This window comes from Microbacterium sp. NPDC059771, assembly GCF_042732495.1.
GTDB classification, from domain to species: Bacteria; Actinomycetota; Actinomycetes; order Actinomycetales; family Microbacteriaceae; genus Microbacterium; species Microbacterium sufflavum.
Map to the genome: position 1 here is coordinate 393224 of NZ_JBHWHK010000001.1, position 54824 is coordinate 448047.

General features: G+C 71.0%; 56 protein-coding genes, 1 tRNA gene and 1 riboswitch (1 of these 58 cut by a window edge). Of the genes, 23 read left to right on the top strand and 34 right to left on the bottom strand.

The annotated features are described in order from the left end of the window. The 6 genes in view from ACFV3I_RS01880 to ACFV3I_RS01905 are tightly spaced (at most 7 nt apart) and all read right to left on the bottom strand, a layout consistent with a single transcriptional unit that may run on beyond the window. Positions 1-558, bottom strand: partial view of a protein kinase gene (locus ACFV3I_RS01880; protein ID WP_378822240.1) — the start only. It extends 1182 nt beyond the left edge of the window; the window shows 558 of its 1740 coding nt (coding positions 1-558); its start codon is at positions 556-558; the stop codon falls past the left edge of the window. Further along, on the bottom strand, positions 555-2009 hold the full coding sequence (locus ACFV3I_RS01885; RefSeq protein ID WP_378822241.1) for a peptidoglycan D,D-transpeptidase FtsI family protein: 1455 nt from the start codon (positions 2007-2009) through the stop codon (positions 555-557). Before ACFV3I_RS01885 ends, ACFV3I_RS01880 begins: the two co-directional genes overlap by 4 nt. A gap of 1 nt (position 2010) precedes the next feature. Beyond that, the gene (locus ACFV3I_RS01890; RefSeq protein WP_136033224.1) at positions 2011-3396 is read right to left on the bottom strand and encodes an FtsW/RodA/SpoVE family cell cycle protein; all 1386 of its coding nucleotides are present in this window, start codon (positions 3394-3396) and stop codon (positions 2011-2013) included. Further along, complete coding sequence (locus tag ACFV3I_RS01895) at positions 3393-4697, bottom strand: PP2C family serine/threonine-protein phosphatase (RefSeq protein WP_136033227.1); 1305 nt, start codon at positions 4695-4697, stop codon at positions 3393-3395. Before ACFV3I_RS01895 ends, ACFV3I_RS01890 begins: the two co-directional genes overlap by 4 nt. Before the next feature lie 7 nt (positions 4698-4704). Then, positions 4705-5220 carry an FHA domain-containing protein gene (locus tag ACFV3I_RS01900; RefSeq protein ID WP_136033230.1) on the bottom strand — a complete coding sequence of 172 codons (516 nt, stop codon included), beginning with the start codon at positions 5218-5220 and terminating at the stop codon, positions 4705-4707. Beyond that, entirely contained in the window at positions 5220-5942 is a 723-nt protein-coding gene (locus tag ACFV3I_RS01905) for a DUF3662 and FHA domain-containing protein (RefSeq protein ID WP_136035625.1), read from the bottom strand. The genes ACFV3I_RS01900 and ACFV3I_RS01905 overlap by 1 nt, the downstream gene beginning before the upstream one ends. Before the next feature lie 144 nt (positions 5943-6086). Here ACFV3I_RS01905 and ACFV3I_RS01910 point away from each other — a divergent pair. The 6 genes from ACFV3I_RS01910 (at position 6087) to ACFV3I_RS01935 (ending at position 10375) form a co-directional block, all read left to right on the top strand. Beyond that, positions 6087-6169, top strand: a tRNA-Leu gene (locus tag ACFV3I_RS01910). A 302-nt stretch (positions 6170-6471) separates the two neighbouring features. Beyond that, a complete protein-coding gene (locus ACFV3I_RS01915; RefSeq protein WP_136033263.1) occupies positions 6472-6825 on the top strand; it encodes a lactococcin 972 family bacteriocin in 354 nt (117 codons plus the stop codon). 214 nt (positions 6826-7039) lie between these two features. Next, positions 7040-7660 carry a hypothetical protein gene (locus ACFV3I_RS01920; RefSeq protein ID WP_136033265.1) on the top strand — a complete coding sequence of 207 codons (621 nt, stop codon included), beginning with the start codon at positions 7040-7042 and terminating at the stop codon, positions 7658-7660. Between the two features lie 20 nt (positions 7661-7680). Further along, positions 7681-8697: a hypothetical protein gene (locus ACFV3I_RS01925; protein ID WP_136033267.1), complete on the top strand. Its 1017-nt coding sequence runs from the start codon at positions 7681-7683 to the stop codon at positions 8695-8697. After that, positions 8688-9308 (top strand): ATP-binding cassette domain-containing protein, encoded by a 621-nt coding sequence (locus ACFV3I_RS01930; protein ID WP_136033269.1) that lies wholly within the window; start codon positions 8688-8690, stop codon positions 9306-9308. Before ACFV3I_RS01925 ends, ACFV3I_RS01930 begins: the two co-directional genes overlap by 10 nt. Next, on the top strand, positions 9305-10375 hold the full coding sequence (locus ACFV3I_RS01935; protein WP_378822242.1) for a hypothetical protein: 1071 nt from the start codon (positions 9305-9307) through the stop codon (positions 10373-10375). Before ACFV3I_RS01930 ends, ACFV3I_RS01935 begins: the two co-directional genes overlap by 4 nt. Before the next feature lie 286 nt (positions 10376-10661). Here the strand turns inward: ACFV3I_RS01935 and ACFV3I_RS01940 are convergent, their stop codons facing one another. The 8 genes from ACFV3I_RS01940 to ACFV3I_RS01975 all read right to left on the bottom strand — a co-directional run bounded on the left by ACFV3I_RS01940 (position 10662) and on the right by ACFV3I_RS01975 (position 18265). Further along, on the bottom strand, positions 10662-12566 hold the full coding sequence (locus tag ACFV3I_RS01940) for an ABC transporter ATP-binding protein/permease (protein ID WP_136035617.1): 1905 nt from the start codon (positions 12564-12566) through the stop codon (positions 10662-10664). Continuing rightward, entirely contained in the window at positions 12566-13558 is a 993-nt protein-coding gene (locus ACFV3I_RS01945) for a peptidoglycan-binding protein (protein ID WP_378822243.1), read from the bottom strand. The genes ACFV3I_RS01940 and ACFV3I_RS01945 overlap by 1 nt, the downstream gene beginning before the upstream one ends. After that, positions 13531-13734, bottom strand: a complete 204-nt coding sequence (locus ACFV3I_RS01950; RefSeq protein WP_378822244.1) for a hypothetical protein — start codon at positions 13732-13734, stop codon at positions 13531-13533. The genes ACFV3I_RS01945 and ACFV3I_RS01950 overlap by 28 nt, the downstream gene beginning before the upstream one ends. Positions 13735-13741: 7 nt before the next feature. Beyond that, complete coding sequence (locus ACFV3I_RS01955) at positions 13742-14644, bottom strand: hypothetical protein (protein WP_168387128.1); 903 nt, start codon at positions 14642-14644, stop codon at positions 13742-13744. Positions 14645-14872: 228 nt separating this feature from the next. Beyond that, the gene (locus ACFV3I_RS01960; protein ID WP_136035613.1) at positions 14873-15862 is read right to left on the bottom strand and encodes a hypothetical protein; all 990 of its coding nucleotides are present in this window, start codon (positions 15860-15862) and stop codon (positions 14873-14875) included. Continuing rightward, complete coding sequence (locus ACFV3I_RS01965) at positions 15859-16482, bottom strand: RNA polymerase sigma factor (RefSeq protein ID WP_168443064.1); 624 nt, start codon at positions 16480-16482, stop codon at positions 15859-15861. Before ACFV3I_RS01965 ends, ACFV3I_RS01960 begins: the two co-directional genes overlap by 4 nt. Before the next feature lie 49 nt (positions 16483-16531). Beyond that, on the bottom strand, positions 16532-16987 hold the full coding sequence (locus ACFV3I_RS01970) for a peptidase inhibitor family I36 protein (RefSeq protein WP_136033282.1): 456 nt from the start codon (positions 16985-16987) through the stop codon (positions 16532-16534). Positions 16988-17122: 135 nt separating this feature from the next. Next, positions 17123-18265, bottom strand: a complete 1143-nt coding sequence (locus tag ACFV3I_RS01975; protein ID WP_378822246.1) for a calcium:proton antiporter — start codon at positions 18263-18265, stop codon at positions 17123-17125. A 195-nt stretch (positions 18266-18460) separates the two neighbouring features. Then, a riboswitch (guanidine-III (ykkC-III) riboswitch) is annotated at positions 18461-18525 on the top strand. Positions 18526-18652: 127 nt separating this feature from the next. Here ACFV3I_RS01975 and ACFV3I_RS01980 point away from each other — a divergent pair. From ACFV3I_RS01980 to ACFV3I_RS01990, 3 genes are all read left to right on the top strand, one after another. After that, positions 18653-18910 (top strand): hypothetical protein, encoded by a 258-nt coding sequence (locus ACFV3I_RS01980; protein ID WP_378822247.1) that lies wholly within the window; start codon positions 18653-18655, stop codon positions 18908-18910. A gap of 62 nt (positions 18911-18972) precedes the next feature. Further along, positions 18973-20682 (top strand): cytochrome bc complex cytochrome b subunit, encoded by a 1710-nt coding sequence (locus ACFV3I_RS01985; protein WP_378822248.1) that lies wholly within the window; start codon positions 18973-18975, stop codon positions 20680-20682. A gap of 19 nt (positions 20683-20701) precedes the next feature. Next, a complete protein-coding gene (locus ACFV3I_RS01990) occupies positions 20702-21280 on the top strand; it encodes a hypothetical protein (RefSeq protein WP_247638050.1) in 579 nt (192 codons plus the stop codon). Here the strand turns inward: ACFV3I_RS01990 and ACFV3I_RS01995 are convergent. From ACFV3I_RS01995 to ACFV3I_RS02025, 7 genes are all read right to left on the bottom strand, one after another. Continuing rightward, the gene (locus ACFV3I_RS01995) at positions 21270-22199 is read right to left on the bottom strand and encodes an isoprenylcysteine carboxylmethyltransferase family protein (protein ID WP_240744660.1); all 930 of its coding nucleotides are present in this window, start codon (positions 22197-22199) and stop codon (positions 21270-21272) included. The two genes, ACFV3I_RS01990 and ACFV3I_RS01995, sit on opposite strands and share 11 nt — an antisense overlap. Positions 22200-22244: 45 nt before the next feature. After that, entirely contained in the window at positions 22245-23048 is an 804-nt protein-coding gene (locus tag ACFV3I_RS02000) for an SDR family oxidoreductase (protein ID WP_136044313.1), read from the bottom strand. Continuing rightward, complete coding sequence (locus tag ACFV3I_RS02005; RefSeq protein ID WP_378822249.1) at positions 23045-23518, bottom strand: MarR family winged helix-turn-helix transcriptional regulator; 474 nt, start codon at positions 23516-23518, stop codon at positions 23045-23047. The genes ACFV3I_RS02000 and ACFV3I_RS02005 overlap by 4 nt, the downstream gene beginning before the upstream one ends. A 9-nt stretch (positions 23519-23527) precedes the next feature. Next, complete coding sequence (locus ACFV3I_RS02010; RefSeq protein ID WP_136036217.1) at positions 23528-23875, bottom strand: hypothetical protein; 348 nt, start codon at positions 23873-23875, stop codon at positions 23528-23530. Continuing rightward, positions 23872-24138: a hypothetical protein gene (locus tag ACFV3I_RS02015; protein ID WP_378822250.1), complete on the bottom strand. Its 267-nt coding sequence runs from the start codon at positions 24136-24138 to the stop codon at positions 23872-23874. The genes ACFV3I_RS02010 and ACFV3I_RS02015 overlap by 4 nt, the downstream gene beginning before the upstream one ends. Before the next feature lie 241 nt (positions 24139-24379). After that, the gene (locus ACFV3I_RS02020) at positions 24380-25888 is read right to left on the bottom strand and encodes a glycoside hydrolase family 3 N-terminal domain-containing protein (protein WP_378822251.1); all 1509 of its coding nucleotides are present in this window, start codon (positions 25886-25888) and stop codon (positions 24380-24382) included. A gap of 72 nt (positions 25889-25960) precedes the next feature. Further along, complete coding sequence (locus ACFV3I_RS02025) at positions 25961-27073, bottom strand: aminotransferase class V-fold PLP-dependent enzyme (protein ID WP_378822252.1); 1113 nt, start codon at positions 27071-27073, stop codon at positions 25961-25963. 186 nt (positions 27074-27259) lie between these two features. Here ACFV3I_RS02025 and ACFV3I_RS02030 point away from each other — a divergent pair, with 186 nt between their 5' ends. Next, a complete protein-coding gene (locus ACFV3I_RS02030; RefSeq protein WP_275089379.1) occupies positions 27260-27394 on the top strand; it encodes a hypothetical protein in 135 nt (44 codons plus the stop codon). Between the two features lie 152 nt (positions 27395-27546). After that, a complete protein-coding gene (locus ACFV3I_RS02035; RefSeq protein ID WP_378803115.1) occupies positions 27547-27879 on the top strand; it encodes a hypothetical protein in 333 nt (110 codons plus the stop codon). Positions 27880-27890: 11 nt separating this feature from the next. Here the strand turns inward: ACFV3I_RS02035 and ACFV3I_RS02040 are convergent, their stop codons facing one another. Then, entirely contained in the window at positions 27891-29075 is a 1185-nt protein-coding gene (locus ACFV3I_RS02040; protein WP_378822253.1) for a zinc-dependent alcohol dehydrogenase, read from the bottom strand. A 101-nt stretch (positions 29076-29176) separates the two neighbouring features. Then, positions 29177-30505: a cytochrome P450 gene (locus tag ACFV3I_RS02045; RefSeq protein WP_378803117.1), complete on the bottom strand. Its 1329-nt coding sequence runs from the start codon at positions 30503-30505 to the stop codon at positions 29177-29179. A 145-nt stretch (positions 30506-30650) separates the two neighbouring features. On the opposite strand from ACFV3I_RS02045, the gene ACFV3I_RS02050 reads away from it, so the two are divergent. Beyond that, positions 30651-31088, top strand: coding sequence for an SRPBCC family protein (locus ACFV3I_RS02050; RefSeq protein WP_136036882.1), 438 nt, complete (start codon positions 30651-30653; stop codon positions 31086-31088). 16 nt (positions 31089-31104) lie between these two features. Here the strand turns inward: ACFV3I_RS02050 and ACFV3I_RS02055 are convergent, their stop codons facing one another. Beyond that, positions 31105-31926 (bottom strand): shikimate 5-dehydrogenase, encoded by an 822-nt coding sequence (locus ACFV3I_RS02055; protein WP_378803118.1) that lies wholly within the window; start codon positions 31924-31926, stop codon positions 31105-31107. 504 nt (positions 31927-32430) lie between these two features. On the opposite strand from ACFV3I_RS02055, the gene ACFV3I_RS02060 reads away from it, so the two are divergent. Next, positions 32431-32637, top strand: coding sequence for a cold-shock protein (locus ACFV3I_RS02060; protein ID WP_136034351.1), 207 nt, complete (start codon positions 32431-32433; stop codon positions 32635-32637). A 90-nt stretch (positions 32638-32727) separates the two neighbouring features. On the opposite strand, the gene ACFV3I_RS02065 is transcribed toward ACFV3I_RS02060, so the two are convergent. After that, positions 32728-33393, bottom strand: a complete 666-nt coding sequence (locus ACFV3I_RS02065) for an HAD hydrolase-like protein (RefSeq protein WP_136034353.1) — start codon at positions 33391-33393, stop codon at positions 32728-32730. Between the two features lie 156 nt (positions 33394-33549). Between ACFV3I_RS02065 and ACFV3I_RS02070 the strand changes: the two genes are divergently transcribed. After that, a complete protein-coding gene (locus ACFV3I_RS02070; protein WP_378822254.1) occupies positions 33550-34002 on the top strand; it encodes a response regulator in 453 nt (150 codons plus the stop codon). 15 nt (positions 34003-34017) lie between these two features. Here the strand turns inward: ACFV3I_RS02070 and nucS are convergent, their stop codons facing one another. After that, entirely contained in the window at positions 34018-34713 is a 696-nt protein-coding gene (nucS, locus tag ACFV3I_RS02075; protein ID WP_136030957.1) for an endonuclease NucS, read from the bottom strand. 40 nt (positions 34714-34753) lie between these two features. Further along, positions 34754-35713, bottom strand: a complete 960-nt coding sequence (locus tag ACFV3I_RS02080; protein ID WP_378803120.1) for a GAP family protein — start codon at positions 35711-35713, stop codon at positions 34754-34756. Between the two features lie 115 nt (positions 35714-35828). Between ACFV3I_RS02080 and ACFV3I_RS02085 the strand changes: the two genes are divergently transcribed. Then, a complete protein-coding gene (locus ACFV3I_RS02085) occupies positions 35829-37037 on the top strand; it encodes a sensor histidine kinase (RefSeq protein ID WP_378803121.1) in 1209 nt (402 codons plus the stop codon). Continuing rightward, positions 37034-37681 (top strand): response regulator, encoded by a 648-nt coding sequence (locus ACFV3I_RS02090; RefSeq protein ID WP_378822255.1) that lies wholly within the window; start codon positions 37034-37036, stop codon positions 37679-37681. Before ACFV3I_RS02085 ends, ACFV3I_RS02090 begins: the two co-directional genes overlap by 4 nt. Before the next feature lie 3 nt (positions 37682-37684). Here ACFV3I_RS02090 and ACFV3I_RS02095 read toward each other — a convergent pair whose 3' ends face one another. Further along, positions 37685-38923 carry an MFS transporter gene (locus tag ACFV3I_RS02095; protein ID WP_378822256.1) on the bottom strand — a complete coding sequence of 413 codons (1239 nt, stop codon included), beginning with the start codon at positions 38921-38923 and terminating at the stop codon, positions 37685-37687. 62 nt (positions 38924-38985) lie between these two features. Here ACFV3I_RS02095 and ACFV3I_RS02100 point away from each other — a divergent pair, with 62 nt between their 5' ends. Next, positions 38986-40050: a LacI family DNA-binding transcriptional regulator gene (locus tag ACFV3I_RS02100; protein ID WP_378803123.1), complete on the top strand. Its 1065-nt coding sequence runs from the start codon at positions 38986-38988 to the stop codon at positions 40048-40050. A gap of 11 nt (positions 40051-40061) precedes the next feature. Here the strand turns inward: ACFV3I_RS02100 and ACFV3I_RS02105 are convergent, their stop codons facing one another. After that, the gene (locus ACFV3I_RS02105; protein WP_378822258.1) at positions 40062-41564 is read right to left on the bottom strand and encodes a hypothetical protein; all 1503 of its coding nucleotides are present in this window, start codon (positions 41562-41564) and stop codon (positions 40062-40064) included. A gap of 118 nt (positions 41565-41682) precedes the next feature. Here ACFV3I_RS02105 and ACFV3I_RS02110 point away from each other — a divergent pair, with 118 nt between their 5' ends. From ACFV3I_RS02110 to mnhG, 6 genes are read left to right on the top strand one after another with little or no spacing between them, the layout of a single operon-like run. After that, positions 41683-44655 carry a Na+/H+ antiporter subunit A gene (locus ACFV3I_RS02110; RefSeq protein ID WP_378823194.1) on the top strand — a complete coding sequence of 991 codons (2973 nt, stop codon included), beginning with the start codon at positions 41683-41685 and terminating at the stop codon, positions 44653-44655. After that, positions 44655-45242, top strand: a complete 588-nt coding sequence (locus ACFV3I_RS02115; RefSeq protein ID WP_206252106.1) for a Na(+)/H(+) antiporter subunit C — start codon at positions 44655-44657, stop codon at positions 45240-45242. Before ACFV3I_RS02110 ends, ACFV3I_RS02115 begins: the two co-directional genes overlap by 1 nt. Beyond that, positions 45239-46792, top strand: coding sequence for a Na+/H+ antiporter subunit D (locus tag ACFV3I_RS02120; RefSeq protein WP_378822259.1), 1554 nt, complete (start codon positions 45239-45241; stop codon positions 46790-46792). Before ACFV3I_RS02115 ends, ACFV3I_RS02120 begins: the two co-directional genes overlap by 4 nt. Beyond that, positions 46789-47382, top strand: coding sequence for a Na+/H+ antiporter subunit E (locus ACFV3I_RS02125; protein ID WP_136033099.1), 594 nt, complete (start codon positions 46789-46791; stop codon positions 47380-47382). The genes ACFV3I_RS02120 and ACFV3I_RS02125 overlap by 4 nt, the downstream gene beginning before the upstream one ends. Beyond that, complete coding sequence (locus ACFV3I_RS02130) at positions 47379-47648, top strand: monovalent cation/H+ antiporter complex subunit F (protein ID WP_136033102.1); 270 nt, start codon at positions 47379-47381, stop codon at positions 47646-47648. The genes ACFV3I_RS02125 and ACFV3I_RS02130 overlap by 4 nt, the downstream gene beginning before the upstream one ends. Then, complete coding sequence (mnhG, locus tag ACFV3I_RS02135) at positions 47645-48034, top strand: monovalent cation/H(+) antiporter subunit G (RefSeq protein WP_136033104.1); 390 nt, start codon at positions 47645-47647, stop codon at positions 48032-48034. The genes ACFV3I_RS02130 and mnhG overlap by 4 nt, the downstream gene beginning before the upstream one ends. Positions 48035-48047: 13 nt before the next feature. Here the strand turns inward: mnhG and ACFV3I_RS02140 are convergent, their stop codons facing one another. From ACFV3I_RS02140 to ACFV3I_RS02160, 5 genes are all read right to left on the bottom strand, one after another. Continuing rightward, a complete protein-coding gene (locus tag ACFV3I_RS02140; protein WP_136033106.1) occupies positions 48048-48809 on the bottom strand; it encodes an alpha/beta fold hydrolase in 762 nt (253 codons plus the stop codon). A 35-nt stretch (positions 48810-48844) separates the two neighbouring features. Further along, the gene (locus ACFV3I_RS02145) at positions 48845-51487 is read right to left on the bottom strand and encodes a penicillin acylase family protein (RefSeq protein WP_378823196.1); all 2643 of its coding nucleotides are present in this window, start codon (positions 51485-51487) and stop codon (positions 48845-48847) included. A 132-nt stretch (positions 51488-51619) separates the two neighbouring features. Continuing rightward, on the bottom strand, positions 51620-53455 hold the full coding sequence (locus tag ACFV3I_RS02150) for a YhgE/Pip family protein (protein WP_378822260.1): 1836 nt from the start codon (positions 53453-53455) through the stop codon (positions 51620-51622). After that, positions 53452-54195 carry a hypothetical protein gene (locus tag ACFV3I_RS02155; RefSeq protein WP_378822261.1) on the bottom strand — a complete coding sequence of 248 codons (744 nt, stop codon included), beginning with the start codon at positions 54193-54195 and terminating at the stop codon, positions 53452-53454. The genes ACFV3I_RS02150 and ACFV3I_RS02155 overlap by 4 nt, the downstream gene beginning before the upstream one ends. Then, positions 54192-54818, bottom strand: a complete 627-nt coding sequence (locus tag ACFV3I_RS02160; RefSeq protein ID WP_136029645.1) for a TetR/AcrR family transcriptional regulator — start codon at positions 54816-54818, stop codon at positions 54192-54194. Before ACFV3I_RS02160 ends, ACFV3I_RS02155 begins: the two co-directional genes overlap by 4 nt. Positions 54819-54824: the final 6 nt, after the last annotated feature.

Here is a 54824-nt window from a genome sequence, read left to right on the forward strand (position 1 = left end):
GCCGGACGCCTGCTCGGGCGACAGGTACTGCACGGTTCCCATCACCTGACCGGTCGCCGTCAGCGGCACCTGGTCGGCGATGCGAGCGATGCCGAAGTCGGTGATCTTGACGCGGCCGTCTGGCGTGATCAGCAGGTTGCCCGGCTTGATGTCGCGGTGCACCAGGCCGGCGGCGTGCGCGGCCTGCAGGGCGGACGCCGTCTGCGCCACGATGTCGAGCGTCTTGTCGGCGCTCAGCGCTCCGTCGCGCTCGAGGATCGTGGACAGGGCCTCACCCGGCACGAGCTCCATGACGAGGTAGGCGCTGCCGTTCTCCTCGCCGTAGTCGAAGACGCTGGCGATGCCCTCGTGGTTGACGAGCGCGGCGTGCCGCGCCTCCGCGCGGAACCGCTCGAGGAACCCCGGGTCCCCCATGTACTCGTCCTTGAGGATCTTGATCGCGACGGTACGCCCGATGACGTGATCCGTCGCCTCCCAGACCTCGCCCATGCCGCCGATCGCGATCCGCGACTGCAGCTCGTAACGACCACCGAACGACACACCCTGCGTCGGCCTCATCTGCCCAGCACCGCCTCTATGACCTTCTTCGCGATCGGAGCGGCGATGGTGTCACCGCTCCCTGATTGTCCCTGCCCGCCGCCGTTCTCGACGACGACCGCCACGGCGACCGATGGGTCGTCCGCCGGGGCGAACCCGGTGAACCACAGCGTATGCGGCCTGTTTCCGTTCTCTGCCGTGCCCGTCTTACCGGCCACGTCGACCCCGTCTATTCTTGCACCCTGGGCCGCGCCGTTTGAGACGCTGGCGACCATGGCGGAGGTGATCTCGTTCGCCACATCGGCTTCCATCGCCCGCCCGAACTCGCTGTTCTGGAAGGCCTTGATCACCGACAGGTCGTTGCCGATCACGGCATCCACCATCTGCGGGTTCATGACCACGCCGTCGTTCGCGATGCCGGCCGACACCATCGCCATCTGCAGCGGTGTCGCGGTGACCTGTCCCTGCCCGAAACCGCTGAGCGCGGTCTGCGCGTCGTCGAGCGCCCGCGGGTAGCTGGACGGGGTCGAGGCGAGCGGCGTGTCGAAGCTCCGGTTGAAGCCGAACTTCTCCGCCATCTCCCGGATCGCGTCGTCGCCGAGCTCCACGGCGAGCTCCGCCATCGGGATGTTGCAGCTGAGGCGGATGGCCTCGGCGATCGTCACGGTCGCACCGGGACCGCACGTGCCGCCCCACGCGTTGGACACGCGGTTGGACGAGCCGGGCAGGGTGTACAGCGCGGGGTTGGGCAGCGTGGACTCCGGCGTCCATTTGCCGCTCGCGTACGCCGCGGCCGCCGTGACGAGTTTGAACGTGGAGCCCGGGGGGTTCAGGTCGCCGGCGATCGCGCGGTTCGACAGGGGCTTGCCCGGGTCGGCGACCAGCTGGTCATAGGTGGCGTTCGCGGCGTTCGCGTCGTGCGTCGCCATCAGGTTCGTGTCGAAGCCGGGGGTCGACACCATCGCGAGGATGCGCCCGGTCTTCGGGTCCATCGCCACGACCGCGCCCTGCAGACCGTCGAGCGCCTCGGCGGCAGCCCGCTGCGCGGCCGTGTTCAGTGACAGCTCGACGCTGTACCCGCGCTGCGGCTGACCCGACAGGATGCGCTCGATCTCGGAGAAGAACGCGTTGGAGCCGGTGCCGGAGAGGTCGGCGTTCATCGCCTTCTCGATGCCGGTGGTCGAGCCGAGCGCGGGGTTGAAGTACCCCGTGACCGTCTCCCACAGCGCCGGATCGGTGTAGAAGCGCTGGAAGCGGTACTGGTCGTCGCTGGGCGTCGAGCTCGCGATCGCCGCGCCGTCGACGATGATCGCGCCACGCTGGATCTCGAAGCTGTCCAGACGGGTGCGCTTGTTGTGGGGGTTCTGCGCGAGGCTGTCGGACTCGACGACCTGGATCCAGCTGGTCGCGGCGAACAGCGCGATGAACATGAACAGCATGATGATGCTGAGGCGGCGGAGTTCCCTGGTCATGTCAGCCGATCACCACCCGGGGCTGACGGCGCACGCCGTCGGAGATGCGCAGCAGCAGCGCCACGATGAGCCAGTTCGCGACGAGCGAGGAGCCGCCGGCCGCGAGGAACGGCGTGGTCAGACCCGTCAGCGGGATCAGCCGGGTGACACCGCCGACCATGATGAACACCTGCAGCGCGATCGTGAACGACAGTCCCGTCGCCAGCAGCTTGCCGAAGTCGTCCTGACCCGCGAGACCGATCCGCACACCGCGGCTCACGAACACCATGTACAGGCACAGGATCGCGAACAGCCCGATCAGCCCGAGCTCCTCCCCGAGGCTCGTGATGATGTAGTCGCTGTGCGCGAGCGGCGTGATCTCGGGGCGTCCCTGGCCCCATCCGGTTCCGATGAGGCCGCCGCGGGCGAGACCGAAGAGGCCCTGCATCGGCTGGTATCCGGCCACGTCGGGGTCGACCTGCGACGAGTCGAACAGGAAGAGCCAGTTGATGAAGCGGCCGCGCACGTAGCTGAGGATCTGCGTGGCGACGGCGACACCGGCGACCACGAGTCCCAGCCCGATCAGCACCCAGCTGGTCTTGCCGGTGGCGACGTACAGCATCGCGACGAACATGCCGAAGATCAGCGTTCCCGTGCCGAGGTCGCGCTGGAACACGATGATCCCCAGCGAGATGGCCCACACGACCAGCACCGGGCCCAGCTCCCGCATGCGCGGCCACGTGATGCCGAGCACGCGCTTGCCGACCGACGTGAGGCTTTCGCGCGTGCGCACGAGGTAGCCGGCGAAGAAGATCGCCAGGCAGATCTTCGCGAGCTCGCCCGGCTGGAACGCGAAGATGCCGCCGAGCGACACCCACACCTGCGCGTTCGCGTCGGCGATGCGCAGCCCGGGGACGAACGGCAGCAGCAGGAGCAGGATGCCCGCGAGGCCGAAGATGTACGTGTACCGGAAGAGCACACGATAGTTGCGCAGCAGGATCACGACCGCGATGGCACCGGCGAGGGAGATCGCCGTCCACGCCAGCTGCTTGGTGGAGTAGGCGTCCCACCCGGTGTTCTTGAACGCGATGTCGATCCGGTAGATCATCGCCACGCCCAGCCCGGTCAGCAGGGTCGCGATCGGCAGCACGAAGGGATCGGCGTCGGACGCCACGAAGCGCAGCACGATGTGCAGGGCGAACGCCAGCACGGCCAGACCGCCGCCGATCGCCAGGATCATCGGGTCGATCACGCCCAGGGCGCCCAGCTGCACGAGGGTCAGCGCGGCGCCGCTGATGGCGCACGCGAACAGGAGCAGCCAGAACTCCCGGTTGCGCTGCGTCTGCGGCATGCGCAGGCGCCGCAGGGCCTTGATGACGGTGGTGTCGGCCTGCACGTCGGTGCTCATCCGTCACCCCCCGCCGGAGTGTCGCTCGGGGTGGGCGCCGGCGTGGGCAGCGGGGTCTGCTCGATCACGTTCGCCTCGGCGCCCGTGCGCAGCCGGTCGACGATAGCCATCGCGTCGGACAGCGAGCGGGCCGAGATCGTGCGCTCGACCGAGGCCCGCTGATACGGCGGCAGGTCGGCGAGGAGGATGTCGGTGTCCTCCACCGGGGTGGACAGCGTGATCGGGCCGATGTTCTGCTGCACGCCCTGGAAGATCACCACGCTGTCGTCGTCGGCGCCGATGAAGTACCGCGTCTGCGTCCAGCTGTAGGCGGCGAAGGCCGCGAAGGCCAGCATCGCGATCACCACGAGCACTCCGGCGATCCAGCCGAGGCGGCGGCGTTTGGCACGGCGCCGGTCCTCCTCGATCAGCTCCTCCAGGTACTCGGGCGCCGGCTCGAAGTGGCTCGGCTCGTTCGCGGCCTGACGCACCGGGTGCAGCCAGTTGCTGCGCGGTGCGCGCACCGGCGGCACGTACACACCGGACGGGTTGGAGGCGGCGCCGACGATCGTCGCGGTGCCCGAGTGGATGGGATGCTGCCCGCCCACGTCGACCAGCACGATCGTGACGTTGTCGGGCGCGCCCCCGTCGAGCGCCTGCTTGAGGAGGTTGTCGGCCGTGCGGCCCGGGGCGAGCCCCAGCTGCATGGCCTTGAGGATCCGCGCCTCGTCGACCACACCGGACAGCCCGTCGGAGCACAGCAGCCACCGGTCGCCGGGCTGCGTGTGCATGACGAACATGTCGAGCTCGGGGTCGGAGTCCATGTCGCTGAGCACCCGCATGAGCACCGAGCGGCGAGGGTGGTAGCGGGCCTCCTCCGGCGTGATGCGACCGGAGTCGACCAGGCGCTGCACGAACGTGTGGTCGGCCGTGATCTGCGTGAGCGCGTCGTCACGATAGAGATAGATGCGGGAGTCGCCGATGTGCCCGATCACCGCGTACTCGTCGACCATGATGATCGCGCTGAGCGTGGTGCCGAGGCCCGCGAGCTCCGGTCGGTCCTTCGCCGCACGGATCAGGTCGCCCGCGGCGGTCGTCGCGGCGGCCTGCAGCGCGGCCTGCGCATCCTCCGTCGAGGAGTAGGGCTGGTCCAGGGGCTCCAGGCGCTGGATCGCGATGCTCGAGGCGACGTCTCCACCGGCGTGACCGCCCATGCCGTCGGCGACGACGAACAGGTTCGCCCCGGAGTACCCGGAGTCCTGGTTGTTGGAGCGGACCTTCCCGGTGTGGGAGATCGCGACGCTCGAGCCCTCGAAGACCATGCCGGCGTCAGGCCCTCAGCTCGAACGTCGTGGCGCCCACCTTGACGGGGGTGCCGAGGCTGAGGGCGACCGGTCCCCCGGTCACGCGCTGCCCGGCGACGAAGGTGCCGTTCGTGGAGTCGAGGTCCTGGATCGCCCACGTGTCCCCGCGCAGGAGGAGGCGGGCGTGGTGGCTGGAGGTGTAGTCGTCGCGGATGACGAGGGCGGATTCGCTGGAGCGGCCGATCGTCATCGAGTCGGCGCCGAGCGGAAGCTCCAGCCCCGCCTTCGGCCCCGACGTGATGACCAGACGCTTCGCGGTCGCCACGGTCGCGGGGCCGGACGACGGGCGCGACGACGAGGAGGGCTTCGCGGGGGCGGCCGGCGCGGCGGCGACCGGAGCGCCGGCGGCGGCCTCGGCGGGCAGCTTGCGCGCCTTGACCCCGAACAGGTCGGCGCGCAGGGAGTACACGACACCGAACACGAAGAACCACAGCAGGACGAGGAAGCCGATGCGGAGCAGGAGCAGGACGAGTTCACTCATCAGAAGGCTCCGAACGCCCTGGTCGCGTCGTCGCCCGGGCGCGGGGGGCGCGAGGGGGCGGCAACGGGGACGATGCGGAACACCAGGTCGGTGCGGCCGATCGTGATCGTGGTGTCGGAGGGCAGCGCGGCCTCGCGCAGCTTCTGGCCGTTCACCTTCGTGCCGTTCGTGGAGCCCATGTCGCGGAGCATGGCGCGCTCGCCGTCCCACAGGATCTCCGCGTGCTTGCGGCTCGAGCCCGCGTCGGCGATCGTGATGTCGGCGTCGGACCCTCGGCCGATCACCGTGCGAGCCCGGGTGAGCGCGTGGCGGCGGCCGTCGACGTCGACCACGGCCTGCCAGTCGACGCGGCCCTCGACCGTGCCGGAGTTGACGCGCACCGTGCCCGTCGCGACCTTCTCGTCGGCTTCGAGCGTGAGCGACAGCGGCCCGGCGAAGCTGTAGCCCTGGGACTTCGCGTGCGTCGTGAGCAGTGCGTGCAGCTCGTCGGTGAGGGCGCCGCCGAGACCACGCATGCGGTCGGCGTCGTCGGGGCTCAACCGCACCACGTAGTTGTTGGGGGTGAGGATGCGGTCGCGGCTGACGACCGCGGCCTTCGTGTCGGCCTCGCGGCGCAGAGCCGAGGCGATCTCCACCGGCTGTATGCCGCTGCGGAAGGTCTTCGCGAACGCGCTGTTCACTGCGCGCTCGAGACCCTTCTCAAAGCTGTCAAGTAGTCCCACTGGGCTCCTCTGGCATGCCGACCGGTAGGGACATCGTAGCCAGGTGACCTGGGGGAACGCCGCCGCGGCCCCCCGGGGCGTGTGCAACGCGACCGAAAACGCGTGATATCCTCGGGAAGTTGAGTTCTTCGGAACGAGACACTCGCGCGAGTGGCGGAATGGTAGACGCGCTGGCTTCAGGTGCCAGTGTCCGTATGGACGTGGGGGTTCAAGTCCCCCCTCGCGCACAGCGAGTGAAAGAGCCGGTCAGGCATTGTTCTTGACCGGCTCTTTCGACGTTTATGCGAGCTCACCGTGCCTTGTCGGGCGCCACCGACATGGATCCGGTGTGCAACAAGGTTCGTAAGGAACTCGTCGCAGCACCCAAAAAGGGGCCAGCGGTGCCGACCGCGGAAGACACCAATCCTGGGAGAGTCGTCACACGAGGCGAGAAGCTGAGCTACGCGAGACTTCGGCGTGGCCATGCGGGACCGTTCTCTGACCGGGGGGTAAATCGCCATCCGTGTGTGATGACAGATTGGTTATTTCGATGAAGAAGCGCACTGCATCCTTGCTGGCGGGTCTGCTGGCAGTCGGCATCGTGGCCGGAGGAACCGTGTCCGCGAGCGCCCACGACCTGGGCTACGGCTGGGCCGCAAGCTCCAAGGTGGAAGGAGCGGCTGCTGGCGGAGGCAAGCACTGGTACGGCGTGCACGAGAACCTGAACGGGTCGAACCGTGGCAACGACAGCAGCTACTACCACGCCTCCAAGAAGCATCGGTCGAGCGTGAAGAACAGCACGGGTTCCATCGTTCGGTCTTCAGACCAGAACGGCGGAATCTGGGCCCGCGCATGGCAGCCCGGAACCGCGTTCGGCAACGAGGCCTACTGGTTCACGTACTGAGCTGACGCAGCCCGCCACGGTCTCTCAGCCCACCGCCACGACCGTGTCGTGTTCGCTGAACTCACAAGGATCGGACCGACGACATCCACGTCGGTCCGATCCGAACAGTCAGGTAGTCGTGTGAGACTCCTCGCGACTGCGATGTATTGCGGGGGCCGTTCGGCGGCCACCGCATAGCCGAAACCACGACCGGCGCCCAGTAAAGAGGTATGTGATGAGAATGAAGTCCCGCTCGCTTCGGCTCGTGATGACGGCGAGCGTGCTGATGGCGCTCATGACAGGGTGCAGTGCGGGAGAGGCACCCGACTCATCGAGTTCAACCGAGGCGGAAAGCACCGCAGGGGTGCCGGCTTTTCAAGGAAACTTCGCCGCCGAGTACCAAGAGGCGTGGAAGAAGAGCAAGACAGACGACGTGAAGGCGATCCTCGAGGATGAGCAGATCACGGACCAGGAATGGTCGCAGGTACTGAAAACGCTTGAGACGTGCCTCGACGACAACGGCATCTCCCTGACGGAGTACAAGGCCAACGGGAGCTACGAGGTGAACGCTGGTGGGATGGATGGCGAGATCGCCAATCAGAGAATGGGCGGGTGTGAAGAGGAAAGCGGCGAGGCCTGGGTCGGGTACCTCTATCGTTCCCAGACGTCCAACCCGGAGAACGTTCCCGCGACCCAGCTGCTCACCGAGTGCCTGATCCGCAACAAGGCTGTTCCCGCGTCCTACACGGAGGAGCAGTACCTCGAGGACGCCCCGAACCTGGCGTTCCCCTTCACCGATGAACACGGCTTCGCGATCTTCGAAGCGTGCAACGCGGACTTCTCCTTCAACAAATGAGAGGTTCCGTCTCCTCGAGCTTGACGATCGTCGGGTGCACGCTCGTCGTGGGCGCGGCGCTCGGCATCGGCCTGGCCTATTCGCTTCTGACCGCGAACACCCCGGGCACATTGAAGGGTGAGGACGAACTCTCCACCATCGCCGTGACGATGCAGGAGTTCGATGATCCGCGAAGCGTCGAACTCACGGCGGAGATCTTGCCGCCGATGAGTATCGCGGTGAACCGCCCCGGAACCGTGACGTCGTGGGCGTGTACCCGGGGGACGACCTTGAGCTCGGCAACGTCGTCTGTGGCGGTCGATGGCGTCAACCTGCTCAGCCTCTCGACCTCTGTACCCCTGTGGCGGGATCTCGTTCCCGGAGACAAAGGACAGGACGTGCGGGCGCTCGAAGAGGAACTCGTTCGTCTGGGGCAACCTGCCAACGTCGACTCCGCACTCTCGCGCGACGAGATGAGAACGCTGACCACGCTCGCGAAGACCGTCGGCGTCGAGCTCGACGGGGCTCTGACACGAGACCTCGTCGTCTGGCTCCCCTCTCCCGCCGTGACGGTGGAGAAATGCGACGCGCAGTTGAGTGGCTCCGTGGCGCCGGGCGGCTCACTCGCCACGGTCGACTCCGGGGTCGTCATCTCTGCGGTGTCGCTCCCCGAAGGCCGGCTTCCCGGCGCACGGTATCTGGATCTCCTCCCGGAGCCGGTAGCGCTGGGCGATGCGGGCGAACTGCCGCCCGAGGTGACCAGCGACGCCGTCCGCAACACCGATGCTTTCCGGGAAGCGGCAAGCGCATCCCCGGAGGCAACGTCGCTGACCCTCAAAGGCACGGTGGTTCTGCAGACACCTGTTCAGGTCGCGGCCATCCCCGCAACTGCTGTCATGACGGATTCCACGGGCTCCTCCTGCGTGTTCGTCGACAACGATCCGTTGGTCGTCACGGTGGTCGGGTCGGAATTCGGCAACTCCTTCGTCGTCTTCTCGGCAGACGAATCGCCCGCCTCGGTCGATGCGCAACCCGGCAAACGGCCGACATGCGGGTAGAGGTGTCGGACCTGGGACACGCGTACTCGCGTGATGCGTGGCTGTTCCGGGGGCTGTCGTACACGTTCACGCCGGGGCACATCTACGCGCTGACCGGTGCATCCGGGTCGGGGAAGAGCACGCTGATGGCGATCCTCGCGGGGTGGACCGCGCCAGCGGCCGGCCACGTGAGCATGGACGGCGTGGACTCGACCAGTTGGGTCTTCCAGAACCCCTACGGCGTGGCGAAACGAACCGCGATCGACCACGTCGCGTTCCCGTTCATCGCCTCCGGCATGCGCGCCGATGAGGCGGATGAGAGCGCCCTCGAGCTCCTCGGGCGATTCAACTTGCACGATGTCCGCGACAGACAGTTTCGCCACCTCTCGGGTGGCGAGGCGCAACGACTGATGCTGGCGCGGGCGGCCGCCTCATCACCGGACCTTCTCCTCGTCGATGAACCGACCGCGCAGCTGGATCGCGCAACCGCCCATGTCGTAAACGCTGTCCTCTCGAACGTCGCGTCCTCCCGCACCATCGTCATCGTCGCAACACACGATGAGGAGACGCGGGATGCCTGCGACATCAACCTTGACCTCGCCCAGTACTCGCCGAGGGCCTTCGCCGAATGAGAGCACACGCGCTGCTTCGGGAGATCATCCGCAACCTCACCTCAGGCACGTCCCGCCTCGGGGCGCTGTTCTTTATCTCAACTCTGGCCCTGACCGTCGCCGTTCTCTCCGACGTCCTCACCATCTCGCGGACGGTGGACGACGCGATCGAGTATCGCGGCTCCGGCGCGGCCGTGATGACTCTGGCGCTCCCCGGACGTATCAACGGAGCATCCTGCGATGCGCTCGCCGACACCCCGAACGTTCTCGCCGCCGGCGCGATGCGCCCGGAAGGCAAGGTGACAGCCGGAACCCTACCTGGCGAGCCGCTCGACCTGTATACGACGACCCCTGCGTTCGCACGGGTACTTGGAGCGGAGGACGGCGGCTCTGGAGTCTATGTCAGCACGGATGTCGCCTCGAATCTCGGGTCGACTGCTCTGCCTCTGACGGCGGGCGCTCCCACGCCTGTCCGCGGCACCTACCCGTACCCGCCGGACGGTCGCCGCGCGGGCTTCGGCTGGGCGGTGCTGTCGCCGACCAGCGCAAGCGATGGGGCATTCGACGAGTGCTGGGTGCTGTCCTGGCCGCAACGGTCTGACCTCCGACAGCTGCTTCTCACCTCCGTCACGCCTGCGGCAGCTGGCGCCGCGGCCAGCGAGCAACCCATCGTCTCTCAGCTGAACACGAAGTACGGTCTCACGTTCGCTGGGTCCACCGAGTACGAGTCTCGGATCACCCGGTACGCGCCTTACCTTGCAGCGCTGGTCGGCTTCGTCTTGTCGGCCATGGCCGTCTGGTTCCGTCGCGTAGAGATCGCATCCAATCTGCACGCTGGCGCGAGCCGTGGAACTCTCTACCTTCAGCACCTCATCGAGAGCGTGGCCTGGTCGCTGCCCGCTGTCGCGGCGGCATGGATGGCGGGATTCCTTACGGCGACGATCACCGCGCCCACTGAGCTGCCCAGCCTGGCGCTCCGATCCGCGGAGATCGCGCTTTCCTTCTCCGTGGGCACGCTTACGGGAACGGCGTTCGGCTTCTTCCGGGTTCGTGAAGGGCGGCTCGGCCACTATGTGAAGGGCCGTTAGCCAGCGCGAACTCTTCATGCGGAACGCAACAAATGGTCCACTGCGCCGACCGGCTGACCTGAGAGGAGGCGGGGATGGACACACGCACCGTGGGCTTCATCGCCGCCGGGACCGCGCACCCCCTCATCCACGCGAGCCGCGACCTGTTCGACGAGGCCAATCGGGCGGGGCTGGGCGGACAGGACATGATCGCGGTGATCGCCGCCTTCGATGCGCGCGCGGGTGATGCAGCGGGCGACGCACCCGCGAACGCAACACTGAGAGCGTCGCGGACTCGGGCACACGCTTACGAGCGCAGGGCCGCGTTCGGAAGGACCGCCCCGGCTCGCACGGCCCCGGCGATCGCGCCCAGACAGGCGATCGCGACACCGCCGCCCAAGGCGAGGAGCGCGAGTCGCACGTCGAACACCGGCGTCCACTGCCGCGCCAGCGTGACGGCCAGGATCGCCGACATCCCCAGGACCACCCCCACCAGCCCGCCGAGCACGCCGAGCAGCATCGACTCCGCCACCAGCATCGCACTCACGTGCAGCCGTCTGGCCCCCAGCGCTCGCCGCAGTCCGATCTCCGCGCGCCGCTCCGCGACCGAGCTCACCGTCGCCAGCACGATCGACAGCACGCCGCCGACCAGTGCCACGGCCGTGAGCACCGCCAGACTCATGCCGACGCTGGCCTCCACCTTCTCGCGGGTCGCACTCGGCGCCGGCGGCTGCGACACGTCGAAGCGCTCCGGCCGGAACGCATCCAACGCCACCGGGGCCTCCGCCGCGACCTGGCCGGCAGCACCCGCGCGCGTCACGAGGTAGCCCGACACCGAGCCGACGGGGGGTGCCGCGTCGGCCGCCGCGAGGATCATCGCCTTGCCCAGCAGATCCGTGCGCCGTGGCGACGACGACACGACCCCGGCCACCACGAACGTCTCCCCGTCGATGCTCACGGTGGGCGCCCGCTCGACCGGGCCGAGGCCCAGGTTCGCCGCGAGGTGCGTGCCCACCAGCACCTCGCCGGGACCGAGGGCGTCCGCCCCCTCCGCCCAGTCGACCTCGAGCCGCAGCGCGGCGACCGGATCACCGGCCGCCGCGAACACCCCCGTCTCGACCTCAGGCCGCGGCGCACCCACCCGCACCGCGTGGGTGCCGGAGTCTTCCACGACAGCGGCCGAGGTGACCCCGTTCAACTCCGTGAGCTCGGTCGCCGCAGCGTCGAGCGACGTCGTCAGCGTGGGCGACACCCCGTCGCCCGGCGCCTGCACCGCGACCTCCCGTGCGGCGACGGTGTCGAAATCGCTCGACACCTGCACGCTCGCGGACGACGCCAGCCCCAGTGTCGTCAGTGCGAGTGCCAGGGGGACCGCGAGGGCGGCGACCAGGGCCAGGGTGCGACCAGGGCGACTCGTCACGTTGCGCCAGGCGTCGCGAACGAGGTCGCCGAACCGCACGGTCGAGGCGCGGCCCGGGGGATGCGGTCCGCTGACGGGCGGGTGGCGGCGTGCGCCGTCCTCCCCCACGGGTGCACGCCGCGACCCATCGGACACCACCCGCCCGTCCGCCACCCGCACCCGCCGGTCCGCCCGCTCGGCGACCACAGCGGAATGCGTCACCACGATCAGGGTCGTGCCCGACCGCCGCACCTCGTCGAACAGCTCGAGCACCGCGGCACTGTTCTCCGAGTCCAGGTTTCCCGTCGGCTCGTCCGCCAGGAGGATCGGTGTCCGCGCCGCCATCGCCCGCGCGATCGCCACCCGCTGCCGCTGCCCGCCCGACAGCACGCCGGGACGGCTCTGCGCGAACTCCCCGAGCCCGACATCCTGCAGCGCGCGCAGCGCGAGCCCACGCCGCTCGTCGCGGTCCACGGCCCGATAGTGCAGCGGCAGCTCGACGTTCTCGACCACGGTGCGCCGGTCGAGCAGATGGAAGCTCTGGAAGATGTAGCCGAGCAGGTCCGATCGGGCCGCGGCAGCAGCACGATCGGAGAGCCCCGCCACATCGTCCCCGTCGATCAGGTAGCGGCCGGACGACGGACGGTCCAGGAGTCCGACGATTCCCAGCAGCGTCGACTTCCCCCCGCCGGACTCGCCCTCCACGGCCACGTACTCGCCCTGCGCGAAGACGACGTCCACCCCGTCGAGCGCCACGACCGGCGGCGTCGTCGGGAACACCCGCGAGACGCGGTCGAGCGACAGCGTCGGCACTACTGCACCCGCACTTCGTCGCCCGCGTCGAGCTCGCCGTCGTCGACCGCCGTCACCGCACTCGTGCCGTCCAGAGCCCCCCGCTCAGAGACCGCGACCTCGACGAACCCGCCCTCCCTCGCGACGAGCACGTAGCGGCTCTCCCCGCGCGACAGGACGGCGCGGGACGGCACGAGCAGCGACTCCTCCGCCACGATCTCCCGCGTGATGCTGACGAGCCCCTCTGCTCCGGCCTGCTGCGGGCGCTGGCTCGCGTCGGTGTACGCGAACAGCACGTCGAACGAGCTCTCGCCGTCCTCGTTCTCGACCTCGACGATGCGCAGCAGCGTGAGCGCGACCGTGGTCGAGCCCGCGAGCATCGTGGCCGACATCCCCTCCTCGAGTTGAGCGGCGACCGCCGGGACGACCGTCGCCTTGACCACGGTCTCTCCGGACGACGTCACCACGGCCGCCTTCTCGGGCAGCGCGCCGGTCGCCGGGATCGCCAGCACCGCGGCTGGAAGCTGCGGCACCACCAGAAACGCGGCAGCGGGCGCCGACACCACCTTCGTGGACGGAGGAGCCGGCGTCGCCGGGACCACCGGAGCGGCATCGCCGTCCGTGGCATCCGCCGCCGGGTCGACCAGGGGCACCGCGTAGCCGTTCGCCCGGAACAGTCCGGCCACCGCCTCCGCGGTCGCGCGTCCGAACGCACCGTCCGCCGTGAGCGCATAGCCCGCCGCGATCAGGCCGTTCTGCAGCTGGAGGACGTCGCGCCCCGTGTCGCCCGTCTTCATGTCGCGGAAGAAGGGGAACGACCCGGGCATCGCGAACAGGGGTTGGTTGTTCACCTCCAGCAGCAGCGTCCCCGCCGAGGCCTGCTGCCCCGGTGTGACGGGAGACAGCGTCACGCTCCCGCCGCCGTCCGGCGTCGGCACCGCGGTGGAGATCTCATCGACGTTGGCGACGGTGCCCTGGGCGTTGATCACATCGGCGAGCTGACCGCGGACCACCGTCGCGGTGATGAGGGAGGGATCGGGGGCTGAGCGGCCGCGTCGATCTGCGCGGGAGACCGGAAGACGAGCGCCGCCGCCCATCCGCCGGCGAACAGGGCACCGGCAACCAGCACGGACGCCGTGATCAGGACGACGCGACGTGACCGGCGGGGGACGGCGGCCTCCTTCACCATCCGGCCGTCACTCCGCCGTCGCGAGCTCGGCGATCGTCGCGTCGATCTCCGCCGACACCGTGGCGACCTTCGCCCGCAGCGACTCGAAGGCCTCCGCGTTCTGCTCGTACGACGCGGCCTCCCGCTCCCACAGCGCGTCGTAGAACGCCTGCTGGAAGCCCGACGACTCCCGGCAATCCACATCCTCCAGCGCGAGCCGCACCTCCTCACGCGTGATGTCGCCCGTGCTCGGGTCGTCTCCGCTGAGGGGGCTCGTGGTGAACCGTTGCCGCACCGAGTCGGACGGCATGTCGATCGGAAGGGCGGGAAGATCCTCCACACCGAGGGGCACCATGCACTCGTTCCACCGATCGGCCGCTTCCCTCACGGCCGGGTCGGCCAGGGCGCCCTCGAACGCCGACCCGACGAACATGGAGGAGAAGTTCATCATGTCGGAGGAGTACCCGGGGATCCGCCCCTGCAGCTCGGCCGAGCACTCGTCGCTCACCGCGGCGGTCGCCGCATCGAGGTCGGCGGTGCGATACGCCTCCCACGGCAGCACCTCGAGGGGCAGCGCCTCCTGCGGGAGGTGGTATCCGTACGTGCTCGCGACCTCCTCGGTCAGCGCGGAACGCGTGGTCTCGCGGCCCTCGTAAGCGCTGTCGAAGTCGACGTACGGCACCGGCAGCGGCGTGCCCTTCTCCTCCAGGCATTCGGCGATCACGAGCGCACCCGCGTAGGCGGCCTTCTTGAGCATCTTGTCGGTCAGGACGTAGGGGTCCAGCGGCAGCGTCCACGCGGAGATGTTCTTCTCCACGCTGCCCGTCGGCGTCTGTTCGGCGGCGGGGGTGTCGGAGACGCAGCCGGTGGCGGCTGCGAGAGTCGCAGCCGCCACCAGCATCGCGCCGCCGAGACGAAGGTGTTTCGACACGGGTGAACGCTCCAGGGGTGAGGGGTCAGATGAACTTCGCCGACGCGGGATCCCACGTGACGCCGTACACGAGGCCCGAGTTGTTCTCGATGTTGCCGTCGCCCTGACGCCGATGTCCTTACCGCGAGCTTTCAGTGTGCGCGCGGATCGGGGCGTGCACGGGAAGCCCTTTTGCACGAGTGCCGTGTTCCTTACACGGCTTCTCCGGAGGGTCGCGACGGCCGCCTCTCAGCGCGCGGCATCCCACATCGTGTACGACACCACGCCGGCCGGCAGACCCTCCAGCGGCGCCACGAGCTCGCTCTCCACACCGACGATCCGGCCCGACTCGACGGAGATGAACGCGGTCTCCACCCGCTCGGGCACCACCGAGGACACCTGCACGCCGATCACGTCGCGCCCCAGGCGGTCGGTCGTCTCGCCCCGCACGGTCACGCCCCCTGCCTCGTCGAGCAGCTCCAGCAGCGCCGCGTGCTGGGCGTCCGTCAGCGTCCAGTACTGCAGCAAGCCGGTGATCGCGGCCAGCAGCTCCCCGGACGACGACGCCGACGTGGCCCCGAATGCACCGAGGGCCGCGTCGAGCTCGGCGCGCGAGCTTCCGGAGAGTCCGGCGACCGCGGTCGGCAGAGCGAACTCCTCCGGTGACAGGGCCACGGTGTCGATGAGCTCGCCGGGCGCGTACGGGCTCGCGGCGATGCCATCCGGACGCTCGCCGTCGGGCCAGTACGGCTCCCCCGCGACGATGGTCGAGACGGTCGGCTGACCGGGACCCCACTCCAGGGTGATCTCCTGGGGCACGACCTCGACGTGCTCGTCCGCCAGGTCGACGCTCCAGTTCCACGACACCGAGTGCACGACCGGGGCCTGCGCGACCGCGGCGTCGACCATCAGGGTGCGCTCCGCGTCGGCGAACACCTCCGCCGCGGTACCGGCTGCCGTGTAGTGCAGGGCGGGCGGGGTGAGCGCCACCGCGGGTTGCGTGGGCACCAGCACCGACACCGCGACGACCGTGGCAGCCGCGACGGCCGCTGTCGCCGTGACCACTCCGGCCCACACCAGGGCCGGGCGGCGGCGGCGCCTCTGCGGGCGGTAGTCGCCGCGGATGATGCCCTCGCGGATCGCGATCTCGGCCGCGGTGAGGCCGCTGTCGTCGGTCGTCCGCGGCGCCGGGTTCGCCGCACGGAACAGGCGGTCGAGCTCGGTGTCGGAGATGTTCATCGCGCCCGTCCCGTCTCGAGCTGGGCGCGCAGCTTGGTGCGTGCCCGCGTCAGGGTGGTCCACACGGCTCCGGGGCTGGTGTGCAGCGCCTCGGCCACCTCACCGGCGCTGAGCTCGTCCCAGTACGTGAGCACCACGACCTGCCGCTCCCTGGCGCTCAGCGACCGGAGGGCGCGCCGCAGCGCCAGTGCCTCCATCGGGTCGAGCGGCTCGGCCGGGTTGCTGAGCCCGCGCGTGAGCGCGTCGATGGCCCTGTCGCGGGACCGCGCACGCCGGCTGCGATCGCGCAGCTTGTTGTCGGCGGTGCGCAGGAACCACCGCAATCCCATGGGGCTCGCGGGGTCGAGTTTGCGCCAGGCGATCAGGAACACCTCGGCCGTGAGCTCCTCGACCTCCTCGGCGTCGTCGATGAAGCACTCCAGGTGGCGGTGGATGCGGGGCCAGTACTGGTCGAACAGCTGTCGGTACACCACCGCCTTCGTGCCGGCGCCGTCGTGCTCGGCCGCGCGCGACGTCGGCCGAACGCGGCCGGGCGCCACGCGCAGGAAGCCGGCGGCGTCGCCGGAACCGGGCGCCGCGACAGCGAGCGCGAGCGGGTGCGTGAACGTGAAGCGGAACATGCGCCCCTCCCTCACGCCGCGATCCGGTGTGAACAGGGTAGCGGCATGATCAGAACAGGCAACGGAGGTTCGTGACCGCCCCGACGACATTCGCCGTGACCCCCGCGCCCGCCGACGCCAGCACCGTGCTCGCGGCATTGCGGGCCTGGACGGTCCCGGAGGAGCGGGCGTTGGCGATCGAGCGCACGGTGCTGAGGCCGGCGGTGCTGACGATCGAGCAGACGCTGAAGCTCAACCGCGTTCCGCCGCGGTTCGGCTCCGAGTAGGCGCAGTACTGTCCGGTCGCACAGCTGCCCACGGCCCGCTGGTATGGCGACGGGACGGTGAGTTGCATGCCGAGATCGGGCCACTCCGCGGTGTACGCGTCCACGGCGACGCCCCCGGGGACGTGCTCGAGCGCGTAGACGACATCCTGGTGGAGACTCTCGTCGGCGTGGGCGGGGGCGAGCGATCCCCCCACGAGCAGCGCCGTCGCGGCGAGGGTGACAAGGAGCTTCGTCTTCATGCGGACCGTCCGGGTGTGGAGGAAGGGGTGTGTCCCTCCAATCTCGGGTGTCGCCGCCGTCCCCGTCGACCGCCGACCGCGCCTTGCCGCTCCGGGGAGTTCCTTACACACTTCTTTCCGGCCGCGACCCCCCCGTCAGCTGAACAGGATGAGGACGTACACGGCGAAGGTCGCGAGGTGTGCGGCGCCGTGCATCGCCGTCACGCGCTTCGCGGAGAAGGTCGTGACCGACAGCAGCAGCGTGACGCCGAGCATCAGCAGGTTCGCGGGCGACTCGGCCAGCACCACCGTCTGCCCCGTGAGCATGCCGATCACCAGCACCGCGGGGATCGTGAGCCCCACGGTCGACACGAGCGCGCCGTGGCAGAGGTTCGTGACGCGCTGCGCCTCACCGTTCAGTGCCGCCCGCACGGCCGTGATCGACTCGGGCAGGAACACGATGCCCGCGATGAGGAGCCCCGCGAGGGCCACGGGCGCCCCGACCCTGGCGAGACCGTCGTCGAGCAGCGCGGCCATGTCGTGCGACAGCAGCACGATCGGCACCACCGTGACCACGAGCAGGAGCAGCCGCGTCACGACCTCGGTGCGATGCGCGGCGAGCACCTCCCGGATGCCGGGGCGCGGCTCCTCCGTACGAGCCGCGGTCCGCAGTCGCTCGTCGACCTCCGTGAAGTCCTCCGCCTGCGCGCCCATCTGCCGGAACAGGAAGAACGCGTACAGCGCGAGCGTCAGCACGATGATCGGGATCTCCTGCCCCACCGTGTACGCGCCGTCGTCGCCGATGAGCCCGGGCAGGGCGATCCCGAGCGCCACGAGCACCACCAGCATCGCCAGGTACGACGACGTGCCGGTGCGGTTGTGCGCCATCCCGCGGTGACGTAGCCCGCCCAGCAGCAGCGCGAGCCCGATCACGAGGTTCAGGATGATCATCGACACGGCCATCACCGAGTCGCGGGCGATCGTGGCGTGCTCGCCGGGACCGAGCATGACCGCGGAGATCAGGATCACCTCGATCAGCACGATCGACAGGGTGAGCACGAGCGAGCCATAGGGGTCGCCCAGGCGGTGCGCGAGGGCCTCCGCCTGCTTCACCACGCCGAACGCGCACACCAGGATCACCGCGACGATGCCCACGAGCGCGATCACCAGCAGCGGACCGGGCACGGGCGGCGCGAGCAACGGGTGGGCGAGCAGCAGCGCACCGAACGCACCCCAGCCGAGCGCCACGCGGACCACATCGACGGGGGTCACCAGCTGCCTGATCGACGGTCGGCTCATGGTCGGCTCCTCGCCGGTCGGCCTCTCCCTGGACATGACGACTCCCTCGTGAGTCAGTCGTCGTGTGCGGGTACTGCTCCCTCGTCCGCCGCCCCGGTGACCGGGGACACTCCCAGGGTAGCGGCGGAACCGCAACAGCACCTGTGCACGCGCGACCCGGGTTGGCCGGGCCTCCACGACCTCTGCTACGGTGGCCGCAGGTCCGAGTTCCGGACCTGCGGACGAGGGCGCAGTACCCGCAAAGCGACAAGACTGACCATGAAGGTCGTCTCGTGTCGCTTCTTGCCGGTGGAACCGTCCCCGCCTCCGCTTCGCCGCACACTGCGACCCTCCTGGCGCCGCGCTCTCCCGCCGACGTGCCTCCGGCACACAGCGAAGGGAGACTCCGTGGACGCGCTCTTCGGATCCATCATCGGCGTGATCATCCTCCTCGTCATCCTCGGGATCTCGCGGGCGTTCGCACGCGGATACCGCCACGGGGTGCGCTACGACGATCTGACGGTCGACCGGCTGCATGCCCTGACGGAGGGCGATCTCGCGGCGCTCGAGACGCGCGACGTGGACGCGTGGCTACGCCTGCGCGCCCTGGAGCGGCGCATGAGCGGCCTGCGCCGCCGGGCCACCCAGCTCCGGGCCGACCGCTGACGCCCGCCCGCCCCCTTCTCCTTCCCCCGCTCCCGCTCACCTGACCACCCGAAGAGGACCCCATGGCCACGACGCGCACTCGCGACCAGGCAGACCACGACACCTCCCGACGACCCCTCGGAGGCCGTTTCGTCGGTTCCGCCGCCAACTACCTCGACGAGCGCACCAGCATCTCTGGACTGATGAAGGAGCTGGGGCGCAAGGTGTTCCCCGACCACTGGTCGTTCATGCTGGGCGAGATCGCCCTGTGGGCGTTCGTCGTGGTGTTCATCACGGGCACGTTCCTCACGTTCTTCTTCCAGGCGTCGATGGTCCCCACGCACTACACCGGTGCGTACGCCCCGATGCGCGGCATGGAGATGACGGCCGCGTTCGACTCGGCCCTGCGGATCTCGTTCGACATCCGCGGTGGGCTGCTCGTGCGGCAGATGCACCACTGGGCGGCGCTGGTGTTCGTCGCCGGGATCGGCCTGCACATGCTGCGGGTGTTCTTCACCGGCGCGTTCCGCAAGCCGCGCGAGCTGAACTGGGTGATCGGCTTCGCGCTGTTCATCCTGGCGATGGCCGAGGGCTTCACCGGCTACTCCCTGCCCGACGACCTGCTCTCGGGCAACGGTCTGCGCATCATCGACGGCATGATCAAGGGCCTGCCCCTGATCGGCACCTGGACGTCGTTCCTCCTCTTCGGCGGCGAGTTCCCCGGCACCGACATCATCGGACGGCTCTACACGCTGCACATCCTGATCCTGCCGATGCTCGTCATCGCGCTGATCGCCCTCCACCTGATCCTGATGATCGTGAACAAGCACACGCAGTTCGCCGGCCCCGGCCGCACGAACGACAACGTCGTGGGCTACCCGATCATGCCGGTCTACGCGGCGAAGATGGGGGGGTTCTTCTTCCTCGTGTTCGGCGTGATCGCGCTGCTGGGCACCTTCTTCCAGATCCTGCCGTTCTGGGTGTACGGGCCGTACGACCCCTCGCCCATCTCGGCGGGCACGCAGCCGGACTGGTACATCGGCTTCGCGGACGGTGCGCTGCGCCTCGCCCCGCCGAACTGGGACGTGGTGCTGTTCGACCGCACCTGGTCGTTCGGCATCATCGTGCCGGTGGCCGTGATGGGGCTGTTCATCCTCACCGTGCTGTTCTATCCGTTCATCGAGGCGTGGGTCACGGGCGACAAGCGCGAGCACCACATCGCCGAACGGCCGCGCAACGCGGCCACGCGCACGGCGATCGGTGTCGCGGGCGTCCTCTTCTATGCGGTGCTGTGGGCGGCGGCGTCGTCCGACCTCATCGCCACGCACTTCATGCTCACGATGGAGGGCGTGATCCACACGCTCCAGGCGCTGCTGATCCTCGGTCCCGTGCTCGGATACGTCCTGACGAAGCGGATCTGCCTGGCGCTGCAGAAGAAGGACCGCGAGATCGTGCTGCACGGCTTCGAGACGGGTCGCATCGTGCGACTGCCCGGCGGCGAGTTCGTCGAGGTGCACCAGCCCGTCGACGAGTACGAGCGCTGGAAACTCATCGACGTGGAGTCGTATCAGCTGCTGGTCGTACGGCCGAACGCGAAGGGGCGCATCCCGTGGCATCAGAACCTGCGCGCCGCCGTGTCCCGGTGGTTCTTCGAGGACAGGCTGCTGCCGCTCACCAGGGCTGAGGTGCACGCGGCCGACAGCGCCCACGGGTCGCACGCGGCGGTGGAGGCTCCGGACGCGGACGGCACCGCGGGAGACGGCCCGGAGCATGGCGCACAGACCGACCGTTGACGCAGGCAGGCTCCGCGGGGTGCGGGTGGCCCTCGGCGTGGGGGTGGTCGTGGTCGCGTTCCTCGTCGCTGGAACACCGGCGGCCCTGGGGGCGTTCGCCGTCGTGGTTGGGTTCGGCGCGGTCCGCCGTGCCCGGCGCCGCCCGGAGCGACTACCCCGCCTGACGTTCACGTTCGCCGTGGTCGATGTCGGCGGCGACGGCGCCCCGTGCCTGCTGCTGTCTCTGCCGCCCGACGCGGACGAGACCGTGGCGGAGGTGCTGCGTGCGCACGGGTGGAGCACCCTGGAGCCGCCCGTCAACGGTCCGGTCGCACCGGTGCGGCGGGTGGGCGTGGAGTTCCGCGGCGACGACGGCCTGCGGCTGCGCGACCTCGGGGTGCCCGGGCCCGCCTACGCCGAGGCGATGCGCCGGGGGGCCGTGCCGGGCGGGTGGGGTGCGGCCGCCGAGCGGACGGGGTGGGTGCTGCTGCTCGCGGTGCCGGAGCAGGCGTGGCCGCTCGACCCCGACCGCACAGTGCGCTCGCCGGTGCTCGGCGCGTACGGGTTGCTGCACGGCTCCCGGGCGGGAGGTTCCCCCGCGGGATCGGTCAGGCGGTGATGCGCGGACGCCGCGGGATCCAGCAGGCCACGCGGTCGCGGTAGGCGCGGAAGTCGGCACCGAACCGCGCCTCCAGGTCGGCTTCCTCCAGTGGTCGCACGAGCGCGTTCCACACCAGCGACCCGCACAGGGCGTACAGCACCACGAGCCACGAGCCCGCCATCAGGCCGACCGCCACGCCCTGCGCGATGCCGCCGACCGCCATCGGGTTGCGCACGAAGCGGTAGGGCCCGGCGACCACCAGCCGCCGGGGCATCGCCGAGGGCAGGGGGGTGCCCTCGCCCCGCACCGACATGGAGGCGGCCGACCACATCGACAGCGCGAACGCGAGCGCGAACAGCACCGCACCGGCGATGCGCACGGCCACGGGGAACGGCACGTGCAGCCCCCACCGATGCTCGGCGACGACGATCACGGCGGGCAGTGCCACCAGGAACACGGCGGAGAACACGAGGATCTGCACGGCCGTGCGGGACAGATGCGCCACGGGCCGGGCGGTCGCCGCGAGCCGGAACCGGAACGGCCCCCGCAGCAGCCACTCGGACGGAACCCGGCCGGTGAGCACGAGCACGGCGGCGCCGATCGACCCCAGCGCCGCGGCCGCCATGAGCAGCGCGCCCCATCCGGCCGCGCCCGTGACGGTGGCGTACAGCGCCATGCCGGCCGCGACCAGGGTCGTCCAGCCGGTGGTCGACCACACCGCGGCGCGCAGTCCCGCTGCCGCGAGGGCCGACCCGAGCACGAACAGCGGGATGTCGAGCAGCGCGACGAGCGGCGCGTCGAGAGAGCCGAGGGTCGCGGTGCGGATGCCGGGCCACACGAACACCGCGATCCACCACGCGGCGCCGGCGAGGGCCTGCGCTCCGAAGAACAGACGACCCCAGGAGCGCGGCGACATCCGGCGCCACAACTCCCCCATGCGGTCAGTCTAGGTCAGGCCGCGGCTCCCGCCGGCGGTGTCGCGTCAGCTCTGCGGGGCGTCGTTCCACGACCAGATGTCGTCGCCGCGCAGCACCGCGTCGGCCCCGCCGTCGCAGTAGATCGTCTGACCGGCCATGTGCGTGTTCGCCGGGCTGGTCAGCCACACCAGCAGTTCTGCGATGGACGACGCCGGCTGGTGGTAGTTGAGCGGCATCGGCACGGCGGCGTCCACCTGCGCCAGGCCCTCGGGCGACCCGAGCAGACCGGCGGTCATGGCGGTGATCACGGTGCCGGGGGCGACGGCGTTGAGGGGGATGCCGGCTCCGGCCCACGCGGGCGTCACCGACTCGCGGCGCACCCACCGCGACACCGCGCGCTTGCTCGACGAGTAGTTGAGGAACCCGCCCTCGGGGGTCGCGGCGAGCCGGTCGCCGATCTCCAGCGCGCGGGCCTCGTCACCGGCCAGGGCGGCGTCGACGAGCTCGGCGGACACCGGCTGCAGCGACGCCATCGACGACACCACGGCCGCACGCGGAGTGTCGGCCAGGCTGAGCGTGGGGCGCAGGGCCTCCAGGAACTCGGTCACGCCGAAGAAGTTGATCGCCATGGTCTTCGCGATGGGGGCGGCGATGCCGGCGCACGCGATCACGGCGTCGATGCTGCCGTCCGCGGCTTCGATCGCGGCTTCCGCGGCGGCGATGCGGCCGTCGTGCGTGGAGAGGTCGCCCGCCACTTCGGCGCCGGCGAGGTCCACACCGATGACGGTGTGCCCCTGGGCGCGCAGCAGCGAGGTGGTGGCGGCTCCGATTCCGGATGCCGAGCCGGTGACGACGTAGGTGCGGGTCATGATGATTCCTCCTGGATGGACGGTGCCGACGGCGTGCCGGCGAGGGCGAAGACGAAGCGCGTGAGCTGGTGCCGGAACGCGGAGATCTCGTCCGCGTCCCAGCCGGCGAGGGCGTCTGCCACCAGGCGGTGACCGGCGTCGACCAGGCGTGCGTAGGCCTGCTCGCCGGCGGGTGCGAGGCGCACCTCGACCGTGCGGCCGGTGCGGATCGGGTCGACCACGCCCTGCGCGGCCATGCGGGCGACGAGCTTCGACGTGGTCGGGCGCGACATCGAGGCGTGCTCGGCGAGGGCACCGAACCCCAGCGCCCCCCCGTGCAGCCCGAGCAGATACACCGCGCGGATGGCGGTGGGGTCGAGGGCGACGCCGACGCTCTCGGCCACCTGGGTCTGCACGTCGCTCTCGCTCCACGCCGACACCACGTTCACGAGGGCGACGTGGATGTCGGCGATGCTCTGGGCGTTCGCCATGCCCTCAGTCTACGCCTTTTGTTGCTTGAGGCAACTGTTCTCCGTCACGTACCCGGTCGAGCCCGAGTCGTCCACCAGCACATACGGCACCACATCAGCGGAGCTCCCGCGTCCACGACGCCAGTGCCGCTCCCGGCCGTCGCCGTACTCCAGCACGATCGCGCTCGGCACGGCACCGGCGGGAGCCACCACGTAGGAGCTGCCGCCGAGACCCGACGACCGCAGTTGCACCACGATCCCGCCGTCGTTCGGTCGCGGAGGTGTCGTGTGCAGATCCATCGGCGTCACCGGCAGTGCGTACTCGCCGCGCACCTGCAGCACCGCTGCGCCGGCGGCGCGCGGGCCCAGCGGCCTCACTCCGCCGCTCCGATGCGCGCAGCCCAGGCGGCCGTGTCCCGCACGCCACGGGCGTCGAGGTACGCGCGCACCGTGTCGTGCACGAGCCGGATCTCAGCTTCGTTGCCCATCGCGGCCTGCATCGTGCCGACGTCCGGGGTCGGCTTGCCGTCGATGCGCTCGAGCGCCTCCCACACGATGTCCTCGCGGGCGCCGCGTCCCAGGGCGTGCGGCATCGAAATGAAGCGGATGCCGGGGCGGGCGGCGGGTCGTGACTCTTTCATGCGTGTTCCTCTCTCGTCCGGAGGGCAGGCTCGCGCGGAGGGGCCGGCGGCCCCTGGCGGCGCGCACGCCGGAGCGGGGGTCTCGCCCCCTGTGCGGTCGTGCGGTTCTGCGGCCCGCGGTGCTCCCCTGATCACCGTCGAGTGCGGCGCGGGAGCCTCGGTCTGGCCGTCCGGTTCCCTCCGACCGTAGCACGTTGTTTTGAGTCATTCAAAACAACGTGCTACCGAGCGGTGTGTCGTCTCAGGCGCTTCCGGACAACACCCGAGCGACGTACACCGCCGACGCACGCGACGCCCCGAGCGCCAGCACCGCCCGACCCGCGCGCACATCACCCTCTGCGGGCCACCCCGCATACACGACCACGGCGTCGGGGCGCACGGCGAGCACCGCCTCCTGCACGGCCGCCTCGAACGGACTGCTCTGCGGCTGATTCACCAGCAGCACCACGTCCTCCGTCCGGTTCGCGGCGACCGCGGCCGCCCGTGCGGCAGCCGCCGTCGCATCGAGTCCGGCGAGCGATGCGCGCTCCACCGGCATCCGCTCGCGCAGCGCCACGGTGAAGAAGTCCGACGCCTCCCCCACCGCGACGCTGCGCTTCGTGCGGGCGTCGACCACCGTCGCCGACGCACTGCCGAGGCGCACATCACCGACCACCGTGGCCGCCCGGGCGACGAGGTCTGCGCCCTCGAAGGCCGCCGGGCGCTCGGCGTCGTCCCCGTGGTCGCGGCGCCAGGCCGAGAGCTCGGCGAGCCGCGCCGCCGCCTCCTCCGCGCGCGCGACAGGCAACGCGCCCGACCGCAGCGCCTCGTACACGGCGTGCAGCACCTCCTCGAACTCGACCTGGTCGGTGCGCTCGCCGCCGACCTGCGGGTTGAGGGCGGGGTTGCCGATGCACACGAGGTCTGCGCCCGCGGCGAGGGCCCCGACCGCGCCGGGCCCCGAGCCGACCGTGCCGCGGATCGCCGCCATGTCGACCGCGTCGGTGATGAGCACCCCGTCGAAGCCCAGGTCGCGGGCCAGGCGCAGGCTCGTCGGGTTGAGGGTCGCCGGTGCGTCGCCGAGCGCGGGCACGCGGATGTGCGCCGTCATGAGGGTCTTCGCGCCCGCCTCGATCGCGGCGCGGAACGGCGGCAGATGCACGGCGTGCAGCTGTTCGAGCGTCACATCGGCGGTCGCCGGCGCCAGGTGCGAGTCGGTGACGGTGTCGCCGTGACCGGGGAAGTGCTTGGGGCACGCGGCGACCCCGGCGGACTGGATCCCCCGGACGGCCGCGGCGGCATGGCGGGCGACGACGTCGGGGTCGGCGCCGAACGAGCGGACGCCGATCACGGGGTTGCGCGGGTCGGCGTTGACGTCGACGGTCGGCGCCAGGTCAACGTCGATGCCCGCGGAGGCCACGAGCCGCCCGGTCCAGGCGGCGACGCGCTCGGTGAGGTCGATGTCGTCGAGGCGGCCGAGCACCGCGTTGCCGGGCGTCGATGAGCCCGCGGCCGCTTCCAGGCGCGTGACGATGCCGCCCTCCTCGTCCACGCCGATCAGCGCTCCGGGGTGTCGTCCGTGGATCTCCGCCGAGAGCGCGCGCGGCTGATCGGGGTCGGCGGGATCGAGGTTCTGCGCGAAGTACACGACGCCGGCGAGACCGTGGTCGAGCGCTCGCCGGAGCCAGTCGGGGGCGGTGCGTCCGGCGAATCCGGGCCACAGCAGGCTGTGGGCGAGGCGGCTCAGGGCGGGGTCGCGCAGCGCGGGCATGAGCATCTCTCGGTCGAGGGCGGCCTGTTCACGACGAAACTAAACTACGAACGCGCGACCGTCAATGAAAATTCATGACACCGGCGCGCACGCCCGGATGACCGCCTGCACCACCACCGGCACCTGCTCCGGCGTGAGGCACTGCGGATTCAGTGCGATCTCGTCGCCGTCCACGCCCACCGCGACCTCGGGATCACCGGAGCGCAGACGCTCCGCAACCGCCGCAGCCGTCGCGTGCAGCGGCCGTACGTAGGCGCGCGGGATCGAGGCGGGCTGGATGCCGGGGCGCTCCAGCACGTGGCGCCGCACGCGCAGATCCGCGCACCCCGCGAGCCCCGCGACCAGCTCCGACACCATCCGCTCCCGGGCTGCCTGCTCCACGGCCTCGTCCCGCCGAGCGAACAGCTCGACCGCCGCCACCAGCCCCACGATCGTCTCCTTGTCGGTCTTCATCCCCCGGGCGACACCGTGGTGCGGATAGGCGACGGCCGCGCACGCGGCCACCAGCTCGCGCCGACCGAGGATCATCCCCGACGACTGCGGTCCGCGGACCTCCTTGCCACCGCTGAGCACCACGAGGTCGGCACCCTCGTCGAGCATCTGCCGCACCAGCGCCCGCGGCGGCACCTCGGCGGCGGCGTCCACCACCAGCGGGATGCCGTGCTCGTGCAGCACCGCGGCGACCTCCGCGAGCGGCGGCGAGCCGGGCAGCGACCGGGCCTCCGCCATCCACAGCAGGAGCGCGGTCCGCTCGCTGAGGGCACGGCGCAGCTCCTCCACGCTCGCCCCCGTCGCGTCCTCCACCTCGACCACGCGGGCACCCGCGACCGCCACCGCCGTGTCGTAGCGGTTGCGATGGCCGCGCAGCATCAGGCACTCGTCCGGCAGTCCGGAGGCGCGCGGCAGCCGGGCGCGCAGCTCCGGGTGGTCGCGGGTCATCGCGGCGGCCGTGGCGACCGTGAGCCCCGCGGCCGCTCCCGCGGTGACACAGGCGGCCTCCACATCGAGCGCGGCGGCGATGCGTTCCCCCGCCCGAGCCTGCAGGGCGTGCAGGTCGACGTAGGCCCCGGCGGCCTCGCGCATCGCGTCGAGCACCTCGGGCGCCAGGAGCGAGCCGCCGACCGCGGTCACCGTGCCCCACGCGTTGATCAGCGGTCGAAGTCCCAGGTCGCGGTAGACGCTCATGAGCGCACACGCTAGCGCCTCGATCGCTTCCGGCGGCCGTGCCATCACCCCGACCGCTCCCTCGCGAGACGCCGTTCCCGACCGGCCGGCGATGACGGCTTTTTTGCCGCTCAGCAGGAAATTTGACTTCTATGCCGTTCCGGGTATGGTCAGGGGTTACGCCAGCCACGAAAAGGGGAAGCGCACATGTCCGGAAAGTCCACCCAGGGTCGAGCGAGCAAGAAGGCCCCGCAGCTCTCACTCAAGGAGAAGCGGGCCGCCAAGAAGGCCAAGAACGCTCCAGACGAGTTCCTCAAGCCCCGCAAGGGCGCGAAGGGCTGAGGACTCCCCGGACGGCGGCATCGCGGCGGACGCTGCGGATGCGCGTCCGAGAGGTGCGCCGGATACCCGCGCGACGAGGTGCTGTCAACGGCCCTCCCCTCGTGCGGCATCCGGCGCACCCTGGACGTCTCATCCGACGAGAGGAGCACGCCATGACGCTCGACGAGGGCCACCTGAACGATCCGGAGCGCATGCAGCCGGAGGAGGAGGACAGGGTCGAGTCCGGCGCGGAGCCCACCGACCCCACGTATCCGTCCCCCGATGCCGGGTCCGCCCGACCCGGTGCCGGTCCGATCTCGGAGCACCTCGCCGAGCGGGGCGGGGACGACGCCGACCTCATCGAGAACGTGCCGGCGGGCGGTGCGGGGGCCGACGCGGGCGCCGGGCAGGCCGCCCGCGTGGACCCGTCATCCGACGCCTCGGTACCGGACGAGTCCGAGCACAACGACGAGCCCGGCATCGGCACTCGTCGCGCGGAGGACTGATCACCCCACGGTCACACCGTGGACGGATGCAGCACGACCTTGATGCAGCCGTCCTCCTTCTGCTGGAACGTGCGGTACAGGTCGGGTGCGTCGTCGAGCGGGGCGTGATGCGTGGTGAGGTCCATCACGCCGAGCGGATCGGCGGCGTCCTCCACGAGCGGCAGCAGGTCGTCGATCCAGTTCTTGACGTTGCACTGCCCCATCCGCAGCGTGACCTGCTTGTCGAACATCGTCTTCATCGGCAGGATGTCGGCGTCACCCGCATAGACGCCGCTCAGCGACACGGTCCCGCCCCGTCGCACCGCGTCGATCGAGGCATAGACCGCGGCGAGGCGGTCGATCCCCGCCTTGTCGAGCAGCTGTCGCGCGGCGGGATCGGGCAGCAGCCCCACGGCCTTCTGCACGAACTCGATGCCGCTGTTCCCGTGGGCTTCGAGCCCCACCGCGTCGACCACGGAGTCGGCCCCGCGGCCCTCGGTGGTGTCGCGGATCTCGGCGACGACGGTGTCGGTGAGGTCGAGCGTCTCGATGCCGTGCCGTTCGGCCATGGCCCGCCGCTCGGGCACCGGGTCGACGGCGATGACGCGGTGCCCGCGGTGACGGCCCACCCTGGCGACGAACTGCCCGACCGGGCCGAGGCCCATCACGGCGAGGGTGCCGCCCTCCGGCACCTGCGCGTACTCCACGCCCTGCCACGCGGTGGGGAGGATGTCGTTGAGGAACAGGTAGCGCTCGTCGGGAAGGTCGGGCGCGACCTTGATGTGGTTGTAGTCCGCAAGCGGCACCCGCAGGTACTCCGCCTGTCCGCCCGGCACCTGGCCGTAGAGCTTGGTGTACCCGAACAGGGCTGCTCCGCTGCCGTACTCGCGCACCTGCGTGGTCTCGCACTGCGACTGCAGGCCGCGACGGCAGAAGAAGCACTCCCCGCACGCGATGTTGAACGGAATGACGACGCGGTCTCCGGGCTGCAGCGAGGTGACGTTCGCGCCCACCTCGACCACCACACCCATGGGCTCGTGCCCGAGGATGTCGCCGCGACCCAGGAATGGACCGAGCAGCTCGTACAGATGCAGGTCGGAGCCGCAGATCGCCGATGAGGTGATGCGGATGATCGCGTCCTCCGGCTGCTGGATCTGCGGGTCGGGGACCTCCTCGACCGTCACCGTGCGCTTGCCCTGCCAGGTCAGTGCCTTCATGATGTCCTCTGCTCCGGTCGACTGTGGTCGTCCCAGCCTCCGCGTCGCCGGTCGGTGTGAACACCCGGTTGACAGGTGCCGTGGCGCATGCGATCCCGCGCTCAGTGGAAGGGGCAGCCGCGGCCGGAGCCGGCCGCGCGCACCCGTCCGCCGGACGCGGGCTTGGTGGGCAGCCGTCGTCGGTTCACCGCGAGGCCCTCGTCGAGCACGCGCAGCCGCGGGTCGCTGAGCACCGCGATCGCAGCCGTGAGTCCCGCGACCACGAGCTTCTCGCCGGGGCAGCGGTGTCCCGTGGCGACGTCGGCCCCGCCCTGCGGGATGAACGTCTTCACCTCTTCGTGGTCGGTCACGTCGGTGAAGCGCTCCGGGGCGAAGCGGTGCGCGTGCGCCCACGACTGCTCGTCGGTGTCGGTGCCGAGGATGTCGAGCACCACGCGACCGCCCTTCGGCACCCGCACGCCGTCGATCTCGATGTCGGTGAGCGCACGCCCCGGGAGCATCGGCACGAACAGTCCCGTGCGCCGCACCTCCTGCGCGAACCGGGTGGCGAGAGCGCCGCCCACGAGAGCCTGCCGTTCCGCGGTCTCGGCCGCGATGCGGGCGCGCCACTCCGGGTGGTCGTGGAGCTGCTTCGCCGCGAACGCCACGAACCGGGCGGCGGCGATCATCGGCCGGATGCTGTTCTGCAGTTCGATGCCCGCGGTCCTGGCGGGAAGCAGGGTGCCGTCGGCGCTGCGGTGCGCGGCCCACAGCGCGAGCGCGGTGCCCTCGGGAGCCGTGAGCGTTCCGGCGCGGACGGCCTCGATGAGGCGCTGAGCGTGCCGGTCGGACCACATCCGGTTCGCGGTCGCGGCGAGGTAGGCGGGCGAGTACGGCGCGCCGAACCCGTCGACGATCTGGGCCAGCCGAGCGGCCCAGCGCGTCTTCGCGGCGGGGGTCCCCGGAAGGCCCGCCCAGCCCATGATCGCGCGTCCGAACGCCCCGACGGCCGCGTCATAGGCGCTGCGGGTGCCGCCGTCGAGCCAGGCGTCGCGCTCCCGCGCCCACTCCCGCTCGAGCCAGGGCGTGAGCCGCGCGACCTGCTCGTCCTCGTAGGCGACCGCGACGAACGTCGCCTTGCGGTGACGGTGGGCGTCGCCGTCGAGGCTGTGCACGGAGCCGTGCCCGAACAGCGTCTCCTGCACGATCGCGGGCATCGCACCGTGCCGGGCGATGCGACTGTCGTCGTAGAACAGGTCGATGCCCTCGGCGCCGCGGACGAGGGCGGCCTCGTCGCCGAGCAGGCGCATCGGGGCAGACCGGGCGCCCGGTCGTGCACGCCGCCAGATGCGGGCTCCGAAGTCGTAGCCGCGGGTCAGGAGGAACGGGGAGTCGTCGCGCACGATCGTCTCGACGCCGTGCGAGATCCGGCCGGTGAGTCTGTGGAGCATGACTCGACCCTCGCAGCGCTGGGACCGGTCCTCCAGGGGGGAGCGTTCGGCGATGGACTGTGCTAGCGGTGAGGGGACGACGCTTGTCAAGCGCCTGTGCAGGCGGTGTGCGCGCCCGTCACACTGGCGGCGGAACGGAGGAACCATGGCGACGAACACCCGAGACCTGGCGTGCACCACCGAGGACGTGTTCCGTGTGCTGGCGGACGGCTGGCTGTACCCCGCGTGGGTCGTCGGAGCGTCGCGCATGCGCGATGTCGACGCTGCCTGGCCCGCTCCGGGCGCGCAGCTGCACCATTCGGTCGGCGTGTGGCCCGCGCTGCTCGACGACACGACCGAGCTGCTGCAGTGGCATCCGCCGCACCGGGCGGTGCTGCGTGCGCGCGGCTGGCCGGTCGGCGAGGCGCAGGTCACCCTGCGGGCGAGGTCGACGGCGACCGGCTGCCAGGTGCGTATCGACGAGGAACCCGTGAAGGGCCCGGCGACCCTGCTCCCCCGCTTCCTGACCGCACCGATCCTGCGGTGGCGCAACGCCGAGACGCTGCATCGGCTGGCCTATCTGGCCGAAGGGCGTGCCGGGTGATCGGTTGCGCGGGGATTCATGCCCCGGATCGCATATAGTCTTCGGCGGCCTGGACCTGGGCCGGCGTCGGACGCACACCGGTGTAGAGCACGAACTGCTCGAGCGCCTGGAGGGTCGCGACCTCGGCGCCGGTGATGACCGTGGCGCCCGCCGCACGCCCCGCAGCCACCACGGGGGTCTCCGCCGGCAGCGCGACCACATCGAACACCACCGTCGATGCCGCGATCGCCTGCTCGCTGAACGAGAGCGCGTGCTCCTCGCCCCCGCCCGCCATGCCGATCGGCGTGACGTTGACGAGCACGTCCGCTGTCGCCTCGCCGGGCTCCGGACGCCAGTCGAAGCCGTACTGGTCCGCGAGGGCACGCCCGCGGGCTTCGTTGCGGGCGACGATCGTGAGGTCGGTGAAGCCCCCGTCGCGGAAGGCCGCAGCGGTCGCCTTCGCCATGCCGCCCGAACCCCGCAGCAGCACAGACGACCGCGGGTCGATGCCGTTGCGGGCGATCAGGGTCGCGATCGCCGAGTAGTCGGTGTTGTAGGCGGTCAGTACCCCGTCGTCGTTCACGATGGTGTTGACGGAGTCGATCGCGCGCGCGGAGGCGTCCATCTGATCGACGAGGGCGATGACATCCTCCTTATAGGGCATGGAGATCGCGCATCCGCGGATGCCGAGTCCGCGGACACCGGCGATCGCCTGGGCCAGATCGGTCGGCGCGAAGGCCTTGTAGATCCAGTTGAGCCCCAGTGCCTCGTAGAGGTGGTTGTGGAAGCGGGTTCCGTTGTTGCTGGGTCGCGCGGACAGCGAGATGCACAGCGTCATGTCCTTGTTCAGCATCGTCACCGCCTCAGGCTACCGGCGGCGAGGATCCGTGGCGGGAACGGTCGTCCTCCCCTATGGTGAAGGTGCATGCACAGGGGATTGATCGTCTCCGTCTCTCCCCAGGAGACGGACGGCCCACCCCAGGGGCACGACGATCCGTGTATGCGATTGGGCCCTCTCGAGTAGTTCAGTCCCCAATGGGCTACTCGAGGGGGCCGCTCTCGTTCATTCTCCCACCAATTTTCGGATTTGTCCCCCAAAAGGGGGACAAGGAGGTCCGAAAGGGGTTAGGCTGTCTCTGACGCACCCTCCGGTCGTCTTCGGCCCTCATCGCTCCCCCCGCGGTGAGGGCCACACCATTTTCCGGGAGCGGATCGAGAGCCCCGCCGCGCTGGTCGCATGACGCTCATGCAACATTTGGATTACCTTCTTGCCTCTCCTATTGCCGCCGGGGTCGCCTCCACTAGCGTTAGCGATGTCGGTGCACCCCTGCGTCGGCTTCTAGATCAGCAGAACAGGCAGTACATGAGCACCCAGGGCACGGTCAAGTGGTTCAACTCGGAGAAGGGCTTCGGCTTCATCTCCCCCGACGACGGAGGCGCTGACGTCTTCGCGCACTACTCCGCCATCCAGTCATCCGGCTACCGGTCTCTCGACGAGAACCAGCGAGTCGAGTTCGATGTGGCGCAGGGTCCGAAGGGCCTGCAGGCAGAGAACATCCGCCCGCTCTGACGCGGACGACACCGGGACTCCCCGTCTGAAGAACGCACTCGAGCGTCCTTTCGACGGGGAGTTCCGTTTTCTGCGTCAGTGGTGACGGGCTCAGCCGAGCAGCAGAGCCCGCAGTTCGTCGACCGAGGCGACGCGGAACGCCGCGTCGTCTCCCTCGTGCGGGTCGCTGAAGCCCCACTCGACGAAGATCACGGGGACGCCGTTGGCCTTGCCGCCCTCGACATCATGATGGCGGTCGCCGACGAGGACGGGGCGTGACGTGTCGACGCCGAGCGCGCCCAGGCGGCGCAGGGCTTCGGCGACGATGTCGGTCTTCGACGCGAGCGTCGCCTCGTCCGGAGTCGCGCCGACGGTCGTGAGGAAGGCGGGCCGGAGACCGAAGTGGTCGACCAGCGCATCGACCTGGTTCTCCGGCTTGGAGCTCGCGGTCGCCTGCGGCACTCCCGCGGCATGCAGGTCGTGGATGAGCTCGGCGACACCGGGATACGTGCGCACGTCCGTGGTGTAACCGTCGGCCTTGCCCAGCGTGCGGTAGAACGCCACGGCCTCGGCGGACTCCGCGGGCGTCATGCCGGCCTGGTCCTGGAACGACTGGAACATGGGCGGCCCGATCCAGTGCACCAGTTCCTCCCGCGTCGGGGCGGGACGGCCGAAGTGCGTGAGGGCGACGTGCAGCCGACGGAGGATGCCGACCGAGGCGTCGACGATCGTGCCGTCGACGTCCCAGAGCACGCAGGTGTAAGGGGAGGGGGCCATCTCTCCAGCCTATGGGTCCGCGGACGCCTGCCCGGTCCTGCTGCACGGGTGTGCAGTCTCACGCGTGCTCCCCGGATCGCGTGGCCGCGGCGCGAACGGCGGAATGCTGCACCGTAGGGTCGTGACAGCGGCGGGAACGCGAGTGAGACTGGGGAGATGTTCGTGTCGATGGAAGTGATCACCATCCTGGGGTCGACGGTGACGATCATCGTCGCGATGGCAAGCGGCTTCGGTTGGCTCGTCACGCGCATGGATGCGCGATTTGCAGCGTCGGATGCGCGGATGGCTGAGCGGTTCGCGATGGTCGAGGGGCGGTTCTCGGGCATGGAAGAGCGGATGGATGCGCGGTTCGCAGCGTCGGATGCGCGGATGGATGAGCGGTTCGCGATGGTCGAGGGGCGGTTCTCGAGCATGGAAGAGCGGATGGATGCGCGGTTCGCGGCGTCGGATGCGCGGTTCGCGATGGTGGAGGAGCGATTCTCCGGCATGGACGCGCGTTTCGGGGCCCTGGAGGAACGGCTGACGGGGATCGAGCACGAGGTGACCGAGGTCAGGATCGCGGTCGCCCGGCTGGAAGGGCCACCGCGACGGCTGATCTCCGTGCGCTGACCGCGGCGAGCGGTGTCAGAACAGCCGGGGGATGCCCGACTCGATGCCCTTCATGTCGTCGTAGTCGAGCACCAGGCAGCGGATGCCGCGGTCTTCGGCGAGCACGCGGGCTTGCGGCTTGATCTCCTGCGCGGCGAAGACGCCCTGCACGGGGGAGAGGTGGGGGTCGCGGCCCAGCAGCTCCAGGTAGCGCGTCAGCTGCTCCACGCCGTCGATGTCGCCCCGGCGCTTGACCTCCACGGCGATCGCAGCGCCCTCCGCGTCACGCACCAGCAGGTCGACCGGACCGATGGCGGTCGGATACTCCCGGCGCACCAGGGTCGCGCCCTCGGCGATGAGCTCGACCTGCTCGGCCAGCAGGCGCTGCAGGTCCGCCTCGACGCCGTCCTTCTGCAGCCCGGGGTCGATGCCCAGTTCGTGCTGCGAGTCGTGGATGATCTCGTAGATCTGCACACGCAGCGCATCGCCCGTCTTCTTGTGCGTGACGCGCCACACCTCGACGACGCCGGCGGTCGCCTCCTCCTCGCCCGGGACCTCCGTGGCGAGGGAGCAGGGCGGGCTCATCCAGTTGAGGGGCTTGTAGCTTCCCCCATCGGAGTGCACGAGCAGGCTCCCGTCGCCCTTGTGCACGAGCAGGCGCGTGGCGAGCGGGAGGTGGGCGTTGAGCCGGCCGGAGTAGTCCACCGAGCAGCGGGCGATGACGAGACGCACCCGACGAGCCTACTTCGTCGCCGACGCTGCGCCGACCGGCTCAGAGGATCGAGCCGAGCGCGTCGAACAGCCCGAGCTCGGTGGCGGCCGACCGCGCGATCAGGAACCCGATGATGCCGATGATCCATGCCGTGTTCTCGGCGCCCGTGCGCTCCATCCACGCCGCGAAGCGCTCCAGCGGGCGCTGCACGAGCGGCGCCGCCACGAGCCGCAGCACCAAGAGGACGAGGGCGGGCGCGATCATGAGCGCGCAATAGCCGACCAGCGCGAGCACGCGGAACGGGGTGTCGACACCCGCGTCGGCGAGCATCGCCATGGCCACGAGGTAGGGGAGCATCGTGGCGACCTCGACGAGCCCCGCGGCGATCGCGACCGCCATCACCGCGAACCCTCGCGTGCGCGGGTCGAGCAGGCGTTCGCGCCACCGCATGAGGCGTCCAGGGCGCGCGGGTGCGTGCCCCGTGGTCGCGGACTCGGGGCGTTCGAGAGCGGAACCCGTGGCGGCGACGGGCGAATCGGACGACGCGCCGGTCCATCGCGGTTCGGGCTCCGGGTCGGAGGCGGCCGCTCGAAACAGCGGGGCCGGGTCGGGTGTCGCCGCGGAGGCGCGACCGGAGGCGGACGGCCTCCCGGTCCACGGCGACACCCGCGGCGGCTGCCGCTCCCCATCGCCGACCGCTGCGGGCTTCGAGGTGGGCATCGCGAACGCGGTGATCAGCAGCGCGACGCCCACCAGCAGCCGCGTGATCATCCCCGCCGGGGACGCGAGGAAGTCGGACGCGACGTCCGCCAGGTTCACCAGTCCCCACAGGAACAGCAGCCCGACCGCCAGGTAGAACCCCGCGATCGTCACCAGATACAGCACGATGCGACCCGCTCGCACGCGCCCCGGGTGCAGCAGCAGGAAGACGGGGATCAGCAGGGTGCCCACGCTGAGCCCGTCGATGAGCGCCAGCACCGCGAGCGACAGGGGGAGGGGGAGTCCGCCGAAGAGTTCCATGCCTCCACCGTCGTGGCCGGCGCGGCCGGGCGGATCGGGCGAAAGTACCGTCTGCCGCACGACCCTCATCCCTTCGTCGGATGCGACCCCGCGGTCACCGTGGTTGCATGAGGTCATGCACGAACGGGGCGAGGGCGGTCTCGGCGCCTGGTATCGGCGCCACCGCTGGTGGGCGGATCCGCTCGGGGCGCTGGTGCTCTCCGTGGTCATGGCCGCCTTCGGCTTCCACGGGCTCTGGGGTCCGTTCTCGCTGCTGTCGGACGACGTGTCGCCGTGGTGGGCGCTGGTGCTCGCGGTTCCGGCGTGCGTGCTCTCGCTCGGCAAGGCACGACGGCCGTGGACGGTGCTGGTGCTGGTGGCGGTGCTGTTCCTCGCCGATCTGCTCACCGTGGGGGGCGTCGGCACCCTGGTCGTGCTGCTGGACGTGCTGTGGATGGCGGCGTTCCGCGCCGGACCGCGCGGCCGCCGCGTGCTCCTGATCTCTCTGGGCACGGCGACCGCGGCGCTGTTCTTCGCCGCACTGCTGTTCGCCGACGTCGACGTGCCGGTGGCCGTGCTGTTCGGAGTGCAGTTCGGGGCCATCTTCGGAACCGACTACTGGTGGGCGGTCGCGGTCTCGCAGGCGCACGAGCTGGCGGAGCTGCACCGTCAACGCGCCGAGGACGCCGCCGCCGCCGCGGAACGCGACCGCACCGAGGCCGTGCAGCGGGAGCGGGAGGCCATGGCGCGCGAGCTGCACGACGTGGTGGCCGGGCACGTGCTGGCGATGGCGATCCGGGCCGAGGCGGCGCTCGCGACGCGTCCGGACCGCTCCGACGACCGGGCGGCGCTGCGGGCCGTGCGCGACGCGGGCCTCGACGCGCACGGTGCGTTGCGGTCGATGATCTCGGTGCTGCGCCGCGGCGGCGGCCCGCTCATGCCCACGCCGAGCTGGGCGGACCTCGACGGCATCGTGCAGGAGGCGCGGCGGTCGGGGCTGACGGTCCGCCTCGACGCGGCGGAGCTCGGCGACCTCGGCGATCTCGGCGGGGGCGGCGAGCAGGCGGTCGTGCGGGTGGTGCGGGAGGCGCTCGGCAACTGCGTGCGGCACGCGCGGGGTGCGCAGGTCGAGGTGCGGATCGCACGCTCCGGCGACGAGGCGCTGGTGCGGGTGCGGTCGCTCGGCGGGACGGCAGCGGTCGCCCCGATGCGACACGACAGCGAGGGGTGGGGGTTGCAGATGCTGCGGGAGCGGGTGGCGGCGCTGGGGGGCGTGTTCCAGGCGGGGCCCGACGGCGACGGCTGGACCGTGGAGGCGCGGCTGCCGGCGGGAGCGCGGTCGTGAGCGCCCCGACGGTGCTGCTGGCGGACGACCACGGCGCGATCCGTGCGGGGCTGCGCATCATGCTCGAGACGCACGACATCGTGGTGGCGGGCGAAGCGGCCGATGGCGAGGTGGCCGTGCGCAACGCCGCCGCCCTGCGCCCCGACGTGGTGCTGATGGATCTGCGCATGCCGGGGCGCGACGGCGTCTCGGCCACGAGGGAGATCGTCGACCGGGGTCTGGCGGACGTGCTGGTGCTCACCAGCTTCGACGAGGACGAGCTCGTGCTCGCGGCGATCCGCGCCGGGGCCGTGGGGTTCCTGCTCAAGACCGTGGATGCGTCGACGCTGGTGCAGGCGGTGCGCGGGGTCGCGGCGGGCGAGGGCGCCCTCGACCCGCGCGTGACCAGGCGTGCGCTCGCCGCGGTGGCGGAGTCCGCGGTCGACGGTCCGCCCGCCGCCGCCACCCCCGCCCTGGGCGAGCTCACCGCGCGGGAGCAGGAGGTGCTCGACGGGATCTTGCAGGGCTGGTCGAACGCGCAGCTCGCCGCCCGGCTGCGCATCTCGGTGCCCACGGTGAAGACGCACGTGTCGAACGTGCTCGCGAAGCTGGGTGCGCGCAGCCGCTCGCACGCGGCGGCACTCGTCCGGGCGTGCGGCGGCTGAGCCTCAGCTCCGGGCGGCGGTCGTGGCGGGGGTCTTCTCGTCGTCGCGCAGCGGGCGGGCGGCCCCGGAGAACAGCCCGGAGACCACGACCAGCGCGACCAGGATGAACAGCGTGTTGAGCAGGCCGATGTGCTCGCTGATCACGCCGAGCACGGGCGGGCCGCCGAGGAACGCGACGTAGCCGATCGTGGCCGCGGCGCTCACGCGGGCGGCGGCCTTGGCCGGGTCGTCGGCCGCGGCGGACATGCCGAGCGGGAACCCGAGCGAGGCGCCGACACCCCAGAGCGCGGCGCCGAGCAGCACGAGCGGCAGCGTCGGCGCGAGGATGAACAGCAGGATGCCGCTGGCGGCCGTCGCGGCGAGGATGCGCAGCACCAGCACCCGGCCGAAGCGGTCGACCAGGGGGCCGCCGAACAGGCGCACGACGGTCATGCCGGTCGAGAACACGGCGAGGGCGACGGCACCGGAACCCTCGGCGAGACCGTGGCCCTGCTCGGTGCCGAGGGCGATCCAGTCGTTCGCGCCGCCCTCGGCGAACGACATGCCGAGCATGACGGTGCCGAGCAGGTAGGTGCGCGGTTCGCGCCACGCCTCCAGCGCGGTGTGCAGGCGCTGGCGGAACGGCGGCTTCTCGTGCTCCTCCGGGTCGAGGGCCGCCTCTCGCACCGGCACCTGGAAGAAGCAGATCACCGCGATCACGGCGATCAAGACCCCGACGGAGATCGCGTGCGTGCCGACATCGATTCGAAGGTGCGCCGCGAGCGCACCGATACCGGCGCCCAGGACGGTGCCGAAGCTGAAGAACGCGTGGAAGACGGGAAGGATCGTGCGGCCCATCTGCTGTTCGATCGCGGTGGCCTCGACGTTCATCATCACGTCGACGCAGCCGTTGCCGAAGCCGAACAGCACCATGCCGACCAGCACCAGGGGGACCGAGGCGAACACGGTGGCTCCGAGTCCGACGAGCGCGATGCCGGCGGCGAACGTGAGCATCGACAGGAGCATGCCGCGACGCGCACCCGTACGCGCCATGACCGCGGGGCTCGTGGAGACGCCGAGGATGGAGGCGATGCCCATGCCGAGCAGGATCAGTCCGACCTGCGCGTTGTCGAGACCGAGGGCCTCCTTGATACCCGGCACGCGCGATGCCCAGGTCGCGATCGAGAGGCCGCTGGCCAGGAAGATGGCGAAGATCGCGGTGCGCCAGCGCACGAACTGCGAGCGGGTGAGGGCGGTGTCCATGACCCACAGCCTATATCGAATCGATTCGACGCCGGAGTGCAGATCCCGGCTATCCTCGGAGTATGAGCAGCAGGGAGACCCCGCGCCGACCCACGATCGCGGATGTCGCGCGCGAGGCGGGGGTCGCGACCTCCACCGCGTCCGTGGTCTTCAGCGGCAAGGCCAAGGTCGCCCCCGCCACGCGCGACCGCGTTCTCGCCGCGGCGACCGAGCTCGGCTACACCGGACCCGACCCCCGCGCCGCCTCGCTCCGTCGCGGCCGCAGCGGCATCGTCGCGGTCGTGCTGGAGGGCCACCTGCGGGCCGCGTTCCTCGACCCGGTGACGACCGCGATGATGGACGGCCTCACCGATGGACTCGCCGACCTCAGCGCCGGGATCCTGCTGATGCGCGACGAGCCGGGCGAGGACGGGTCCGCGATCGCGAGCGCCCCGGTCGACGCGGTCGTGCTGATCGGGTGCTCCGGGCGCACGCGGGCCTCACTCGAGATCGTGCGGGGGCGCGGCCTCCCCGTGGTCGTGATCGAGGGCGACGCCGGGCTCGACGTGCCGCGCATCACGCTCGACAACGTGGCCGCCTCCGCCGACGTCGCCCGGCACGTCCGCGAACTCGGGCACCGCGACGTCGCACTGGTCACGCTCGCGCTCGACGCCGACCGCGAGCGCACCCTCATCACGCCGGAGCGACTCGCCACCGCGACCGTCGACGTCACGGTCGACCGGCTCCGGGGAATGCGCGAGATCTTCCCCGACGCCCCGGCGATCTCCGCGTCGGGCAGCCTGATCGACGAGGGCATCCTGGTGGGCCGCATGCTGCTGTCCGACCCGGAGAAGCGTCCGACGGCCGTGCTCGCGCAGAGCGACCTGCTCGCGGTCGGCGTGATCCGCGCGGCGGAGGAGCTCGGGCTGCGCGTGCCGGAGGACCTGTCGGTGGCGGGGTTCGACGGCATCGCGCTGGACGGCCTGGGCGACCTCACGCTCACCACGAGCGTGCAGCCCGCGGTCGAGAAGGGTCGCGCGGCGGGGGAGCAGGTGGCGCGCATGCTCCGCGGGGAGCCGGGCGAGACGCAGGACCTCTCGTGCCGCTTCCGCGCGGGCACCACGACCGCGCCGCCCCCCGCGCGCTGAGCCGCCTGCCCTCAGGAATGCGCGGGACCGAGGCGCAGCGCCGTCTCGCCGAAGTCCAGGATGCGGTACCGCCCGCACTCGATCGTCGCCACCGGTTCGACCCCGGCGGGCAGCTGCCACGGCACGGTCTGCGCGTCCTCCACCAGGAACGACACCTCCCCCACCGTGAAGTCCCGCCGGTCGACCAGCCAGGCGTAGCCGTTCAGCGCGTGGTCGACCTGCACCAGGCGTGACGGGTCGTCGAGGTGCAGCTTGGGCAGCCGCACGGTCCAGAACTGCCCGGCACCCGTGCGTCCCGATGCGTCGACCCAGTCGGTGACGCAGGTCAGGTCGGCGTCGGGTGCCTGCGCGGCGGCCGCCAGTCGCGGCACGCTCAGTCCGGCGGCGAGGAGCAGCAGGGCACCCAGCGCCGCGACCGCACCGCGCACGAGCCGGGACGACGGCAGCACGGCGCGCGGATCGGCGACCAGGGCCAGGACCGGCGCGAACGCCAGCGGCTGGAGGTATCGCGCGGCCTGGGTGCCGAGCGCCACCGCCCCGAGCAGCACCAGGGCGGGAGCAACCCACGCGACCGCGGCGACGAGCCGCGCGCCGGGCGCCGATGCCCGCCGCATGCGCATCACCGCGAGGGCGAGGAGGGCGGCGACCACGACCAGCGCGAGCACCCCCGGCGGCGTCGAGAGCCGGGCCGCGAACAGCCCGGCGTACAGCTCGAGCGACTCCCGCCAGCGCCACGGCTGCACGTAGCCGGCGCCCGTGTTCGCGATCCATGCCGAGAACGGAATGCGACAGAGGAAGCCGAGCAGCGTGCCGCCGAGCAGGGCCGCGCCGAGCATCAGCGCGGACCGCCGGCTCCGGACGGAGAACCCGAGCACGACCAGCACGGTCAGCAGCGGCACCGTTGCCCAGGCCGCGAACAGCGGATTGGTCAGCGTGGACACGGCGGCCGTCGCGCCGAGCGCCCAGAGCAGCACGACCCCGCCGCCCGGGCGGTCGAGGAAGCGGCGGGCCAGACCGACCGCGGCGACCGCTCCGATCGTGGTCGCGGCGTAGTAGGTGGTCGTGAGCGAGAGCGACGCGAGCTCGAGGGCATCGCGCGACGGAGACGCCTCGGTGACCACGAGAAGCGCGAACACCCCGAGCGCCGCGAGCGACCACGCGACCGGGGCGGCACCCGCGCGGCGACGACCGGCGACGAGCCGCGCCACGCCGTAGAACCCGAGCAGGTTGACCACCGCGTTCACCGCGAGCAGGCCACCGACGTCGAGCGGCAGCAGCGCGCCGAGGGCGACGTGCACGGCGGACTCCGGAAGGAACAGCACGCTCGACAGCGCCCACTCGCCAACCCCGCCGCCATCGAGGATCGCGCGCGAGATCAGTCCCACGACCAGGGAATCCCCGTCACGGAAGAGCAGCGAGGAGCGGGGCGATGCGGCGAGCTGACCCGCCGCGACGAGGGCGATCGCGAGGGCCGTGAGCCACCCCGCCAGCTCCCTCCGTGCGCCCCCGTGCATGCGAACACTCTGGCACGTCGCGCAGACCCGCGAACCGCCCGGCCCCATCATCCCGGTAAACTGGACGGACACCGCCCGCCTGAGCCGCAAGGCCGACGAGCCCCGAGGAGCCGCGTATATGCTGATGCTCCTCGCCGTGTTCCTCCTCGGGTCGCTGCTGTTGCCCGTTCTGGTGCGCTGGCTGGGAGCACAGGCTTTCGCCGTCGCCGCGCTCGTCCCCGCCGCCGCGTTCGTGCACGCGCTGGTGCTCACGCCGCAGGTGCTCGACGGCCCTGTGCCGTTCGAATCGCTGCCGTGGATCCCGCAGCTCGGGCTCTCGCTCTCCATGAACATGGACGTGCTCGGGTGGGTCCTCACCCTGATCGTGACCGGCGTCGGCGCGCTCGTGCTGCTCTACTGCCGCTGGTACTTCCACGACGACGCGGCCGGCATCGGCCAGTTCGCCGGGGTGCTGCTCGGCTTCGCCGGCGCGATGTACGGCCTCGTGCTCACCGACGATCTGGTGATGCTCGTGATGTTCTGGGAGGTGACGAGCATCCTCTCGTACCTCCTGATCGGGCACTACCGCCGCCGCGCCGCCAGCCGTCGAGCCGCGCTGCAGGCTCTGCTGGTGACGACCCTCGGCGGCCTGGTGATGTTCGTCGGCGTCGTGCTGCTCGTCGTGGACGCCGGCACGTCGAGCATCCGCGAGATCCTCGCGCTCGCCCCCACCGGGCCCCTGGTCGACGCCGCCATCGTGATGCTGCTGATCGGCGCCATCAGCAAGTCGGCGCTGTTCCCGTTCCACTTCTGGCTCCCTGGTGCGATGGCCGCCCCCACGCCGGTCAGCGCCTACCTGCACGCCGCCGCGATGGTGAAGGCGGGCATCTACCTCATCGCGCGCTTCGCCCCGATCTTCGCGCTGAGCGCCACCTGGCGACCGATCATCATCAGCCTCGGCATCCTCACCATGCTGCTCGGCGGGATCCAGGCGCTGCGCGAGACCGACCTCAAGCGCGTGCTCGCCTTCGGCACCGTCAGCCAGCTGGGGTTCTTCGCCGTCGTGGTCGGCTACGGCACGCAGGCCGCCGCCCTCGCCGGACTCGCGCTCGTGATCGGGCACGCCCTGTTCAAGTCGGCGCTGTTCCTGATCGTCGGCGTGATCGACCGGCAGCTCTCCACGCGTGACATCACCGAGCTCTCCGGGGTCGGACGGCAGGCGCCGGTCATGGCGACCGCGGCCTTCATCTCGGTCGCGTCGATGGCGGGCATCGCGCCCACCATCGGCTTCGTCGCCAAGGAGTCCACGCTCACGGCGCTCCTGGATGACGCGCAGGGCGGCTCGATCTGGGGACTCGTGGCGCTGATCGGGGTCGTCCTCGGTTCCATGCTCACCGCGGCATATGGCGTGCGCTTCCTGTGGGGAGCGTTCTGGACCAAACGCGACGACCGCGGCGACCGGCTGCCCGACACCGCGTGGCCCGACCCGCCCGTCGGCTTCCTCTCCGCGCCGATCATCCTCGCCGGGGTCACCCTCGCGGCGGGCATCGGCGCCCCCGCGCTCGACATCGCCCTGCAGCCCTACGCGCTCACCGCGAACCCCGGCCTCGACCACGAGGGCGCCGCCGTCGAAGGCCCCGGTCACCTCGCGCTCTGGCACGGGTTCGAACCAGCGCTCGGGATCTCCATCCTCACTGTCCTGCTGGGCATCGGGCTGTTCCTGCTCACGCGACGCAGCGGCTGGGACCGTCGCCCGCGCCTGCTGCCCTTCACCGCCGCCGACGCCTACTACCTCGTGATGCGCGGCATCGACCGGCTGTCCGTGCTCAGCACCACCCTCACGCAGCGCGGCTCGCTGCCCGTCTACGTCGGCACGATCTTCGTGGTGTTCGTCGCGGCCGAGGTCACCGCGCTCATCGCGAGCGACATCGACCGCTACCAGCTGTCGCTCTGGCACACCCCGGCACAGCTCGCGGTCGCGCCGATCATGGCCGTCGCGGGCGTAGTGGCGGTGCGCGCCAGGAAGCGGTACACCGGCGTCGTGCTGGCCTCGGTCACGGGGCTCGGCATGGTCGTGCTCTTCGCGACCAGCGGCGCACCCGACCTCGCGCTCACGCAGATCCTCGTCGAGACGGTCACCATGGTCACGTTCGCCCTGGTGCTGCGGCGGCTCCCCGCGCGGATGGGCGAGCACAACGCCTCGGTCAGCCGCATCCCCCGGGCGCTGCTCGGCATCGGCGTCGGCCTCACCATGGCGTTCGTCGCGATCGTGGCCACCCAGTCGCGCGTCGCCGACCCGATCTCGGAGATCTTCCCGCAGATCGCCTACGAGATCGGCCACGGCAAGAACGTGGTGAACGTGGCCCTGGTCGACCTGCGCGGCTGGGACACGATGGGCGAGCTGTCGGTGCTCGTGCTCGCGGCGACCGGTGTCGCCTCCCTCGTCTTCGTGACCCACCGCGCCGATCTGCTCGCCGCCACCAAGACCCTGCCGCGCTCCGTGCGCAAGGCCGCCCGCAGCCGTCCGCTCGTCGAGACCACCGACGGCGTGCGCTTCCAGACGTCCGAGAACCGCAGCGCCCCGCGCGCCTGGCTGGTCGGCGGACAGAAGATGAAGCCGGAGAACAGGTCGATCCTGCTCGAGGTCATCGTGCGCATCCTGTTCCACACCATCATCGTGGTGTCGATCTTCCTGCTGTTCGCGGGTCACAACCTGCCGGGCGGCGGCTTCGCCGGCGGACTCGTCGCGGGCATGGCGCTCGTGATGCGCTACATCGCCGGCGGTCGCTGGGAGCTCGGCGCCGCCGCGCCCACCGACGCCGGACGCCTGCTCGGGGCGGGCCTCATCCTCGCGGTCGGCACGGCCGTGGTGCCGCTGTTCTTCGGGATGGCCCCGCTCACCAGCACCTTCTGGGAGTGGGAGATCCCGGGCATCGGTCACATGGAGTTCGTCACCTCGACGATCTTCGACGTGGGCGTCTACCTCGTGGTGATCGGGCTGGTGCTCGACGTGCTGCGCAGCCTCGGCGCCGAGGTGGACCGGCAGTCCGCGCTCCGCCCCGGTCAGAGCACCGCGATCGACTTCACCTCGCGGACAGGGGGGAACGGCTGATGGACGTCTCCCTGGCCCTCATCGCGATCATGGCCGTGCTCTTCGCGTGCGGCGTCTACGCGATGCTCGAGCGCAGCCTGACCCGGGTGCTGATCGGCTTCCTGCTGCTCGGCAACGCCACGAACCTGCTGCTGCTGATCGTGATGGGCGTGCCGGGCAACGCCCCCTTCTTCGGCACGAACGGCGACCTCAGCGATCCGCTCCCGCAGGCGCTGACCCTCACCGCCATCGTGATCACCTTCGCGGTGTCGGCGTTCCTGCTCGCCCTCATCTACCGCTCCTGGCAGCTGGGCCAGGCCGACACGGTCGAGGACGACGAGGCCGACATCGCCCTGCGCGAGCGCACCGACGCCGACGAAGACCTCATGGACGACGAGTCGGAGACCGACGACGACGAGGCGACCACCGACTTCGTCGGCGTGCAGACCGCGCCCATCACGGTGCTGCACATGCGCGACCACCCCGACATCCACGACGACGCCCCCTACGACTCGCCGTACAGCGCGCAGCGGGAGGACGAACCCGAACCCGAGGCCGACGAGGATCCAGACCACGACCACACGACAGACGGGGAGGGCAGGTCATGACCACGCTCGTCCCGCTCCTGGTCGCCCTGCCGCTGCTGGGCGCCGCGGTCACCCTCGTGTTCGGGCGCAATGCCCGGCTCCAGGTGCTCGTCACGGTCGCCACCCTCGCGATCGTCTCGGTCATCGCCGGGGTGCTGCTGGTCGTGGTCGATGCGGGATCCCCGCTCGCGGTCTCGGTCGGCGGGTGGCCGGTGCCGTTCGGCATCGTGCTCTATGTCGACCGGCTCGCCGCGCTGCTCGTGCTCGTGTCGAGCGTCGTGCTGCTCGCGGTTCTCCTCTTCTCGATCGGTCAGGGCGTCGCCGACGGCGCGGACGAGACCCCGATCTCGATCTTCAACCCCTCCTACCTGATCCTCGCGGCGGGCATCTTCAACGCCTTCATCGCGGGCGACCTGTTCAACCTCTACGTCGGCTTCGAGATCCTGCTCGTCGCGTCGTACGTGCTGATCACGCTGGGCAGCACCGAGTCGCGCATCCGCACGGGTGCGGTGTACATCGTGGTCTCGCTCGTGTCGTCGATCCTGTTCCTCGCCTCGATCGCGATGATCTACGGCGCCCTCGGCACCGTGAACATGGCGCAGATCGCCGAGCGCATGTCGGAGCTGCCGCAGGACACGCAGCTCGTGCTGCACCTGATGCTCGTGGTCGCCTTCGGCATCAAGGCCGCCATCTTCCCCGTCTCCTTCTGGCTGCCCGACTCCTACCCGACCGCGCCGGCCCCGGTCACGGCGGTGTTCGCCGGACTGCTGACGAAGGTCGGCGTGTACGCGCTGATCCGCACCGAGACGCAGCTCTTCGCCTCCAACAGCATCGACACGCTGCTGCTCATCATCGCGCTGGCGACCATGGTCGTCGGGGTGCTGGGTGCCGTGGCGCAGGCGGAGCTGAAACGGATCCTGTCGTTCACGCTCGTGAGCCATGTGGGCTACATGATCTTCGGCCTGGCGATCGCGACGCCCGCGGCGATCGGCGCCACGGTGTACTACATCGTGCACCACATCGTGGTGCAGACCACCCTCTTCCTCGCCGTGGGACTCATCGAGCGTCGGGCGGGAAGCACCTCGATCCTGCGGGTCAAGGGGCTGCTCAAGATCGCGCCCGTGATCGCGGTGCTGTACTTCATCCCCGCCATCAACCTCGGCGGTCTGCCCCCGTTCTCCGGGTTCATCGGCAAGTTCGCGCTGTTCGAGGCCGCCGCCTCCGTGGGAACGCCCCTGATGATCGTGCTGATCTTCGGCGGCATCATCACCTCGCTGCTCACGCTGTACGCGCTCATGCGGGCGTGGAACCTGGCGTTCTGGCGCGAGGAGGAGGACTCCACCGAGACCGAGGGACGCATCTCCTACCTGACGGGCGCACCCGCGGCCGACGAGCAGCAGGAGACCAGGCGCATCCCGAAGATCATGACGGTCGCCACCGCGGGCATGGTCACCGTCACGGTGGCCCTGACGATCTTCGCCGGTCCGCTGTACGCTCTGTGCGATCGCATCGGGGCTGGCCTGCTGCAGCCGGTCAACCTCGTCCAACTGGAAGACGAGGTGGAGGGATGAGGCCGGAGACGCGGCGCCTGTGGCGCGACATCGGCATGCAGCTGCCGTTCCTCGCCTGGCTGATCGTGCTGTGGATGCTGCTGTGGGCGCAGTTCACCGTGCTCTCGTTCCTGACCGGGCTCGTGGTCGCGATCTTCGTGACGCGCGTGTTCCGGCTGCCGACGGTCGAGCTGTCCGGCCGCGTGAACCTCTGGTACGCCGCGCTGTTCATCGTGCAGTTCCTCTGGGCAGTGCTGCGCGGCGCCCTGTCGGTCACGGTGCAGGTGTTCGACTTCCGCCGGCAGCCGGGCACCGCGATCGTCGCCGTGCCGCTGCGGTACGCGGACGACCTCGTCATGACGCACGTCGCGGTGGTGTCGTCGCTGATCCCCGGTTCGCTCGTGGTGGAGGCCGACCGCGACCGGCGCATCCTCTACCTGCACGTGATCGGCGTGCGCAGCAAGGAAGACGTCGAGGAGCAGCGGCAGGGGGTGCTCGGCTGGGAGAAGCGGGTCGTGCGCGCGCTGGGCGACCCGTCGCAGTACCGCCGCCTCAAGGCCGATGAGCGCGCGGGTCGCATCGATCCGGCCAGGGTGGGGGGTGCCCGATGAACGTGCTGCTCCTGGTGATCATGGCGGTGTTCGGTGTCGCCGCGATCCTCGCCGTCATCCGCATCGTGCGGGGTCCGTCGATCCTCGATCGCGCGGTCGCCGCCGACGTGCTGCTCACCGAGGTCATGTGCGTGCTGGGCGCGGAGATGGCGATCAACGGCCACACCCGCAACATCCCGGTGCTGCTGATCATCGCCGCCGTCGGCGTGTTCGGGTCGATCGCGGTCGCCCGGTTCGTCGCGAGAAGGGACAACACGACGCCATGAACGTGTTCGGCCTGATGATCCCCGACGCCGTGATCGACGTCGCGGTGCTGGTGCTGATCCTGATCGGTGCGCTGCTGTGCCTCTCCGCCGCGGTGGGGCTGCTGCACTTCCGCGACGTGCCGACACGGTTGCACGCCGCGACCAAGCCGCAGGTGCTCGGGCTGCTGATGATCTGCGTGGCGATCGCGCTGTCGCAGCGGTCGATCGGCGGCGTGCTGTTCGGCCTAGTGCTGGTCGCCCCGGTGGTGCTGATGCAGTTCGCCACGGCGCCCCTGTCCGCGCACATGGTCGGACGGCAGGCGTATCGCAACGGCACGATCGAGCAGCGCGGGCTCGTGGTGGACGAGCTCGCCGAGTCCAAGCAGACGCCGCCCGCCGCGGGCTGACCTCGCCCGCGCGTCAGGTGCGGTCGGCGAACGCCTCGATCAGGCGTGCGGCGGGTTCGGAGTCGCTGATGAGGGTGCCGTGCCCGTGGTCGGGGATCACGGAGAGCTCCGCGCCGGGGATGGCGTCGAGGATGACCTGACACCAGCTCATCGGGGCCAGCGGGTCGTCTTCCCCGCGCAGCACGAGCACGGGGCAGTGGATGCGGCGGAAGGCCTTCTCGGGCTGATGCACGATGGTCGCCCGCATCTTGCGGATCAGGTGCGGACCGCCGCGGAGGTACTCGCGCGCGCCGCGCCAGATGACGAGCGGCCGCTCGCCCACGAGGTCCTGCAGCAGGTAGCGCGCCTGGGCCCCGATGTTGCGCGCGGCCTTGTCGACCGTCGGTCCCGCGAGCACCACCCCGGCCACGAGCTCGGGGTGCCGGGCGGCGAGCTCGGCCGCGATCTGGCTGCCCATCGAGTGCCCGATCACCACCACGGGTTCCGCGTCGACGTGGCGCAGATACGCGGCGACCAGGTCGGCGTGGCGCTGCATGGTGAGGGTGCGCGTGGGCTCGGGCGCTTCGCCGAACCCGGGGAGGTCGAGCGCGATCACGCGTCCGTTCAGCCGCTGGGTGAGGTCGAGGTACACGCTGCGGCCCATGCCGATGCCGTGCAGCAGCAGGTAGGTGTGCGGCCCCTCGCCGAAGCTCTCCGCGATGAGGGTCGCGCCGCCGTGCTCGAACTCCAGCAGCGTCGCGGTCGTCCCCTTCGGGGCGAGATAACTGGAGGGCACCGGTCCACGCTAGCCGAGGAACCTCTGCGGGTCTCTCAGCCGGCGGGGGCCAGGATCAGAGTGTCGCGCGCGGACCGGTCGACCGCGCCCGGTGTGAACGCCCAGGGGCGCTGCACGCCCGAGGCCCAGTCCTCCGTCTGGTCGACGTAGTGCTCGTGGTAGGCGTGACCGGAGGCACCCGTCAGATGGATCCACGTGGAGGCGTCGAGGTCGTCGAGGTCGACCACCATCCGCATGGAGGGCACGGTCGTGGTGGCGTACGACTCGCCGATGGTCCAGCCGGTCGCGTCCACCACCGATGCGCCGCCGCCGACCGGGTAGGGTCCGCGGTTGAACAGTGCCTCGATCGGGGCGACGCCGGACGAGCCGAACGTGCCGCTGCGGAGCGTGATGGCGTGCAGGTCGCCCCAGTTCCAGCGCGTCGTGTCGGTGCCCTGCAGCGCGGCGAGCTCGTCGTACGCCTCCTCGGCCGACCGGGCCAGCATCTGGGGCATGCCGTCGACGTCGATGCGGTCGTTGCGCCACAGCGGGTCGGACGGGTCTTCGAGCAGGTCGCCGACCACGGTGAACAGCCGTCCCTGGCCGTCGGTGGGCAGGGGCACGGCGCGCTCGGCGAAGAGGTTCTGCACGAGGCGCGACCACAGCACGTTCGCGTACGCGGCGGCCGCGGAGGTCTTGTCGTTCTGCGCGTCCCACGTGCGGAGCAGCTCGACGGCCGTCCGCGGTCCGGTACCGTCGACCTCGACGTCGCCCATGGCGCTGACCAGCTGCTTGCCGATCCACATCTCGCCGTCCATCTGGATGTCGCGCAGGTCCTGCGCGGTCAGCGGCGCGGCGGCCGCGCGGCGCTCGATCAGGTGGGCGATGCGGGCAGCGCGGTACCCCTGGTCCCAGTCGCGCGACAGGAAGTACTCGTAGTCGTCGGTGACGATCGCGTTGTTCGCGGTCACGATGTAGCCGGACGCGGGGTTGTACGCCACGGGCAGCTCCTCGAACGGGATGTAGCCGGTCCAGTCGTAGCCGCTGTCCCACCCGGGCTGCGGCATCCACCCGTCGCCGGCCCCGCGGATGGGGAGCCGCCCCGGCGTCTGGTAGCCGATGTTGCCGTCGACGTCGGCGTAGATGAGGTTCTGCGCCGGAACGTCGAACAGGGCGGCGGCGGCGCGGAAGTCGTCGAAGTCCTGCGCGGTGGAGAGGGCGAAGATCGCGGTCGCGGTGGTGCCGGGATCGAGGGCCGTCCAGCGCAGGCTCAGGGCGTATTCGGCGGCGTCGCTTCCCGGTGGAGCGGGGGCGGTGCCCTCGGCCCGGAGCGCGGGGTCCGGCGCGTCGGCGATCGCGGTGAAGTCGTCGGTGAGGCCGGAGATGATGGGGCCGTGCACGGTGGAGCGGATCGTGAGCTCGATGTCGTCGCCACCAGCGACCGCGATGGTCTCGGTGGTCTCCTCGAGTGGCACGAGCGCGCCGTCGCGCCAGTACGCGTCGCCCTCGATGCGCTCGACGTACAGGTCGGTCACGTCGGTGGTGAGGTTGGTGAAGCCCCATGCGACGCGCTGGTTGTGGCCGATCACGATGCCCGGGAGACCGGAGAACGAGAAGCCCCCCACGTCGAACGGGCAGTCGGCGCCCACCGTCGAGCACTTCAGCTGCACCTGGTACCAGACCGAGGGCAGGGAGGCGCCGAGGTGCGGGTCGTTCGCCAGCAGCGGCATGCCCGACGCGGTCAGCTCTCCCGAGACGACCCAGGAGTTGGAGCCGATGCCCTCGCCGGCGTCTCCGACCAGGACGCTCGCGGCTTCGATCACGTTCGCCGTCTCCTGCCACTCGATCGTGGTGACGGCCTGCTGCACCTCGCCGTCCTTCGGCGGCAGGGTGAACGCGGCGGCGTCTGCGGTGGTGTCGAGCGGCTCCACCGTGGAGATCTGCGGCACGATCACCGGGTTCCGGTCGAACGGGTAGGAGGGGTACAGCTTCGCGAGCAGGGCGTGCGTGTCCTCCGGGTCGCCGCCGTCGGCGAGGGCGCCCGCGAGCAGCGCGCGCTCCGTCTCGTCCTCGACGTTGGTGCGGAGGTCCCAGGCCATGGCCTTGAGCCACGCGACGGAGTCGGCCGGCTCCCACGGCTCCGGTTCGTAGTCGGGGTTCTGCAGGCCCAGCACCGCGTACTCGAGCGACAGCTCCGCTCCGGACCGGGACGACAGGTAGGCGTTCACACCGTCGGCGTACGCCTCGTAGTAGCCGCGGGTCGTGTCGTCCATCGCCTCGACCTCGGCCTCGGCGACCGTGCGCCACCCGAGCGTGCGCAGGAACGCATCGGTGCCGGCCTGGGACGCGCCGAACAGCTCGGCCACGCGGCCCGACGTCACGTGCCGGCGGAAGTCCATCTCGAAGAAGCGGTCCTGCGCGTGCACGAACCCCTGCGCGAAGAACAGGTCTTCCGAGGAGTCGGCGGTGATGGTCGGGATCCCGCTCGCGTCGCGCTGCACGGTCACCTCGGCGGCGAGGCCGTCCAGCCGCAGGGTGCCCGAGGTCTGCGGGAACGAGCGCTGGATGGTCCATGTCACGAAGAACGCCGCGGCCACCGCGATCACCACGATCGCGGCGACGACGAGGAACGCGATGCGCCCGATGCGGACACCGAGCGACGGGCGGGAGGGTGCGGGTGACACCGGCGAAACGGTCATCATCGTCGAGAACTCTTTCGGGTCGCGGTTGGGACTCAGTCCCACCGAGCCCCGGTGCGCGTTTCAGGGCCGCGCTCTCGCATCCTAGCCCGCCCGCGCTCGCCGCGGCACGTCCCGCGACGAGCGACCGCGTCAGCCGATCAGGCTGGGCTGCAGATCGCGCAGCGTGCGGCGATGCGTCATGCGCGTCACCCCGATCGCCGCGAGCACGAGGGCACCGACGAGCCACAGCCCGAGCACGGCCAGATCCCATCCGGCGCGGGCGTAGTCGCCGCCGTACATCAGCTGCCGCATCGCGTCGACCACGTAGCCGAGCGGCAGCACGTGGTGCAGTGCGGCGAGCGGGGTGGGCAGCGTCTGCCAGGGGAACGTGCCGCCCGCGGTGACCAGTTGCAGCACCATGAGCACGAGGCCGAGGAACTGTCCGACCGAGCCCAGCCAGACGTTCAGCGCCAGGATGATCGCCGCGAACGTGGCAGAAGCGAACATCAACACCCCGAGCGTGCCGAGGGGGTGGTCGAACGTGAAGCCGAGCGTGAGCGCCAGGATGCCCATGAGCCCGAGCATCTGCACGGCGCCGAGCATGGCGGGTGTGAGCCAGCCGGCGAGCGTGATGCGCACGGGGGAGTGCAGGGCGGTGACGGCGCGGCGCGAGATGGGCTTCACGATGAGGAACAGCGCGTAGATGCCGATCCAGGCCGACAGTGCTGCGAAGAAGGGGGCCAGTCCGGCGCCGTAGTCCTCCGCGGACGCCACCTTGTCGCTCGACACCTTCACGGGGTCGGCGATGGTGTCGGCCTGCTGGCTGCGAAGCTCCGGGGTGGACTCCGGGATCTGCTGCACCCCGTCGGCGAGGCCGTCGCGGAGTTCGACGGTGCCGGACGAGAGGGTGGCGAGACCGTCGCGCAGCTGGGCGGCGCCGGCGTTCGCTGAGGCGGCGCCGGTCGCGACCGTCCCCGCGCCGCTCGCGAGGTCCGTGGCACCGGAGGCGAGGGCGGCGGCGCCGGCCGCGAGCTGGTCGACCTTGCCGACCGCGGCCTGCACCTGCGCGTTGCCCTCCTCCAGGCGGGTGCCGAGCGGGTCGAGCCGCGCCAGCACCCGGTCGATCTCCTCGGGGGTGAGGCCCTGGTCGGCGAGGGCGGTGGCGATGTCGGAGCGCACCTGCGGCAGGGCGGCGGTGGCCTCCTGCACGGCGGCGCCCGCACGGTCGGCCACGTCGGCGAGCTGGCGGTTGCCCGCGCTGACCTGCTGCGCGCCGTTCGCGAGGGTCTGGGCGCCGCTCGCGAGCTGCGCCGTGCCGTCGGCGAGCTGGGCGGTGCCGTCGGCGAGGGCGGAGCTGCCCGACGCGGCGGTTCCTGCGCCGTCGGCGAGCTGGCTCGCGCCGTCGGTCGCCGACACGAGGCTGTCGCGGATGTCGCTCAGCCCGGTGAGCAGCCGTTCGGCGGCCTCGCTGCCGACCATCTCGGCGACGGAGCTGCGGATCTTCTCGACCGCCTGCGTGCCCATGGAGGAGGCGAGGTAGTTGTTGGCGTCGTTGGTCTCCAGCTCGATGCGCGCCTGGTGCGGGTCGGTGCCCGCGGCCGAGGTGAGGGCGGCGGAGAAGTCCGACGGGATGGTGACGGTGAAGTCGACCGTGCCGTGGCGCAGTGCGTCGGCGGCCTCGTCGGCGGTCATCCGCTGCCAGTCGAACGCGTTGCCGTCGAGGAGGTTCTCGGCCACCTCCTCGCCGTAGTTCACGGTCTCGCCGGTCGCGGACTCCGTGCCCGTCGTGGGGGCGGGGGCGCCCTCGTCGTCGACCACGAGGGCCACGGGCACCTCGGGGAACTTTGCGTACGGGTCCTGGTTGGCCCACAGGTACAGGCCGCCGTAGAGGATGGGCACGCAGACCAGGGCGACCAGGGCGAGGATGCCCATCCGGCTGGCGGTGAGACGCCGGAGCTCGGCGGCGATCATGGACGGGACCTTCATCGCGCGTCTCCTCTCTCTTCGGCCTCGGGTTCGGGTGCGGGTTCGGGTGCTGGCTCGGGTTCGGGTGCGGGCTCGGGTGCGGGTACCGGCTCGGGTGCGGCGAGGACCAGCGGCTCGACGGGGCCTGAGGCGTTGACGGCGTCGAGCTCGTGCATGCGCTCGAGGGCCACGGCGGCCGAGCCCCCGACGATCACGAGCATCGCGTAGCCGCGGTCGGCGAACTCGCCCGCGATGCGCCACCAGCCGTCCGGGCTTCCGCCGTGGCGGTCGGGGGCGACGAGCACGATGCCCTCCACACCGCGCCGCAGGACTGCGAGCTCGCACAGCAGGCGCACGCGCGCGGCAGGGTCGATGTTCCCGATGGGGACCGACGCGAGCTCCTCGAACCCGAGTCGCGCGAGCCAGCGCCGCGCGTGCAGCGGGGTGGCACCCGCCCCGGCGAACATCAGCTCCTCGCCCACGACCCCCGCGAGCGTGATGTCGGGGTGGGGGTCGCTGACATCGGGGGCGTCGACGAGGGCGACGCGGTGGCGCAGGTCTTTGGCGTCGCTCGCCCCGTCGATGCTCACCCGCCCGCTGTCGGGGCGCATGCGCCCGCTCGCGATGAGGCCGAGCACGGTGGGCCGTTGCTCGGTCTCGGCGAGGGCGTAGCGCACGGCCCCCGTGTGGAACTCCAGACTCGTGACCGGGAGCGCCTGGCCGTTGCGGCCCTTGCTCACCTCGTGCAGGGCGATTCTCATGCGCGGACCTCCTGCCCGGTCGCGGCGAGCTCCGGGTGGTCGGAGAGCAGCTCGTCGACCTCACGCCACGACAGCCCGGCGATGCTCAGGACCGCGCGCACGGCGAGGTCGCCCGTGGCGGGGTCGGCGGCCTCGGTGCGCGAGACGACGGTGCGGGCGATCTCTTCGATGAGCCGCGCCAGCGTCGGTCCGCTCAGGTCGGTGCGGAAGCTGCCGGCGTCTTGCCCCGACCGCACCAGGGCCGCCAGGGTGTCGCGAAGCGGGGAGAGCGCCGCGGCCGTGTGGGTGACGTGCGCCTCGTCGAGGGCGAGGGCCGCGGCGACCTGCACGTGCACGGCCTCCCGCCACAGCAGGGAGGCGAGGCGGGCGAGGGCGACGCGGGGGTCGGCGTCGTCGACCGAGGCGGCGATGGCGTTGAAGCGCTGCGCGCCGCTGGAGACGAGTTCGCGGATCAGTGCCTCGCGGTCGTCGAAGTGGCCGTAGAGCGTGCGGCGCGACAGGCCGGCGCTACGGGCGATGGCGTCGATCGAGGCGTGCGGGTCCAGGGCGAGGGCGGCGCGGGCGGCGGCGAGGATGCCGGCGCGGTTCTCCACGGCGTCGCGGCGGGGGGCACGGGTGGTCATGCATCC

Excerpts from the sequence above, each read along its gene's own strand:
- ACFV3I_RS02125 (WP_136033099.1), top strand. The coding sequence starts at position 46,789 with ATGAGGCCGGAGACGCGGCGCCTGTGGCGCGACATCGGCATGCAGCTG.
- ACFV3I_RS02045 (WP_378803117.1), bottom strand. The coding sequence starts at position 30,505 with ATGCTCCACAGACTCACCGGCCGGATCTCGCACGGCGTCGAGACGATC.
- ACFV3I_RS01915 (WP_136033263.1), top strand. The coding sequence starts at position 6,472 with ATGAAGAAGCGCACTGCATCCTTGCTGGCGGGTCTGCTGGCAGTCGGC.
- ACFV3I_RS01975 (WP_378822246.1), bottom strand. The coding sequence starts at position 18,265 with ATGAGCCGACCGTCGATCAGGCAGCTGGTGACCCCCGTCGATGTGGTC.
- ACFV3I_RS02065 (WP_136034353.1), bottom strand. The coding sequence starts at position 33,393 with ATGGCCCCCTCCCCTTACACCTGCGTGCTCTGGGACGTCGACGGCACG.
- ACFV3I_RS01970 (WP_136033282.1), bottom strand. The coding sequence starts at position 16,987 with ATGAAGACGAAGCTCCTTGTCACCCTCGCCGCGACGGCGCTGCTCGTG.
- ACFV3I_RS02030 (WP_275089379.1), top strand. The coding sequence starts at position 27,260 with ATGTCCGGAAAGTCCACCCAGGGTCGAGCGAGCAAGAAGGCCCCGCAG.
- ACFV3I_RS02080 (WP_378803120.1), bottom strand. The coding sequence starts at position 35,713 with ATGGAACTCTTCGGCGGACTCCCCCTCCCCCTGTCGCTCGCGGTGCTG.
- ACFV3I_RS01885 (WP_378822241.1), bottom strand. The coding sequence starts at position 2,009 with ATGACCAGGGAACTCCGCCGCCTCAGCATCATCATGCTGTTCATGTTC.
- ACFV3I_RS02060 (WP_136034351.1), top strand. The coding sequence starts at position 32,431 with ATGAGCACCCAGGGCACGGTCAAGTGGTTCAACTCGGAGAAGGGCTTC.
- ACFV3I_RS01935 (WP_378822242.1), top strand. The coding sequence starts at position 9,305 with ATGAGAGCACACGCGCTGCTTCGGGAGATCATCCGCAACCTCACCTCA.
- ACFV3I_RS01890 (WP_136033224.1), bottom strand. The coding sequence starts at position 3,396 with ATGAGCACCGACGTGCAGGCCGACACCACCGTCATCAAGGCCCTGCGG.
- ACFV3I_RS02015 (WP_378822250.1), bottom strand. The coding sequence starts at position 24,138 with ATGAAAGAGTCACGACCCGCCGCCCGCCCCGGCATCCGCTTCATTTCG.
- ACFV3I_RS01960 (WP_136035613.1), bottom strand. The coding sequence starts at position 15,862 with ATGAACATCTCCGACACCGAGCTCGACCGCCTGTTCCGTGCGGCGAAC.
- ACFV3I_RS02035 (WP_378803115.1), top strand. The coding sequence starts at position 27,547 with ATGACGCTCGACGAGGGCCACCTGAACGATCCGGAGCGCATGCAGCCG.
- ACFV3I_RS02130 (WP_136033102.1), top strand. The coding sequence starts at position 47,379 with ATGAACGTGCTGCTCCTGGTGATCATGGCGGTGTTCGGTGTCGCCGCG.
- ACFV3I_RS02115 (WP_206252106.1), top strand. The coding sequence starts at position 44,655 with ATGGACGTCTCCCTGGCCCTCATCGCGATCATGGCCGTGCTCTTCGCG.
- ACFV3I_RS01920 (WP_136033265.1), top strand. The coding sequence starts at position 7,040 with ATGAGAATGAAGTCCCGCTCGCTTCGGCTCGTGATGACGGCGAGCGTG.
- ACFV3I_RS01930 (WP_136033269.1), top strand. The coding sequence starts at position 8,688 with ATGCGGGTAGAGGTGTCGGACCTGGGACACGCGTACTCGCGTGATGCG.
- ACFV3I_RS02095 (WP_378822256.1), bottom strand. The coding sequence starts at position 38,923 with ATGGACACCGCCCTCACCCGCTCGCAGTTCGTGCGCTGGCGCACCGCG.
- ACFV3I_RS02105 (WP_378822258.1), bottom strand. The coding sequence starts at position 41,564 with ATGCACGGGGGCGCACGGAGGGAGCTGGCGGGGTGGCTCACGGCCCTC.
- ACFV3I_RS01985 (WP_378822248.1), top strand. The coding sequence starts at position 18,973 with ATGGCCACGACGCGCACTCGCGACCAGGCAGACCACGACACCTCCCGA.
- ACFV3I_RS02070 (WP_378822254.1), top strand. The coding sequence starts at position 33,550 with ATGTTCGTGTCGATGGAAGTGATCACCATCCTGGGGTCGACGGTGACG.
- ACFV3I_RS02005 (WP_378822249.1), bottom strand. The coding sequence starts at position 23,518 with ATGGCGAACGCCCAGAGCATCGCCGACATCCACGTCGCCCTCGTGAAC.
- ACFV3I_RS02085 (WP_378803121.1), top strand. The coding sequence starts at position 35,829 with ATGCACGAACGGGGCGAGGGCGGTCTCGGCGCCTGGTATCGGCGCCAC.
- ACFV3I_RS02145 (WP_378823196.1), bottom strand. The coding sequence starts at position 51,487 with ATGACCGTTTCGCCGGTGTCACCCGCACCCTCCCGCCCGTCGCTCGGT.
- ACFV3I_RS01950 (WP_378822244.1), bottom strand. The coding sequence starts at position 13,734 with ATGGTGAAGGAGGCCGCCGTCCCCCGCCGGTCACGTCGCGTCGTCCTG.
- ACFV3I_RS02020 (WP_378822251.1), bottom strand. The coding sequence starts at position 25,888 with ATGCCCGCGCTGCGCGACCCCGCCCTGAGCCGCCTCGCCCACAGCCTG.
- ACFV3I_RS01900 (WP_136033230.1), bottom strand. The coding sequence starts at position 5,220 with ATGAGTGAACTCGTCCTGCTCCTGCTCCGCATCGGCTTCCTCGTCCTG.
- ACFV3I_RS01965 (WP_168443064.1), bottom strand. The coding sequence starts at position 16,482 with ATGTTCCGCTTCACGTTCACGCACCCGCTCGCGCTCGCTGTCGCGGCG.
- ACFV3I_RS02150 (WP_378822260.1), bottom strand. The coding sequence starts at position 53,455 with ATGAAGGTCCCGTCCATGATCGCCGCCGAGCTCCGGCGTCTCACCGCC.
- ACFV3I_RS01995 (WP_240744660.1), bottom strand. The coding sequence starts at position 22,199 with ATGGGGGAGTTGTGGCGCCGGATGTCGCCGCGCTCCTGGGGTCGTCTG.
- ACFV3I_RS02000 (WP_136044313.1), bottom strand. The coding sequence starts at position 23,048 with ATGACCCGCACCTACGTCGTCACCGGCTCGGCATCCGGAATCGGAGCC.
- ACFV3I_RS02160 (WP_136029645.1), bottom strand. The coding sequence starts at position 54,818 with ATGACCACCCGTGCCCCCCGCCGCGACGCCGTGGAGAACCGCGCCGGC.
- ACFV3I_RS02120 (WP_378822259.1), top strand. The coding sequence starts at position 45,239 with ATGACCACGCTCGTCCCGCTCCTGGTCGCCCTGCCGCTGCTGGGCGCC.
- ACFV3I_RS02050 (WP_136036882.1), top strand. The coding sequence starts at position 30,651 with ATGGCGACGAACACCCGAGACCTGGCGTGCACCACCGAGGACGTGTTC.
- ACFV3I_RS02025 (WP_378822252.1), bottom strand. The coding sequence starts at position 27,073 with ATGAGCGTCTACCGCGACCTGGGACTTCGACCGCTGATCAACGCGTGG.
- ACFV3I_RS01895 (WP_136033227.1), bottom strand. The coding sequence starts at position 4,697 with ATGGTCTTCGAGGGCTCGAGCGTCGCGATCTCCCACACCGGGAAGGTC.
- mnhG (WP_136033104.1), top strand. The coding sequence starts at position 47,645 with ATGAACGTGTTCGGCCTGATGATCCCCGACGCCGTGATCGACGTCGCG.
- ACFV3I_RS02155 (WP_378822261.1), bottom strand. The coding sequence starts at position 54,195 with ATGAGAATCGCCCTGCACGAGGTGAGCAAGGGCCGCAACGGCCAGGCG.
- ACFV3I_RS02110 (WP_378823194.1), top strand. The coding sequence starts at position 41,683 with ATGCTGATGCTCCTCGCCGTGTTCCTCCTCGGGTCGCTGCTGTTGCCC.
- ACFV3I_RS02040 (WP_378822253.1), bottom strand. The coding sequence starts at position 29,075 with ATGAAGGCACTGACCTGGCAGGGCAAGCGCACGGTGACGGTCGAGGAG.
- ACFV3I_RS02100 (WP_378803123.1), top strand. The coding sequence starts at position 38,986 with ATGAGCAGCAGGGAGACCCCGCGCCGACCCACGATCGCGGATGTCGCG.